We start from the raw sequence: 57,671 nt of genomic DNA, 5'->3' as shown, positions 1-57,671 counted from the left end.
CAATTAAATCAAATAACGGATTTACCTGAGCTTCTATATCTGTAGAATCCTCTGCATTCTCTAATAAATCATCGATTAGGTTATCTTCACTAGCTTGCGTTGTATCAACCTGCGTTGTATCAACCTGCGTAGTATCTACTTTTGTAGAATCAGTAACTGCTTCATTAGTTTCTGCTACTTCTTCTTTGGTTTCCTTTACACTTTCAAGATCTTGTTTAAGCAAGTTGTTTGCAGCAATAAGATGATTAAATACTTCTTCCATCTTATAAACATCCCAAAATTCTAATTGAGCAGTACTGGTAACCAAAGTTCTTACACGATCGATATCTTTTGCTCCAGGCAATTCAACCAAGATACGCCCAGACTCTCCTAGACGTTGGATATTAGGTTGCGTAACACCAAACTTATCAATACGCTTACGTAATACTTCAAAAGCTGAAGCCACAGACTCATCAATTTTACGTCTTAAAACAGGTTTTACCTGCTCATTAGTCATATCATAAGTAATATCATCACTTAGATTTTTATTAGCAAAAATATCTGGTGAAGCTAATTTTGCATCAGGAATCTTCTCAAATTCTGTAAAGAAATCCTCTATATATGTATTTTGGCTATTTTTCTGTACTTCATCCGTAGCTAATAATGCTTGGTTAAATGAAGGGTCTTTAGATTTATTAGCCAATCCACTTAAGATATCTTTTACAGAAATCTGAAGAATAACATTTATACCTCCTTTAAGATCCAGACCTTTATTTAGTTCTTTATCTTTTGCATCATTATAAGTTATACCTGCAAAAATTTCTTCCTTCCCTATAGAGTCCAGGTAGTTTTTCTCTGCGGTCTCTCTTAATTTTGAATAATTATCTACGGCATCAGAATATTTTTGCTTTGCATAAACCTCTGCCTCTTTTTCTTTTGTATAGGTTAAGTACGTATATGACAATTGGTAAATACATACCAAGCCAAATAAAATAGCAAATACCCTAACAATTCCTTTATTTTGCATTATTTGTTTATTTAGTCAAACCAATTAAAACGAGCAATTACACGCTTTAGGTTTGACGGTTATTTTAATTATTTATTATTATGTGATTGAGCATTATCATACTAATGACTCATGGGATATTCAGAAATTAAACTAGTTTTTAGCACTATGAATACCTTCTGATTTTTTCTAAAAATTGTGATTAATTTTTTAGGATTCCCTTAAAAGCTTTCAAATCCAATCAAGTGATTGGTCCAGCTCTTACTTCAGGAATTTTATATGAAGTATTATCTATTGCTATCGCAATATTTGTATTTACTTTTTGTGCTACTTTTATGAGCCTGCCAAAAGTGTCATCTGTTTCTGCAACAAAACTGTATACATTAAAACTAGAATTACCTCCATGTTTTTGTTCAGCTTCTAAAACATATTTGCCATTAAAATCCGTATCAAAATCTGTGTTTTTTTGGATTTCATATACATCAAGGCTATATTCTTTTGAGTTTTCACTAAGTGGCAATTCATTATCATCTTCATTTTGATCATAAAAAACATGATCAATCTCTACATTTTGCCCTTCTGAAAATAGTTTTTTTATATCCTCTACATCGGCATTACTGTAGTATGTAATTTTGAGCTTACCATCCCCTAATTCTTTGGATATTTTGGTATCCTCTACTCCTATCGACTGCAATTGTTTTTTGACAACTGCTATCGCATTTTGGGCTTCTGGAGAACTTAGCTCGCCATTAAGAAACTCTAAAACTATTTCTTGATTAGGTACAACGGTTTGTTGCTTAATTGCAACAAGTAGTGCAAATGCAGTAATTAAAGTGCCGAAGTACCATTTCTTCTTCATCCCGCAAATATAGAAATATAAACCGCAATTGTAAAGTCTTGAAACAAATATTCTATTTCCATTCCTTATACAGATCGATAACCAAAATTTAATGATTAGTTCTTACCATTATTTTAATTTTTCAACATTAAAACTTACGATATTTACTTTCGGAATACTTCCCGAATTCAAAATATTTGCCAAATCTTGTGCTTCCTCTAGAGTGAATCCTCCATTTATTTCTGACATTCCTCCTTTTATTGAACCAGTCGCAACACTAGGAGCACTATACACCTCATTATCAACAACAATGGCGATTTGAAAATGATTTTTAAAAGCCTTACCGGTAAGATCTTCCCACTGTTTCGATCCTTCTTCATTCATTTTAAAAGTTATGGTTGGGTCTGACATCTGATTAAATTCTTGTCGTGCTTGCTCAATAACCCCTCCTCTAATGGCAGGTTTTAATTGCTCACTAAGCTTTAAGGCATAAAGAGAAAAACTATTAGTATATTTCTCTTTCCTTCCCCATACAAATTTTACAAACCGCCTCTCAGTCGGAAGTTTTTTTCCTAGCTCCTCAAGAGATAAATACTCATTAATCAACAATGTATCTTTTTCTAAAGCAGTAAGGAGCACAGCCCCTCCTTTACGTCCTTTGTTTGAGGTGATATCAAAAATCGGGCTTATATTTTGGTCTTTTGTCGTATTAAAAAAATCGTTAATCCCTTCAAAAAAAGGTGTTATTTCATCAACTTTGTACGCTTCATAAAAATTAAGATCTCCTTGGGTTATCAATAGTTTTTTAGCTCTATCAGAATCATAGTGTGTTGCAAATTCAATCATTATCTGATTTCTATTTGCAATCTTTTCTACTTTAAAATTATTCGAAATCTTACCTATTCTCTTTTTGAAAATTTCAACAACTTCTATATTACCAAACTTTAAATCCTCATCAAATTCAACTGTTGCTCTGATAATTTTATCGGGTTGAGGACCAAAAGTACAAGAATACAAACTCAAAAAGAGAAAAGGAATTAGCAATAATCTAAAAAGTAATTTACCCATATCGTATAGCTCAAAAACAACAAGAGCCGCCAAAAGGCAACTCTTATCGTTATTTATATTTAATGTATGAATTAAACAGGCTTTAACTCTAACAATCCGTTTGTTTTCTTTACTCCTTCTGCGCTTTCGGCTAATTTAGCTTTCTCTGCATCACTAAGTTCTATTTCTACAATCTTTTCGATTCCATTTTTACCTAATACAACAGGTGCACCAATACAAAGATCATTTAATCCATATTCTCCTTCTAACAAGACAGAACAAGGGAATATTTTCTTTTGATCACAAGCTATTGCCTGTACTAATCCTGATACTGCTGCTCCTGGTGCGTACCATGCAGATGTTCCTAACAACTTGGTTAATGTAGCCCCTCCTACTTTGGTATCTGCTGCTACTTGTTCTAATCTATCATCAGAAATAAATTCTGAAACAGGAACACTATTTCTTGTTGCTAATCTAGTTAATGGCACCATACCTTTATCACTATGACCACCAATTACCATTCCATCAACATCAGAAATCGGAGCTTCTAAAGCTTCTGCTAATCTATATTTGAAACGAGCACTATCTAACGCTCCTCCCATACCAATAATTCTATTTTTTGGAAGATTGGTTGTTTTATGAACTAAATAGGTCATTGTATCCATTGGATTACTCACTACAATGATAATAGCATTAGGAGAATGTTCTATTAAACTAGCTGATACGCTTTTAACAATACCTGCATTAATTCCGATCAATTCTTCACGGGTCATCCCTGGTTTACGAGGAATCCCAGAAGTAATTACAGCAACATCACTGCCTGCAGTTTTAGCATAGTCTCCTGTAGTACCTGTAATTTTGGTATCAAATCCGTTTAAGGATGCTGTCTGCATAAGATCCATTGCTTTACCTTCTGCAAATCCTTCTTTAATATCTAATATTACTACTTCTGAAGCAAAATCCTTTATCGCTATGTATTCAGCGCAACTAGCACCTACTGCACCAGCACCTACTACTGTAACTTTCATGGTATATTTTTTTGAGTATAATTAAACTTATTTGTCTCGCGAAAATACGAATTCTTTAACGAATTCATTAACAAATAGAATGTTAATTACCAGCCAAAATTAAGCCCCAAAGAAAGGTTGTTATAGTTTTGTAGCGTATAATCTAAATTAGCTCTAAAAATACCAAATTGCGCTTTTGCTCCTATCGTAGCCTTTACACCATTTGTTTTATTTCTCACACTAATAGGATCTGTTAACGTTTGAGATATTAAAGGTCCATTTTGCACCTGGTATGTCCCTAAAACATCTGCATCACTAGAACCAAAATAATACCCTAAACCTCCATAAAAATTTAGAACTGGTAACTTGGTTGACACAATACCAGTAATAAGCCAAGAATTTGTATTTAAACGCACTTCTTGATCTGCACCTGCTACTCCACTATCTGAATTAATATCATAAAAGCCTTTTACATTTGTATATCCTAATAATCCCGAAAGTCTAACTGGCCATCTCTTCAAAGGAAACACCCAATCAGTAAACTCATGTTGAAACGCAATACCATACAATTGTATCTCTGCATCTTGTACAGCTTTCATCCTAGGCAAAAACCGTAATTTAATTTCTGTGCTCTTAATTAATCCAAGCGATCCTTGAAGAAACCCACTTGGTAAAGAATTAATCTCAGAATCACCTATTCCATCAGGTAATACTATTTCTACTTCTGTAATTTGCCCTTGATTTACAACAACGGAAACATCTCCTTCATTAACTCCCAATGCATTTGCCACTATCTGACTGGTTTGCCCATTTCTAAACGATAAATCTGTATAATCCTGAACATTTAAAACAAAAGATTGTTTTTCTTCTCTAACAAAGGAAAGATTACCTACGATTCCAACTTCAAAATGCCATAGTTTTTTTGTTTCAGCCGTATTATACCAACCATTAGAGACTGTATTCACCAAAGATTCTCCTGCAGAGGCAAAATAATCCTCACTAAACCTTTGAGCATTTTCTATTCCAATTTCCAGAATTTGATCAATATCTGTTTGTGAAAAGGCAGCATAACTTAGTAGTAATGCCAGTAACACGGTATATTTTTTCATAAGATTTGGGTTTAATAGGCTCTGCAATATAAAAAAAATCCGCTACACAGAAGTATAGCGGATTTTAAGCTTTATTATAATTTGTTACTTATGCATCGATATTTGCATATACAGCATTCTTTTCTATAAACTCTCTACGTGGTGGTACTTCATCTCCCATCAACATAGAAAAGATTCTATCTGCTTCGGTTAGATTATCTATAGTAACCTGGCGCATAGTTCTAAATTCAGGATTCATGGTAGTATCCCACAACTGCTCAGCATTCATCTCTCCAAGACCTTTATAACGTTGTATTTTTGAATTTTCACCAAATTCTTTTACAATTAGATCTCGCTGATCATCATTCCACGCATATTGTTTTTTTGCTCCTTTTTTCACTAAATATAGTGGTGGTGCTGCTATATATATGTGTCCTGCTTCAATTAGCTCTTTCATATAGCGAAAGAAGAATGTTAGAATCAATGTAGAAATATGACTACCATCTACATCGGCATCACACATAATTACAATTTTGTGGTATCTTAATTTCGAAAGATTTAATGCTTTACTATCTTCTTCGGTTCCTATGGTAACACCAAGCGCAGTAAAAATATTTTTAATTTCCTCATTTTCAAAAACTTTATGATGCATTGCTTTTTCTACATTCAATATCTTACCACGAAGTGGAAGAATCGCCTGAAACATTCGGTCACGCCCTTGCTTTGCTGTTCCCCCTGCAGAATCTCCCTCTACCAGAAATACTTCACACAATGCAGGGTCTTGCTCTGAACAATCCGAAAGTTTACCAGGTAAGCCACCAATACTCATTACTGATTTACGCTGTACCATTTCACGTGCTTTTTTAGCAGCATGACGTGCCTGAGCAGCCAAAATCACTTTCTGAATGATTGTTTTTGCATCATTAGGGTTTTCTTCCAGATAATTTTCCAACATCTCAGAAACTGCCTGTGACACCGCAGAAGTTACTTCTCTATTCCCTAATTTAGTTTTGGTTTGACCTTCAAATTGAGGCTCCTGAACTTTTACAGAAATGATCGCTGTTAATCCTTCACGAAAATCATCTCCTGCAATTTCAAATTTTAACTTATCTAACATACCAGAAGCATCTGCATACTTCTTAAGGGTTGCTGTCAACCCTCTTCTAAAACCAGAAAGATGCGTTCCTCCCTCATGTGTATTAATATTATTCACATAAGAATGTAAATTCTCTGCATATGAATCATTATATATCATTGCTACTTCTACAGGGATGTTATTTTTCTCCCCTTCCATAGAAATCACTTCGGCAATAATAGAGCTTCGACTTGCATCAAGAAATCTTACAAACTCTTTCAACCCCTCTTCAGAGAAGAAAGTTTCTTCAACATCATTTCCTTTTTCGTCCTGATGTCTTTTATCAGTCAAAGTAATCGTAATACCTTTATTAAGGTATGCCAATTCTCGTAAACGACTTGCCAAAGTATCGTAGTTATACTCTAGAGTTTGCTGAAAAATAGTAGGATCAGGTTTAAAAGTAACTATAGTACCGGTAAAATCTGTATCTCCAGTTGATTTAACAGGGTATAATGGTTTTCCTTTTTCATATTCCTGCTCCCAAATCTTTCCATCTTTATGAACAAAAGCATGTAAGTGATCAGATAGTGCATTTACACACGATACACCTACTCCATGCAAACCTCCTGAAACTTTATAAGAGTCTTTATCAAATTTTCCTCCTGCTCCAATTTTGGTCATAACTACCTCTAGAGCAGATACACCTTCTTTTTTATGTATACCAACAGGAATACCTCGACCATTATCTCGAGTAGTAACAGAGTTATCCTCATTAATTGTTACCTCTATAGAGTCACAATGTCCAGCTAGCGCTTCATCAATTGAATTATCCACCACCTCATATACTAAATGGTGTAATCCTCGAGATCCAACATCACCAATATACATCGATGGACGCATGCGCACATGCTCCATTCCTTCGAGTGCCTGAATACTATCTGCCGAGTAGTTCTTCTTATTAGCTTCTTCGCTCATATATCCCTTAATTTATTATTTTTTTGTTTTGACAACAAACAAAGATAGAAAAACAGCAAAAGGATCAAAGGGTTTTATCAAAGAGGATTTAAAGAGTTATCAACAATTGGTTAAGAATAGTACCAGAAAAGAAAAAAATGCTCTTAAAAACGATAAAAACGCCCTTAAATTGAATTTAAGATTAAAATAACATTTTTAAACATTTTTTACACTTTATATATTAAATGTTTAGAAATGAACACACTATCAGCATACAAATATATAATCTACACTCCTTTACTCACCTATCTTTTTAGACGTTTTGGTAAAAAAATCAAATCTATCCTAGCAAAGGATTTTTTAGTTCTTATTAACAAATTAAAAACAATCTCAAAGGATTTTATATCCATTCAAAAACTCAATAAGACCCTAGAAAATTCTCTTAGGGTCTTATCATTTTTTATTAACTCTTTTTTTTGCTAACTCAAATTACAATTTTTATCATAAAACTAAGACAAGTTAATAAGCTTCTTCATGCACATTAGCAACAGCTCTTCCACTTGGGTCATTCATATTTTTAAAAGCTTCATCCCATTCTAAAGCGATCTTTGTACTACATGCTACTGACGGCTCTTGCGGAACACTTAACGCTGCTGCATCACTAGGGAAATGACCTTCAAAAATAGAACGATAATAGAACTCTTCTTTATTCTGAGGTGTTTGAATTGGAAATCTAAAATGTGCATTTTGCATTTGTTCATCTGTAACTTCAGTTTCTACAACTTCTTTTAAGGTATCAATCCAACTATACCCAACTCCATCCGAAAATTGCTCTTTTTGTCTCCATGCTACACTTTCTGGTAAATAAGACTCAAAAGCTTTACGAATAACCCATTTTTCCATTCTTTCTCCGTTAATCATCTTATCCTCTGGATTAATACGCATTGCCACGTCCATAAATTCTTTATCCAAAAACGGCACTCTTCCTTCTATTCCCCATGCAGCAAGTGATTTATTTGCTCTTAAACAATCATACATATGCAACTTATCCAGTTTACGAACAGTTTCTTCATGAAACTCTTTTGCATTTGGTGCTTTATGGAAATATAAGTACCCTCCAAATATCTCATCAGCTCCTTCTCCCGACAATACCATCTTCACTCCCATTGATTTAATAACTCTAGCCATTAAATACATTGGAGTAGATGCTCTAATAGTTGTAATATCATAAGTCTCCAGGTTGTAAATCACATCTTTTATCGCATCAAGACCTTCTCTAATAGTAAATTTGATTTCGTGATGAACTGTACCTATATGATCTGCTACTTTTTGAGCAGCTTCTAAATCGGGTGACCCCTCTAAACCTACAGAAAAAGAATGAAGCTTTGGCCACCATGCGTCCTTAGTATCTCCCGATTCTATTCTTTTTTCTGAATATTTCTTAGCAATAGCAGAAGTTACAGAAGAATCCAAACCACCGGACAACAACACTCCATAAGGAACATCAGACATTAATTGTCTGTGAACGGCTGCCTCTAAAGCGTCTCTAAGCTCGTCGATACTGGTTTGATTTTCCTGAACTGCTTTATACTCTGCCCAATCTCTTTTATACCATCTCTTCAGCTCTCCATCTTTGCTATATAAATAATGTCCTGGAGGAAATAATTCTATCTTAGTACACACTCTTTCCAGTGCTTTTAATTCTGAACCAACATAAAAAGTACCGTTCTGATCCCATCCCATATATAATGGAATAATCCCCATATGATCTCTTGATATCAAATACTCATCTTTTTCAACATCGTACAATGCAAAAGCAAAGATACCACTCAGATCATCCAAAAAATCTGCACCTTTTTTCTCATATAACGCTAATATAATCTCACAATCAGATTCTGTTTGGAAATCATATATCCCTTCAAATTGTTTGCGAAGTTCTCTATGATTATAAATTTCACCATTAGCGGCAAGCACCAACTTTTTATCTGCACTAAACAATGGTTGTTTACCAGAAACTGGATCAACAATCGCCAACCTTTCATGTGCCATTATCGCATTCTCATTCGAATATATCCCACTCCAATCTGGTCCCCTGTGGCGAATTTTTTTAGACATTTCTAGTAATTGAGGTCTTAACTCCTCAGAACCTTGCTTTAAATCAAAAGCACAAACAATTCCACACATATCTTTATATTTCTGTTATTTAATAGGTCAAAGGTGATCCTATAATTACACAATAAAAACAATAAACCCAAAACACCTTACACATTAAAACAATTAATTATCGATAACATATAAATATATAACCACACAATGTTTATCTTATCCTGTATACTATCAAATTGTCATGCATAACATTTAACAGAATTTATAGACTCGATTAACATTTCACTTGTAAGTTCACGAATATCTTTACGCCTATCATAAAAATTAAAATCACCATTATGAAAAAATCACTCTTATTAATTGTTATTATGTTTTTGGGTACACTTTCGACAGTTAGTGCTCAAAAATTTGCTGGACTTCAGAAAAGCCCAACGGATATTTCTTATGCAAAAAAAGATAGAAGCTCTAAACCAGATATTAAAGTTGTCTATAGTCGACCACAAAAGAAAGAACGTAAAATTTTTGGTAGCTTGGCCGCTTATAATAAAGTATGGAGAACCGGTGCAGATGAAGCTACAGAAATCAGGTTCTCTAAAGATGTAAAAATGGGAGACCAAACTGTTAAAGCTGGAACATACTCATTATTCACTATTCCTGGTGAAAAAGAATGGACTATTATTATTAATTCTGATCTAGACAGCTGGGGAGCTTACAGTTATGACAAAAGCAAAGATATAGCTAGAATTAACGTTCCAGTATCTAGTGGGGAGGAGTTAGAGGTTTTTTCTATCGCCTTCAAAAAAGTAGACACTGGATATCATATGGTAATGGGATGGGATACCACTCGTGTAGAAGTACCTTTTATGCTATAAAAAAGTCATAAAAAAAAAGCTTGAAAATAAATTTTCAAGCTTTTTTTCCTAATCATTCTTGTACTGTATATTGTCCCCTCAAACAAGAATACGATAGTTCTTCATATTACCTATGGATAGCATGACCAGATGCTCCAGGTAATTCTTTTAGAAAATCCATTACGACTCTAAAAGTTAATCTAAATTTCGTGTAAAATAGCCCCATATGCCTTTATTTTAAATTAATAATAATTACTTAAATATAACACCAATATAACGTTATATCCACATTTTTTTTAATATTTTAGATATAAATTGAGGTTTTATCGATAACGAACACAAAAGCCTCAATTCTAGCGTATCCAACCGTAACCAGTCTGTTTTTTTATACTAGGATAATGGGGTAATTTCCCTCAATTCCTAAAGTATAATTAAAAAATAATTTATTCTTTATTTTTCCCCTTCTTAAAATTGTCCCTCAACAAATTTTAAAGAATTTTACCTATGGATTGCATTACTACAAGCCGATGGCAGTTCTCTCAAAAAAGTCTTAAATGCTTTTACATCTATAACCAAAATACCGAAAAATAGCCTCATAATCTTTTGATTTTAATTTGTTATACAAAGATAATACTCAACTTATCAGAGAGGAAAAAATTAACATTCTCAAATTCAAATTTTAGATATAAAATACTCGAAAATCGACATAAAACCCAAAAAGAGTCACGCAACACATCAAGCTGATGTAATTTCCTACATTAAAAGATTGGATTTTAGGGGTTTTCTCCCCCTTTTTTGCCCTAAATCATTATTATACATTTCCTTTACAGCTACTGATAAATTAATACAGCATAAATATTTCAATTTACCTATTTAAAACACTGTTATCCCCCTCTATTATAAATAAAAAAAGAGACAATATTCCCCTTTCGGGAATAGTCTCTTTCCTTAGTTTTAAAAATAATTTTAAAAATCTTTACAAAACACTTTAGATCAATTACGCATCACATACGCTGACGCTCTTGGAAGATCTCTTAAGAATTTAATAATACCTTTAAAATTAAGTCCATTAAAAGTAAAAGTTGTTCCCATTTGTGTAATATTTTTTAATTAATCCGGATTTAAATTTAGTGATAATTCATTAATTTTTTAACTATATCCTTATTAAATTCTTACTTATTTGTTCAAACAACAATAAAAGGGTTAATACCCAAAAAAGAAGCCAACCTCCTACAAAACATGTAGTCTTTTTCTTTCGTATTACAAATAAAAAGAGACTGCTTATCAAAACAATCTCTAGTTAAAGGTCTAAAAAACAAAATAATAAACTACAACATAACATTACAGCTATTATCTATTTATTGCATATCGGGATGCTCCTGGTAAATCTTTTAGAAAACTAATTAGTACGTTAAAATTTAGTCCGAAAATAGAGTTAAAATGTTTCATATTTATTTGATTTTTAATTACACCTACAAATTTATCATATATCTGCACTGATCGTTCAAAAAAACGTTCATCGATCAAAAATCATATTTAGAACAACATTTACATTCGACGAAATGTAATTTTCGTTTATCATTCTAAAAAAACATCCTAAGGAAAATGTATAGTTTTGGAAGAAATATGGAATAATTACCTACACCACATTCATACATTATATAGTCATTAAGGGATATTTAAATATTTATGTGTCTGAAGAGATACTTTCCATTTTGGGTTTTTCATAACATAATCCACTATAAGAGGAATTACTTTTTCGCGAACACTCCATTCTGGTTGAAGATATAGTACACAATCATCAGAGACTTTACTTGCCTGATTCTCGGCGAATTCAAAATCACTTTTGTTATATATAATGCATTTCAACTCATCTGCTTTTGCATATACTTCTTCTTTCGGGAGTTTCACTTTTTTCGGAGAAAGACAAATCCAGTCCCAATCTCCGGTCAAAGGGTAAGCCCCAGATGTTTCTATATGCGTCTGTGCTCCTCCTTTTTTAAGGCCATTTGTAAGCAATGTCATATCCCATGTAAGGGGTTCTCCACCAGTAACAACAATAACATTACTATATTTCAAAGCATTTTCTACGATAACATCAGTATCTGTAGGGGGATGTAGATTAGCATCCCAACTTTCCTTAACATCACACCAGTGGCATCCCACATCACAACCACCAATTCTTACAAAATATGCCGCTGTTCCTTTATGAAAACCTTCTCCCTGAATGGTATAAAATTCTTCCATCAACGGAAGCATCTTACCATCATTCACCAATTTCTGTATACTCTTTTGCATAAGGCTGCAAATGTAAATAATATTAAAATATGATTTTAGAATAATTGCAATAGAAAAACTCTTCTAACCAAAATGAGGTTACGAAACACCAAATTATAAAACATTAAACATATATTTCTATCTAATTTTATCCTGTTTTACAGCAATACATTCAATCTCTATCGCTGCACCTACAGCTAGATCTTTTGCTGCAAAGGTTGTACGAGCAGGTTTTTGAGGGAAATATGTCTCATATATTCTATTAAAAGCAGAAAAATCTTCAATATCATTCAAAATTACAGTGCATTTTACCACATCTTCCATTTTCATATCATGATGTTCCAAAACCTCCTTAATATTATCTAAAGTCTGTTTTGTTTCTGCTTCTATCCCACCTTCTACTAATTTTCTTATAGTGTGATCCATCCCTACCTGTCCCGACAAAAAGTACATATTACCCACTTGAACAATATCAGAAAAAGGAGCTCCAGATTTTTTAGGCTCGTGAGTTTTATGAAACACAACAGTATTCATAGCCTTTGAAGAATCTGTTTTACAACCTATTAAAAGTGTAAAAAAACATGTAATGATTATTATTTTTTTCATAACTCAGGAATAATAAAAAGTTTGCATTGTAGTTTACTTTGTATTAAAAGTAACTTATAATTTCTATAGAAAAGTTAAGATTCCTATTTTTATGCAAAATTACATCTAAATTATGAGTGATAATCAGGCATTTCTTGATCATATTAATGAGGGGTATACAACCAAAGGCGACTTTCTGACGATGGGTTCTGCCATATATAATGGAGAAACAATTACCAATGCTCATGTAAAAATACCTTTAAAAACCCTAAATCGCCATGGATTAATAGCCGGTGCTACAGGTACTGGAAAAACCAAGACACTACAAGTCATTGCAGAAAACTTAAGTGAGCAGGGAATACCTGTCTTATTAATGGATATTAAAGGAGATCTAAGTGGAATTGCCGCTGCAAGTCCTGGTCACCCTAAGATTGATGAACGCCATGAAAAAATAGGAATCCCTTTTGAAGCTAAAGATTTTCCGGTAGAAATTTTATCCCTTTCTGATCAAGACGGGGTAAGACTTAGAGCAACAGTTAGTGAATTTGGTCCTGTTCTATTATCTAGAATTTTGGATGTAACTACAACACAAGCTGGAATAATTTCAATTATCTTTAAATATTGCGATGACAATAAGTTACCGTTATTAGACTTAAAAGATTTAAAGAAAGTATTACAATTTGCAACTCAAGAAGGCAAAAAAGAATTAGAAAAAGACTATGGTCGTATCTCTACCGCTTCAACAGGATCTATTTTACGTAAAATAGTTGAATTAGAACAACAGGGAGCTGATCTGTTTTTTGGAGAAAAATCATTTGAGGTCGATGACCTATGTAGAATAGATGAAAACGGCAGAGGTATCATTAATATTATTCGGTTAACAGACATACAAGATAAGCCTAAACTTTTTTCGACGTTTATGCTTAGTCTACTTGCAGAAATATATGGTACTTTTCCTGAGCAAGGAGACAGCGGAAGACCAGAATTAGTTATTTTTCTTGACGAAGCCCATCTGATCTTTAAAGAAGCTTCGAATGCACTAATGGGGCAAATTGAAAGCATTGTAAAACTAATACGCTCAAAAGGTGTTGGACTTTATTTTGTAACGCAAAACCCAACGGATGTTCCCGATGGAGTATTAAGCCAATTGGGATTAAAAGTTCAACATGCACTTAGAGCTTTTACCGCAAAAGATAGAAAAGCCATTAAACTTACTGCAGAAAACTATCCAATTTCAGAATACTACGACACTAAAGAAATGCTTACTTCTCTAGGAATAGGAGAGGCTTTAATATCAGCTCTTGATGAGAAAGGACGTCCTACACCACTAGCAGCTACTATGCTACGTGCACCAATGAGTAGAATGGATATCTTAAGTGAGGATGAACTTGAAGCTGTATTAAAAAAATCTACATTAATCCCTAAATACAATAAGGAAATTGATAGAGAAAGTGCTTATGAACTTCTAAATGAAAAAATTGAAAAAGCAGAAGCTGAAGAAGCAAAGGCGGCTGCCAAAAAAGAAAGAGAAAAACTCGATAAAAGCTCTTCTAGATCACGTTCCAGAGGTAGGCGAACCAGTACTACAGAAAAAGCAATCATAAAAGTATTAACTAGTGCTACTTTTATTCGTGGAGCATTAGGAGTACTTAATAAATTATTAAAATAATTTGTTTAATTAGCTAATTATGACAAAAACAATCTTTAAAATCATTCTGGTTTCATTATTTATTTATAGCTGCCAGAAGGAAAAAAAGCAAGACCCTTTTGAGATCACACATAATAGAATAGGAAATTTGACTAATGAAACTCAAATAAGAGAATTAGACTCTATTTTTGCTAATGATTCTATTGTAAAAAGAGAAGCCGATGATCAGTTTCTTAGCAATACAAATGAAATAGAGATTTATGAAAAAGGAGGTGCAAAACTACTTGTCATTGAAGCCAAAGAGGATGATAAACCTACATCAACAATAAAAAGCATTCAAGTTATAGATCCTAGATACAAAACTATATCAGGCTTGTCTCCTGGAGGCACTTTTAAAGATATTAAAGACAATTACAGAATATCAAAAATTAGCAACACACTAAGTGCAGCTGTAATATTTGTAGAAAGCCTTCGAGCATATTTCACGATTGACAAAAAAGGATTATCAAGAGATCTTCAACTTACAGACACAGGTATTAAGATAAAAGAATCAGATATACCTAATGTTTCAAAAATCAAAAATTTCTGGATTACCTGGGATGATAACTAAGGTATCAGGAGAATGAGCAAGAAGTATTATATACAAAAGTTCCCTTTTGTTGTCCTCACTACAGATGGAAAATTAATCGAAGAGCATTTTGGAAAGGCATCAGATCAAAATTCGCAGATCAGTATTGCCCGTATGATCGCTCCTCCGTATTGGAGTGAACCTTTTCAGATCCCAGAATTTGATGAGTACACATACATTATTCGAGGAAAAAAACAAATCACTATAGAAGGAGAAAAAGTAATATTAGAAGCCGGACAATCTATCAAAGTAGAAAGAAACACCAGAATTCAATATGCTAATCCCTTTGATAAAGAATGCGAGTATATAGCCATTTGTCTTCCAGCATTCACCTTAGAAGCAGTACATCGAGATGATGAAAGAACGATATAAAAAATACTTACCCATACTCATTGGAAAATATATCCAATGCCTATTTTTTTTCTTTCCTAAGAAAGCTATTAACAAAGCCTATATTCTTTTTTGTACTCCTAGAAAAGGAAAAGTACTACCTGAACAAGAATATTTTCTTGAGGAAGCAGAAGATGAAGTCATCTTAGTAGACAATGTATACCTGCAGACCTATAGGTGGTCGAGCACAGGAGAAACTGTCTTACTGGTTCATGGATGGGAAAGTAATTCTCATCGATGGAAAACACTGGTCCAAAAACTACAAAAAAGTGGGTATAATATTATAGCCTTTGATGCTCCTGCACATGGTAATTCTTCTGGAAAAATATTAAATGTTCCACTATATACTAAATGTCTTCAAAAAATCGTTGAATTATATCGCCCTAATCATGTATTAGGACATTCTGTAGGTGGAATGACAACTATTTTTCATCAATTTACTTATCCTGATCAAGAAATCGAAAAACTAGTAGTGTTAGCTCCTCCTTCAGAATTATCAAGAATTATGAAAGGATATCAGGATATATTAAAACTTTCACCAAAATTCATGGATGCTCTTAATCAGCATTTCAAAAACAAACATGGTTTTTACTTTGAAGAATTCTCCATGTCCTATTTTGCTAAAAACCTAACGAGTAACGGCTTGCTAATCCACGACAAATACGATGATATTGCTCCATATGAAGAAGCCCAAGCCATTAGTGAAAATTGGGAAGGAGTAGATTTTATCTCTACCGAAAATTTTGGTCATTCTCTGTTTTTTGACGAAGTAGACACTATGATTATTAATTTTTTGAAAGCATAAACCAAATTCTAATAACACTCTCTTACACTCTAAACCTTATTTTGTGCTTGTTTTTTTCATCTTTTCCTTTACAAAATAGGTTATCCATAAGGTTTTCTTTCACAAAAAAGATATTTCCCTCATTCAAAAGTTCCTTTTGCTCATTACAGTTTTCTTAAAAATCATCTTCAGCATAGTTTTACGAAAACTAAAATCATGAAAAATATAATTTATATCTTCTTAATATTCTCTACCCCTTTTGTTAATGCTCAAATCAAAGGAAACGCAACAACAATTTCTAGACAAAATATAATAGCCACCGAAGAATTAGCAAACGCTGCTATCTATGAAGATCAAATACAACAATTCAGGCAAAAGGACCTAGTGACTAACCCGATAATAACTATTGATGCCAAAGTATTAAATAATATAGTTGCAGATTCTTACACGGCAATTTTTAATATTGTACAAATTGGAAAAACATCGCAAGAAACCAATACATTAATGAAAGAGAGAATCGCAAAAGTAAAAGAGGATCTTCAAACTAATGGAATTGCAGACGAAGATGTAATCATAGATGTTATTTCATTTGTTCCAGTTTATGAAACAGTAATAGAAAAAAAACTGTTTAGTAAAAAATACAACGAAGTCCCTAAAGGGTTTGAGTTACAACAAAATATTCATATAAAATTTACCAAAGTAAATCAGTTTGAGAAAATACTTTCTAGTTGTGCAAACAATGAAATATATAATCTTGTAAAAGTAGACTACTACATAAACGATGTGCAATCTATATACAGACAACTACGCACAGAAATATTGAAAACTCTAAAAGAAAAACAACAGTTTTATGCTGATCTGGGTTTTGACATAACATCATACCATCCTACAATTGCAGATACTAAGTACTGTCATTTCCCAAAAGAGTTTTACAAAAATTATCAAGCCTTTAATAGCACTTCTCTAGAAACATTTAGTAAAAAGAAAGGGATTGCTACAGCCAAAAAACAAACTACCTATTATTATGATCCTATCTCTTATAAGGACTACGATATGGTTATAAATACTTCGATAGTCGAGCCTGTTGTGCAAATAGGTATGGAAATAAAACTACAATACACACCAAAGCAAGAGGAGCAAAAGCCAACCGAAAAAGAAATTATAAAACCAAAATACTTTTTAATCTCTCCAGATGGAAACATCGATATTAAAGAATTAAAATTGAATTAATACCTCAATCATTTTATGACAACAATTACCTTTAAATGCTATCTTTGTACACTATTTTAATTCTATGTCTGAAAAAACACTTACAAGACTTAATAAATACCTGAGCGAAGTTGGTTACTGCTCACGCCGTGAAGCTGACAAATTAATTAGTCAAGGTCGTGTAACCATTAATGGTAAAATACCCGAAATGGGAACTAAAGTGGCTCCAGAAGATGTTGTAAGAGTTGATGATGAACTTATTACCCAGCCTAAAGAAAAACATGTATACCTTGCTTTTCATAAACCAGTAGGGATCGTTTGTACCACAGCGCAGAATGAGAAAGATAATATTATTGATTATATTAATTATTCAAAACGTATCTTTCCTATTGGTCGATTAGACAAGCCTAGCGAAGGACTGATTTTTTTAACCAGTGATGGGGATATCGTAAATAAAATTCTAAGAGCTAGAAATAATCACGAAAAAGAATATCTAGTAACTGTAAATAAACTAATTAGTCCGCTTTTTCTAAAACGAATGAGTAATGGCATCCCTATTCTCGATACTATTACCCGTAAATGCAAAGTTGAACAAATCGGCAAATATGATTTTAAGATTGTACTAACTCAGGGATTGAATCGTCAAATTCGTAGAATGTGCGAATATTTGGGCTATGAGGTAGTTAGATTAAAACGAATTAGAATTATGAATGTTTCTCTAGATATCCCTGAAGGAAAATGGAGACATCTAACAGAAAAAGAGCTAAAAGTGATTAATTCTGATGTTGGAGATTCTAGTAAAACCGAAGAAGCTTCTTTATTATCCGATAGTACAACTTCAAAAAAGAGCAGCAACACTATCAAAAGGTCTACTCCAAAAAGTGATAAAAAAGGAGGTTCTGATCATAAAAATGCTAGAATATCTAAAGATAAAAAAAGAAGAGACAGAAAGAGGTAATCTATACTTTTGCTTTTAATTGTACTCTCATTATTTTGAGTAATACATTTGGAGAAATCACAAAAACAATTTACAACATTTTTACACCCTTCTCATAGGGTGTTTCACTAGGAATGCTTTTTGAGTTTTTATGATATATATTAAAAAAAATAATCATTATTTCGAAAATATATTATTATACTTTCTTTCTTATCTCAATAAGTAGATACTCGAGCAAATAACTTAACTCCTCCTAAACCAGTACTACAAAAAGCAACCCCTATCAATCAGTAAGAATATACTTACCAGCTTTAAAGGATTAAAGATAAATCGTGTTCTTTGAAGCATTTTTATTATATTAGAGCTACATTCTGTATTCTTAATAGTTTTATTATGAATTACATAGGTGTAACGTAATCACTAACCATAATCCTAAAAAAAGTTTAGTTATGAGAAGAATTATACTTTTTAATGTTTTCATGATTTTAATTTTAACTAGCTGTGGCATTCCTCAAGCTGACTTTGACAAATTAAAAGAAGAAAATAAAAAATTAAAAAAAGAAATTGCCGAGTGTCAATTAACTCCTAGTCAAATTCTAGAGCAAGCCAATGAATATAATGATGCATTGGATTATTCCAAAAGCAAAAATAGGCTTCTAGTTTTATTAGACAAATATCCCAATTCTAGAGAGGCAAAAAAAGGAAAGAGTTTACTAAAAAAAGTAGAAAAAGAAATTATTGAAACCCAAAAAGCTCTCGACAAAGACAAATTGAAAGAAGATAATAACGAAGATTATAAAAAGGCGTTAGCAAAAATGAAAAAGAAATATGATGTTGATAATGAAGTCACATGGTATTCTGACAAAAGCTCTACACAACTTAATAATCAAAACTTTGTTCAGACGTATATAGGCAAAAAAGAAAAGCGCAAACCCTGGCTTGGATTATCAATAAATTATTTCACTAAAAAAGAATGGTTGTTCATTCAAAGAATGGAAGTTGATGTAGATGGAAAAATTTTTGAAATAGAAGAAGACACCCCAGGAGAGTTTAAATCAAAGGAAGAATCCGGAGGAAAAAGAGAATGGCTAGATCGAATTATAAAAGATTTTGATATGCCTATGATAAAAGCTATGGCTTCTGGAAAAACTATAAAAATAAAATATGTGGGTAAAGATGATATCGATTCTAGAACGCTAAGTAAAGTAGAAAAAAAAGCGATACAGAACGTCTTATTGGCATACGAAGGACTTAGAGCTGTTAAGTAAATTGAATCATCCAGAAATCAATCAGAGCTGATCAATTTGTATTTATGATTCTTGAACTAAATTCTTTGGCGAGTTCTGGTTTACCTAAAATTCTCTTTTTCAAACACTCAAAGTTTTTTGAACAAGTAAAAAACAATATCGATCATCGAATACTTTGAATTTCTGAATGATTTCCTGAAAATTCTCCCTATATTCCGCCCCTTAATAAACTAAGTAAAAAAAATGGATTTCACGAGCCCTTTGGTTTACGGTGTTCCTTGTTTTTTAGGTCTAATCTTATTAGAGCTTACCTACAGCAAAACCCACAACCACAAAGATTTATACAATTGGAAAGATTTAACCGCAAGCTTAACTATGGGAGTTGGATCGGCTATATTAGGACCTTTGATCAAAACTGTTTTTTCTATTGTTCTTTTTCACTTTGTTTATGAGTTTTTTAATCCTGAAATTGATGGAGTAAGAACTAATATTATGGGATGGAAGTCTTTTGGATATGCCTGGTATGTATGGTTGATATGTCAACTTGCAGATGACTTTACATATTACTGGTTTCACAGACAAAATCATATGGTACGCGCGTTATGGGCTGCTCATATTGTACATCACTCTTCAGATAATTTTAATCTGGGTACAGCTGTTCGTAATGGGTGGTTTACTCTATTATACAAACCTTTGTTTTATATGTGGATGCCGGCAATTGGATTTCCTCCTGAGATGGTAGTAGTATGTCTGGGAATAGAAGCATTATGGCAATTTCAACTTCATTCTGTATATATCCCAAAAATGGGGTTTATTGAAAAAATATTCAATACACATACAATGCATCAAGTACATCATGCAAAAAACGTAGAGTATATGGATAAAAACCATGGAGGTTTTCTTAATATTTTTGACAAAATATTTGGTACCTGGAAAGCACTCGACGAAGAGATTGATATACAGTATGGTGTAACACATGCCCCTAATTCATACAACCCTTGGATTATCCTCACTCATGAGTATAAAGACATTTGGAATGACACCAAGAAATCAAAAAATTGGTATCATAAATTTATGTATATTTTTGGACCTCCGGGATGGAGTCATGACGGAAGCACCTTAACTGTAAAGCAGATGCAGCGAGAGCTTAAGCTAAAAAAAATAGAAAAGCTTATTTAATATATTGATCTCTAACACTCTCAAAACCCACACTGTTATGAATTATCAAGACATCGTAAATCAACAACGTCAATTTTTTAATTCTAACGCAACAAAAGATGTTTCTTTTAGGATAAAACAACTAAAACATCTCAAAAAAATTATCCAAAACAATGAAGAACTACTTTATAGTTCTATTTATGCAGATTTTAAAAAATCTTCCTTTGAAACTTATGTTACAGAGCTTTCTATTATATACCACGACATTGACCTTGCATTAGTTAAAATAAAAAAATGGGCTAAAAAAAGAAAAGTTTCTACAGGATTAGCAAACCTTCCTGGAAAAAGCTATATCATTCCAGAACCCTACGGTACTGTTCTTGTAATTGGAGCTTGGAACTACCCATACCAACTATCACTATGCCCTGCTATAGCTGCAATTGCTGCTGGTTGTACCATTATTCTTAAGCCAAGTGAAATTCCTTCTCATACTTCTTCTGCTCTAACACAACTTATCAATCAAAATTTTGACCCTCTTTTTTTTAGAGTTGTTGAAGGTGGGGTGACAGAAACATCCAATTTATTAAAAATTAAATTTGATAAAATTTTTTTTACAGGAAGCCCATCTATAGGCAAAATCATCTATCAAGCTGCCGCAAAACATTTAACTCCAGTAACATTAGAATTAGGAGGTAAAAGCCCTGCAATTATTACTAAAGATGTAAATATAGAGATGACAGCCAAAAGATTAGTGTGGGCAAAATTTCTTAATGCAGGACAGACTTGTATTGCTCCTGATTATGTAATGGTAGAATCTTGTATTGAGGATCAACTATTAACAGCTATAAAAAATCATGTTATTAAAGCCGATTATGACGTAAATCATCATAATTACACTCAAATCATTAATACAAAAAACTTCGACAGGTTATATAATCTAATAGATCAAGACAAAGTATATTTAGGTGGCAACGGCAACTTAAAAGAGCGAACCATATCACCAACCATCCTAAAAGACATAACATTTTCTGATACGATTATGCAAGAAGAAATATTTGGTCCAATCTTACCTATACTTTCATTTGACACGATAGAAGAAGTCATTAGCAATATCAAAACACTACCTAAACCTCTTTCCTGTTATGTATTCACACGAAATAAAAGTGTGAAAAATAAAATTCTAAACGAGATTTCTTTTGGAGGTGGAGCAGTTAATGACGCTGTTATGCATTTTACAGAGCAATCCCTACCTTTTGGAGGTGTTGGTAATAGTGGAATAGGAAGCTATCATGGAAAATATGGTTTTGAAGCCTTTTCTCATTATAAAGGTATCTTGCAAAAGCCTTTCTGGGTAGAGCTTAATTTAAAATACGCGCCCTACACCCAAAAAAAATTAAAATGGCTAAAGCGAATTATCGGATAACCTAAGAAACCTGAAACTTTTCATATCAAATCAACACAATCTATAGTGTTGCTTTGATAGCAAAAACTAAAGGATACAATTTATCCCTAGTAACAAACATCCCACCCTCCTTTTCTATCAATTCGGGAAATATTTTATAAGGCGATTCATCATATTCTTTTAAGTATTCAATGGTCAATCCAGCTTCAGTAAGAGAAGAAACTACTTCTCCTAACCCATGATTCCAACCAAACTCTTTACTGATCATATTAGAATTAGGGTCGGCATAGGTCCCTTCATATTCTTCATAAATCACCTCTTTTTGATGATAACCATATCTCATCTCGGGTTTCTCTTCTATATAATCAAACATCCACACTATAGGATGAAACTCAATCATATAAAATGTTCCTCCTCGTGTTAATCGTTCAGCTATCATTTTCCCCCAAGGTTTAAGATCTGGTAACCAACCTATCACTCCATAGCTCGTATAAACAATATCAAATTTATCCTTAACAAAATTTGATGTATCTAGCACATTACAACAAACAAAATTAGCATTCTGTTCTAATTCTTTATTTAACTCGTTGGCTAAAGCAATCCCTTTTTCGGATAAATCAACACCTGTACACTTTGCTCCCATTCTACTCCAACTAAGTGTATCTTGCCCAAAATGACATTGTAAATGCAATAGAGATCTACCAGAAACGTCACCTAATGCTTCTAATTCGTATTTTTTTAATGATGTTTTCCCTTTTTTAAAATCTTCTAAAGCATAAAAATCACTAACGGCATGAACATCAACTTTCTTATTCCATGTTTCTTTATTGGTTTCAAAATACTTATGTAATTCTACTGACATAGCAAAAATTATTTTACAGAATTTAATGACTTACTTCACCAAAAATATAACGATTCAACTCATATTACAAAATCTAAGTAAAATACTCTTTCTTTTTTTTATTCAAGCTGTGAGCAACATCATGCAAAATTTCATCTTCAAATCACACACAATACTCATTATCAACACAGTAAAAAAACCAAAGATGATTTTTTTTTCAAAACCTGAGGATTCCCGTAAGTATCATAAAAATTCCTGTCGTAAATTAGAGGTAAACAATATTTACAGAATGCACATATGTGGGGAACATATACTATTTTGTATAAGTCATGATAAGGAATAATTGTGGAATACGAACTAAACATTACCGTAACTAACGATGAATTAACTTAAAAAATATGACTATGAGTTTAATCAAAGTAGCTAAAAAATGTGGTTTAACATTGAACACACTTAATGATCTTATTAAAGGAAATGTCGATACTGGTGTAGCAGAAAAATTAGGAGTAACTACATCTTCATTACAAACTTTTATAGATGGTGGCACTAGTAGCGGTCTCGCTTCAAAAATAGAAACAACTTCATCCAGTCTACAAGAGCTTAGAAACCTAATCGGACAACGAGGTGCTATTGGTCTTATAATTGGATTGTTGATTAACTAAAGTATTTACAAAGTCCCAAAACTGTATAATACAACCTACCTAACCACTTCATTATTTACTATAGAAAACTACGACTTAAGTCATACGTACTTCTATAAAAGTATCAATCATACACTCTTTGTTTACTAATTTTATCTTCTCTACAATAGTAGCATGACATATACTTTAGAAATTTGGTTGTTTTTGATTTCATCTTACCAAATAGTAATATAGTACTAAAAGGAAAATGTAAAAATCTTACGATATATTCTTATTTTCACTTTTCACAAATCTATTTTCTGTTACGTGTAATGAAATTACCCAAAAAGCGACTTACATCTTATGATAAAAGAGTTTAAAGAATTTTCTACCGGAGCCATATTAAACATTGCAGATGAGGAGTTATTACAATTGTATGTAAAAACAGAACTTATAGGCTTATTTACTTTTATTTGGTCAAGAACTACCGACGTAGTAATACAAATAGATGGTATTATGGTAACACTACAAAAGGATAAAATTATAGTTCTTACTCCAAATCAATATTTTAAATTCATTAGTGGGTCTGATGCAATTGTTTATCAATTCAACAGAGAGTTTTATTGTATAAAAGATCACGATAAAGAAGTAAGTTGTATGGGAGTGCTCTTCTATGGAAATAGTACTTTCCCAATAATTAATCTTGACCATAAAGAACATAATAAACTAGATCAATTACATAAAGTTTTTCTAGATGAACTTGATACGGTCGACACGATACAAGCAGAAATGCTACGTATGCTAATGTCTAGATTTATAATTACTACTACCCGACTTATCAAACAACAAAGCAATTATAACAATCTTGATGAACAAGTAAACTTGATTAGAAATTTTAACATCTTAGTAGAAACTTACTTCAGAAAAGAACATGCTGTGAAGTTTTATGCAGAAAAATTATTTAAGTCTCCTAAAACATTATCAAATAATTTTTCTAAATTTGAGAAAAGCCCTTTACAGATCATCCATGATCGAATAATATTAGAAGCCAAACGCCTGCTTATTTATACAGATAAATCTGCTAAAGAGATTGCGTACGAAATAGGTTTTGAAGATGCGTCTCACCTTAGCAGAATGTTCAAACGACATACTTCATTCTCACCATCAGAATTCAGAAAACAACTAAAACCAAAATCTATAGGGAAATATTGACAAGAAGAAAGAAAAAGTAATCTTCCTTTACAACATACACAAATCACCGAAAGCTATTCGGGTAAAACAACTAGATATGAAAAATTTAATTCGCACCACCAAAATAACAATGTTTGGTCTGATTTTTCTAATAACTGCCTTGGTGAAAGCTCAGATTATATACAAAGACCAATTAGAGACCATTTATCTTGATAAAAATGCAGAAGAAGTAGTCTACACCAATAACTTTAGTGATTTTAACAGTGACCTCATCTCTGCAAATACAATCAATTTTAAAACCGAAATCAAAAGGGTCAAAGAAAATAATAGCTATCTATTGTTCCTTTCTGAAAGAAGTAATCTAGAAATTTCAACAACCACATATTTAAAAATAATACGCAAAGGAGCAAACAGAAGTGCTGACAATAAAACATTTAAGCTTTTCTTAAAACACAACCTCCCAGAGTTGATCAATCAATTTAACAAAGATAATAACCTTGAAGAATTGTATATTATCTCAAGAAAGAATACTTTTAATGGGAAAATAGATGCTTTACCCAGTGTTCTATAACGTGTTTACTGTATTTTTAAAGCTAACAAACAAAACCCTAACATGAAAAAGATATTACCCCTATTACTGCGAATTGTCGTAGCAATAATCTTGATTCAAACTCTAAGGTTTAAATTTACTGCACATCCTGATAGTGTTTACATTTTTACAAAAGTCGGAATGGAACCTTATGGTCGAATAGGCACAGGAGTAATTGAACTAATTGCAGGAATTTTACTTTTAATACCCAGAACCGCATGGATCGGTGCTATGTTGGCACTCGGTATTATTGGAGGAGCAATCATGATACATTTAACCAAATTAGGTATCGAAATTAATAATGATGGAGGAACTCTATTCATTACTGCAGTAGTCACCTTCTTGCTAAGTGCAATTATTCTTTGGATCAGAAGAAGAGAAGTCAAGTTTTTTTAATTCTAAACCTAGCAAATTAATAACACTTTACTTTTTTATTAAAAACTATTGTAATACCTCCATAAATATGGAGGTATTATTATTTTCAGGAAAAATCGACAAGCCGTAGGGAAAAACTACCATTCTTTCTCCTTAGTTGATAGCGCATCTTTGTACTGTTAATTTAAAACTATACAAAAATGACAGTACAAAATAAATCAATCTTCAATTTGATAGAAATTTTCAGACAAGGAAGAAAAAAAGTAATTAATTCTATCCACCCTAAAACCCATTGTGAACAAAAAGGTATTCATGATTTTTATTGTGATACCAAGCACCTTTTGTAAAAAATAAGTCTTCAAAACATTTCGGGAAGATTTGACATGCTATCGGGAAAAACGTCCATTTTATCACTCTCATTTCTACCGGATCTTTGTATCAATAATTAAAACAATAAAATAATAATAAAAACCCTTGAAGCAAATTCAAGATAATAAAACTAAAATTATGAGCACATTTAATGTACCAACAAGAGAAGAAGTAAACGCTAATAATCAAGCGATATTTGACAACCTAAATAAAGCTTTAGGATTTGTACCTAATTTATATGCCACTTATGCACATAGCGAAACTGCATTAGAGAACTACTTAAACCTTTCTAACGCAAAAACATCTCTTTCGACAAAAGAAAAAGAAGCTGTAAATCTAGCTGTAAGTGAGGTAAACGGATGTATTTACTGCCTATCTGCCCATACTGCAATCGGAAAAATGAACGGTTTTACTGACGAGCAAATTTTGGAACTTAGAGCAGGGTATGCATCTTTTGACACTAAACTTAACTCGCTAGCAAGACTCGCTAAGAATATCACAGAAAATAAAGGAAAAACAGATCAAAATGTAATCGATGATTTTTTTAATGCAGGATACACCAAAGGAAACCTTATAGACACCATCGTATTAGTAGGAGATAAAACTATTTCGAACTACATAAACAACACGACTGAAATACCTGTTGATTTTCCTATTGCACAGCCTTTAGAAACTACATCAGCATAGGCGTACCATATATAATAAATACCTAGAAAAAGAAAAGGAGATATTTATACTCCTTTTCTTTTCAACAATAACAAAAACAGTAATCATTTAAATACATTTAATTAAAAATCATGAAAAAGTTAATCACCGTATTTTCGTTTATTTTAGCAATCACTTTTAATGCTCAAGCCCAAGAAGTAAAAACAGTATCCTTAGAACAAACCAAAGGAGAGTTTACTCAAAAAGGTATTACATTATCTGAAGGAAGTTATGTTTTCAACATCTCCAATAACAATGTAGGCACAGATGTAGGTTTTGTCTTAGTTCCTGAAGGAAAAGATGTTTCAGATGCCAAAAACCATATTAAAGCAGCTTACGTAACAAAAGTAGTAGCAGAAGGAAAAACTGAAAGCTCTAATAAAGTTACATTACAAAAAGGAACGTATAAATATTTTTGCCCGTTAAATAAAACCCCACAATATACATTGACAGTTGAATAATTACCTCTTATTCCTAAAATATAAAAACCTTGTTAACCTTATTTAGCAAGGTTTTTATATTTTAGCTCTCTAAATAAACCTACCCTAAAATTCGGAGAATGAAAAAGTTCGTGATACTTATCTCTTGCACTATGTTATGCTGTTTTGCTTGTAAAACAAATTCTAAAAAAGAAAAAGAAAACGAATATAAAGAGGAAAGAGAAGTCAGAGACCCTGTGTATATAAAGGACAATTCACAAAAAATACCAACAACGGTAGAAGCAATTGCACAGATCAATGGCATACAACATTGGCACAAGGTTAAAGAAATAAAATTCACCTATAATATAGATCAAGACAGTAGTCACTATGAACGATCATGGAAATGGAAACCCAAAAACGATATGGTAACCTTAACCTCAGAAAAAGATACCATAACATATTATAGGACTCAATTAGATAGCACTACTACCAAAATAGATCACAAGTTTATAAACGACAAGTATTGGTTATTAGCTCCCTTACATCTCGTTTGGGATACTAAAAATTTTACTTCAGAGCATAAAGTAAAAGCCGTTGCCCCTATAAGCAATACAGAAATGCAAAAACTTACTATTGTATACAACAATGATAGTGGTTACACTCCTGGTGATGCTTATGATTTTTACTTCAAAGGAGATTTTATAATTAAAGAATGGGTCTTTAGGAAGAAAAACCAATCAACCCCCTCTATAACCACGTCTTGGGAAGATTATCAAAGTTTTAATGGGCTCAAAATTGCCAAAAAGCACAAACAAAAAGAAGGAAACCGTACACTATATTTCACAGAAATTGAAGTGATAATGGAATAACGAGGATATTTCTTGTAACTATCATAGACACTATGCTTTTCTATAACAGAGAACATTAATATTATTATTATTTCAAATTAAAGTTTTCCTCTAGCATAAATGACAACCAAAATCTAAACCTCACTTATACCTCTAATTTTTGCCCAAGTCCCTGTCTCCTTTGATTCTTCTGATGCCAATCCTATCAAATGCAAATTAGCTACCACCTCAGCATTAGCATAACTAGGTATTCCAGTTTCGACGGCATCCAAAAAAGAAGATATTGATTCGTGCATCCCTGGCCAATCTGCATATGGTAGTATTGCGGGTAACAATTTAATATCCCACATCGGATTATCATGATTTCTTACTTTTAATTCTCCTGATAATATATCAATATGGATATCACCACAATCTCCTACAACCTCTATTTTAATTGATAACTTTTCGACACTATCAATATTTACCTTTAATTCTCCCCAGGTACCATTATAATCAAAAAAACCAGTACTCTGACTTTGGCGACGCCCTGGAGTACCATAACCATCCATAATAAGAACTCGCTCTGGGGTTCGACCTAATAGAACATTAAGAACATGAGTATACCATACTGATAATCGATTTATATTGTTTGTATCTTGATCTGGATCAGTACCCCAATTAGACAGTAGGCTGATACTTGCTGTTTGTACATTTCCAACAACCTTCTTCTTTATCAATTCTGCCGCTTTCTGTACCGCAGGAACGAGTGCCAACTCCAAATCTGCATGTGTTATTTGCGGAGCAAGGAGTAGTTTTTTTATTATTTCAGGAATTAGCTCTCTTGTATCAGCAATAGGAGGTTCATAAAATAATGCCTTTGCAGAATTCAACCCAGCGGTAATTGCTTTTGCATGAAGCGAATCTGGTACAGCAACCATTACAGCTTCAATCTCTACCAAACTTAATAAGTCCTCATAACCCGTATAGATATCGACAGAATCTCCAAAATCCTTCTTTATTAACTCTAATGTAGCTTCACTCCTTGCTGCAATTGCTACAATATCAGCCCTGCCATCCCTTTTTAATGCAGGAATATATGCATCTTTAACCCAAGAGCCATAACCAATAATTCCCAACTTAATCTTTGCCATATTTTAATTTTATTTTCTTCAAAAGTAAAAACATAAGGCTATTGACTAATAAAACAAAATATTCAAGTTCTAAGACATATTATTCTTTTTATAAAACCTAAATAGAATAAAGTGGTAATTTTGTTTTATGAATATAGTTTATGAACAGATACATATTGATCAATCAGAATCTTTAAACATTAGAAGATACACTAACACTTTAAAGTGCGCTACAGTAAGTTGGCATTTACACCCAGAATATGAGATTGTTTATATCAAAAATGGGCAAGGTAGTATCCAAATAGATTCTTATTATGAAAAATATGAAAATGGAATACTTGTTTTTTTAGGACCAAACATACCACATATGCCATTTGGTAATGATCAATTAAAAAACAACATAGAAGTCGTTATGCAATTTTCAGAAGATTTTGTCACCGAAAAATTAGCTCATTTCCCAGAATTCAGTTCTATTTTAGAATTTATAAAAACTTCCGTTAATGGAATCATTTTTTCACCTGAAACACATAAAGAACTATCTTCTTTGTTTTTAAAATGTGGAAAACAGAGTAAAACAGAAGAATTACTGAATTTCATAACCGTTCTTTACCAACTTTCGGTCGCCAAAAACCAAAAAACTGTCCTAAAGAACAAACTTTCTTTAGATGTCAACAAACACTCGTTAGAAAGAATCTCAAAAGTATACCATTATATTAATCAACATTATGCTCAGGAAATACGATCTGAAAACTTAGCAAAGCAATTAGGACTAACACCTAATTCTTTTTGTAGAATGTTTAAAACAGCAACCAATAGAAACTTTATTGATTTTCTAAACGAATTCAGAATAAAAAAGGCACAAGAACACTTTGACCTTAACAATGTAATCATATCAGAAGCGATGTATCTGAGTGGGTTTAATGATCCTTCCTATTTTTCCAGGCAGTTTAAAAAATACACTACTGTTACTCCTTCAGAGTACATTCGTCGATTAAATCAAACTGACTAATCCTAGCATTTCCACTTAGCCAATTTTTCTAGTTTATATATCCATAACTCTTTAGTTTTTACAGTATTCAAAATCAAAATAAGGTAAATTGCTTTTTTAGTATCATTTATTTTAGTAAATTAGTGAAACACTGTTTCAATTATTAAAACACCAAAATGAAAGAAGCACTAAAAACGGGCTTAGAATACGCCAGAGAATTGGACAAAAAAGATAAAATAGCTCATTATAGAGATCAATTTCATATTCCAAAAGATCCTAGTGGAAATGATTGGATTTATATGTGTGGTAATTCACTAGGGCTACAACCAAAAACGACAAGATCATACATTCAACAAGAGTTAGATGATTGGGCAAACTTTGGTGTAGAAGGACATTTTGAAGCCAAAAATCCATGGATGCCATATCACGAATTCTTAACCGACTCTATGGCTAAAGTAGTTGGAGCAACCCCAATAGAAGTGGTAATCATGAATACATTGACCACTAATTTACATCTATTAATGGTATCCTTTTACCAACCACAAAAAAACAAATATAAAATTGTTATTGAAAGTGATGCTTTTCCCTCTGATCGTTATGCGGTAGAGTCTCAACTACGTTTTCATGGATATGACCATAAAGAAGGATTAATTGAATGGAAACCACGTAAAGGAGAAGAACTACTTCGTATGGAGGATCTAGAAACCATACTCGATCAACAAGGTGACGAAATTGCATTGTTACTTATAGGTGGTGTAAATTATTATACAGGTCAATCTCTAGATCTTAAAAAAATTGCAACTTTAGGGCACGCCAAAGATTGTATGGTTGGTATTGATCTTGCGCATGGCGTGGGTAATATAAAACCCGAACTTCATGACTCTGGAGTAGATTTTGCAGCGTGGTGTACTTACAAATATCTAAATTCTGGTCCAGGGAGTCTCGGTGGGTTATTTATTCATAAAAAACATGCCTATAATAAAGATCTAAAACGTTTTTCAGGCTGGTGGAGTCATAATAAAAATACACGTTTTAATATGCGTCAGGAGTTTGATGTTATGCCCGGAGCAGAAGGATATCAATTAAGCAACCCTCCTATTCTATCTATGGCAGCTATTAAAGCTTCGTTAGATATTTTTAACGAAGTAGGAATGGATGCATTAAGAGAAAAATCAAAAGCGCTGACTGGATATTTCGAATTTTTAATTCGTAAAATAGATACTGATAGAATCAAAATCATAACCCCGACAAACCCAGAGGAAAGAGGTTGCCAATTATCTATTCAAGTCAAGAACGCTGATAAAAGTTTACATCAAAAGCTTACTGATCATCATATTATCACAGATTGGCGAGAACCGGATGTTATACGATGTGCCCCTACTCCATTATACAATAGTTTTGAAGACGTATATAGAATGACCGAAATATTAAAAACATTAGTCTAATGCAAAATAAAGAAAACATACTTATCATTGGCGCTGGTCTTTGTGGATCTCTTTTGGCTTTAAGAATGGCACAAAGAGGATATCATGTAACAGTCTATGAAAGTCGACCAGATCTAAGAATCACAGATATCTCTGCAGGGCGTTCTATTAATTTGGCATTATCAGACAGAGGTCTAAAAGCAATGAAAATGGTAGGTATCGCAGATAAAGTAACTCCTTTTTGCATTCCTATGTACGGCAGACTAATTCATGATATTGAAGGAAATACATTTGCCTCTAACTATTCTGGAAGAGAAGGAGAATATATTAACTCTATATCTAGAGGTGGATTAAACGGTTTATTATTAACCGAAGCCGAAAAGTATGAAAATGTAACCATCCACTTTAATAAAAAATGCATTGATGTAGATATAGAAAATACAGTTGCTAAATTCAAATGCTACACCACTAAAGAAAAATTTGAAGTAAACGCAGATGTGATTTTTGGTGCAGACGGTGCAGGTTCTGCGCTTAGAAAAAGTTATTACCTAGAAAAAAAATTCTTGTTTAGCTATTCTCAAAATTATCTGACTCATGGATATAAAGAACTTGAAATACCTGCAGATAAAATAGGTAAACACCAAATAAGTAAAGATCATTTACACATTTGGCCCAGAGGAAAATACATGTTAATTGCCTTACCAAACTTGGATGGTAGTTTTACAGTTACATTATTTTTATCCTATGACGAAGGAGAGTACAACTTTGGTAATCTAACCTCGATAGAGAAAGTTACAGAATTCTTTAAAACACAATTTCCAGATGCTCTGGATTTAATCCCCGATATACATAACGAGTTTTTCAATAATCCAACAGGAGCTTTGGGCACTGTAAAATGTTCTCCCTGGTATTACAAAGGGAAAACACTTTTAATGGGAGATGCTGCTCACGCTATTGTTCCTTTTTATGGTCAAGGTATGAATGCCTCTTTTGAAGATGTTGTTGTATTTGATGATGTTATGAACCAACATGATGGTGATTGGAATAAAACTTTTAAAACATATCAAAAAACAAGAAAAGAAGATACCGATGCTATTGCAGATTTAGCTATCGACAACTATTTTGAGATGCGAGATCATGTTGCCAATCCATTGTTTAAAGAAAAAAGAAAGTTGGAAATGGATTTAGAAAAAACATTTCCTGATTCTTATTTTTCTAAATATTCTATGGTAACTTTTAATGAAAATATGGGATATGCCAAAGCCATGAAAATTGGGAGAGCCCAGGATAAAGCATTACTGAATATGATTGCAGATAATGATGTAGATACTTCAAAAAACCTAAAAAATATTTTTAATCAAATACAACAAGAAACTAGTGAGATACTTGAAGAAGATAAAATTGCAGGATTAAAATAATCAAAAAAATAATTTTATGAATAAAGGAAAACTAATTCAAAGTAAAGCTACTCCCAGAGGAAAATTCCCTCATGTAAAGCGTGTAGGTGATTTTATATATGTATCAGGCACAAGTTCTAGAAGACCCGATAATTCTTTTGAAGGTGTAGAAGTAGATGAATTCGGAACTACCAATTTGGACATCAAAGCCCAGACAAAAGCAGTTCTTGAAAATATTAATGACATCTTAAAAGAGGAAGGAGCCAATTTAAAAGATATCGTCGATGTAACTTCATTTCTAGTAAATATGAATGATTTTGGAGGCTACAACGAGGTGTATGCCCAATATTTTGATTATGATGGTCCAACCAGAACAACGGTAGCTGTACATCAGTTACCTCATCCCCATCTATTAATAGAAATAAAAGTAGTAGCCTTTAAAAAACAAGGCTAAACAAGACTGAAACCCAAAAAACAACACTGATGAGTAGCACTGAAAACAAAAAGATTCTAAACACCTCTATCGAAAAAGCATTCAAAATCTTAGATTGTTTTTCTATAGACAAAATAGAATTAGGTGTTACCGAGATTGCAAAAAAAATGGGTACCAACAAAAGTGCAGTATATCGAATGCTTGCTACCATGGAAGCCCTAAATGTAATTCAGCAAAACCCTGAAAATGAAAAATATCGACTAGGACTCAAATTATTTGAACTAGGTCAAAAAGTAAGTATCAATAAGAATTTTATCTCCAAAGCGAGACCTTTTATGGAAGAATTGGTAAAGCGGGCTGGCGAAACAGCACATCTAGCAATTTATAAAAACCAAAAAGTATATTTTCTGGATAAAGTTGTGGGCAGGCATGATTTACAAATTAATTCTCAAATTGGAACTGAAAAACCCTTACACTGTACCGGGTTAGGAAAAATTATGCTTGCGTTTGCAGAACATAATTACAAAAATATTATAAAGGATTTACATCTAGAAAATGTTACAAAAAATACAATAACCAATAAAAAGAAGCTAATCTCCGAAATAGAAAATATTAAAAGTAAAGGATTTGCATTAGATATTGAAGAAAATGAAATCGGCTTAGTATGCGTAGCAGCACCTGTATTTAATACACAAGGAAAATTTATTGCAGCCATAAGTACTTCCGGACCTTCTGCAAGGTTTAATAAAGATGAAATTAAAACCTATACTGGTGATCTAAAGCATACAGCAGAACAATTAAAACATATTTTTAGTTAATTGAAATAAAACAAAATGAAAAAGATATTAAACTATATAAATGGCGAATTTAAGGCTCCCCTACAGGACGAATGGATCGACAATTACAACCCATCTATAGGTGAGGTATATAGCTTAATTCCTAATTCATCTACTGCCGACGTACAAAACGCTTATGAAGCTGCTTCTCAAGCATTTCCTACTTGGTCAGAAACCCCATTAGAGCAACGCAGCAGGATCTTAGCCAAAATCGCTTCTTTGATCACAGAAAATCTGGAACAACTCGCCAAAGCAGAGGCGATAGATAATGGCAAACCTTTGAGTCTCGCAACTAGTGTAGATATCCCTAGAGCATCAACTAATTTTCAATTTTTTGCAGACGCAATAACACAATTTTCTAGTGAAGCTCATGAAAGTACTGGCTTAAATGCCATCAACTTTACGTTAAGACAACCTATAGGAGTAGTTGGATGTATCTCTCCATGGAATTTACCTCTATATCTATTTTCATGGAAAATTGCTCCTGCACTGGCTGCAGGAAACACTGTAGTCGCCAAACCTAGTGAAGTCACTCCAATGACTGCATATTTATTAGGAGATATATGCACTAAAGCCGGACTACCAAAAGGGGTTCTAAACATTATTCATGGACTAGGAAGCACGGCCGGTCAAGCTATAATAGAACATTCAGGAATCAAAGCCATTTCTTTTACTGGAGGAACAACAACAGGAGCACATATTGCCAGAGTAGCTGCTCCAATGTTTAAAAAACTATCTCTCGAATTAGGTGGTAAAAATCCAAACCTGATTTTTGCAGATTGTGATTATGATACGATGTTAGATGTAACAATAAAATCATCTTTTGCGAATCAAGGTCAGATATGTCTATGCAACTCTCGAATATATATAGAAAGACCTATTTATGAAAAATTTAAAAAAGATTTTATAGCCAAAACCAAGGCATTAAAAATAGGTTCTCCACTTGATAATAATACCAATATCGGGGCACTTGTTTCCAAACCTCATCTTGAGAAAGTAAAATCATACATTGATGCTGCTGAACAAGAAGGTGGTACTATTCTTTGTGGAGGGGATTATGTAAACGTAAAAGGTCATGAGAATGGATACTACTTACAACCTACTATCATAGAAGTTAATGACCCCAATTGCAGGTTAACACAAGAAGAGATTTTTGGCCCGGTAGTTACCATAATGCCATTTGATAGCGATGACGAGGCTTTAGCTCTTGCTAATAATGTTCGTTATGGATTATCCTGTTCAATTTGGACAAATAATCTAAATCGAAGTATGCATTTAGCAAAATACATACAAGCAGGTATTGTATGGGTAAACACATGGATGATGCGTGATTTACGTACGGCTTTTGGAGGTACAAAAGATTCTGGTGTTGGTAGAGAGGGAGGATTTGAAGCGCTAAGGTTTTTTACTGAACCAAAGAACGTATGTATAAAATATTAAATAAAAATATAAATTTTTAGAACCATAAAAATGAATCTAAACCTAACAGATAAAAATGCTTTAGTATGCGGAAGTACGCAAGGCATAGGAAAAGCCTCTGCTAAGCAATTAGCAGAACAGGGAGCTAATATAACTTTGGTAGCTAGAAATGAAGAAAAGCTACAACATGTCCTACGGGAGCTATCAACCAACCAAGGGCAATCTCATGACTATATCGTAGCAGATTTTCAAGATCCCGATCGTTTACAACAAAACATCTCTACCACTGGAAAATCTTTTCATATTCTAGTGAATAACACCGGAGGACCAGCTGGAGGTCCCATATTTAATGCATCTCTCGATGAATTTGAGCGCGCTTTCACACAACACCTAAAATGCAACCATATCTTAGCGCAAACTGTAGTCCCAGGGATGAAAAATTATGGATATGGTAGAATTATTAACATCATCTCTACCTCTGTTAAACAACCGCTAACTGGGCTAGGCGTCTCAAACACCATAAGAGGTGCAGTAGCAAATTGGTCAAAGACACTTGCCAATGAACTTGGAGTATTTGGAATTACAGTAAACAATGTACTTCCCGGAGCAACAGGAACTGAACGACTAAATGAAATCATTAATAATAAATCAACAAAAACAGGTAAATCTATAGAAGAAGTTTCTAGTATTATGATGAATGAAGTACCTGCAAGGCGTTTTGCCAAACCAGAAGAAATTGCAAATGCAGTTGTCTTTTTGGCATCTGAGGCAGCATCTTATATTAATGGAGTTAACCTTCCTGTCGATGGCGGGAGAACTAAGTCCTTATAGTTAACTATTTGTTATTACTAAATGCAAATCAAAATAATTAAATTTAATACAAAATAATTACCAACAGTGTGGATTAAGTAATAGTTCAAAACTATAAAAATATACACGCATAAATTTAAACAAACATATGAGTAATCTAGTTTCACCTTTGAATTTTAAAGCCTGGATAGACGAACATCGTCATTTACTAAAACCTCCTGTTGGCAACAAATGTGTTTGGGAAGATGGAGGATTTATTGTAATGGTAGTTGGAGGACCTAATGGAAGAAAAGACTATCACTATAATGAAACTCCCGAATTTTTCTATCAGGTAGAAGGAGATATTATTCTAAAGATAATTGATAATGGAGAACCTAAAGATGTACATATCAAAGAAGGAGAAATTTACTTACTACCTCCTAAAGTTCCGCATTCTCCCCAACGAGGATCTAATACTGTTGGGCTAGTTATAGAATACCCCCGTGAAGAAGGAATGATGGATGCATTAGAATGGTATTGCGAAAACTGCAACACTCCCTTGTATCGAGAAGAGTTTGCTCTTGATAATATAGAAACGGATATGCCTATAATTTTTGATAAATATTATAGTGATAAAGAAAAATGTACCTGTTCTAATTGTGGGACTGTAATGGGTACTCCAGAAAAGAAAAAATAAAAGCTAACTAAAACATCTCTTGAATAGACATCAAGAACACTATCAATAATGAAAAGAAAACTTCGAATAAACGGTCATTCTCATTTATTGCCATATCCAGAAGAAATCCCTAAGTTCATGAAGGACAAAGAGATTTTTTGGGTAGATGACGAACGCAAGTATATGTTACAAAAGGGATGGAAACGCCCAGTTACTCATTCTAGTTTTTTCTTAGACGATAAACTAGAATGGATGGAGCATTATAAAATTGATCACGCCGTAGTACTTAACCTTTCGCAATTATACGGTAATGGTTTACGGCTAGAAGAAATGAAACACGCTTTGCGATTTCAAAACGATTTTAATGCTCGCATACAACAAAACCATCCTGATAAGTTTTCTTGTGGCTTTGTAATACACCCAGGCTTTATTAACGGAGCACTTTGGGAAATGGAACGTTGTGTAGAGGAGTTAGGCATGCGTGTATTATGCCTACCAACACACTTTATGGATTCTATAGGACAATGGCGTTGTATTTTTGACGAAGAAAACGACCCAATTTTTGAATTAGCAGATAAATATAAACTAGCTATTGAGGTACATCCATATGATGGTGACAAAATGATTAAATTAGAAAACGTATCCTGGCGATTTCACTTAGTCTGGATGCTTGCTCAATGTGGAGATGCTTATCATTTTTACACACTTAATGGTATGCAAAATCGCTATCCAAATATAAGAACTTGTTTTGCTCATGGTGGACAATTAGCACAAATGAACCTAGGAAGGCGTATTCAAGGGTTTGACGGAAGACCTGATCTATTCGAAGGAAAACAACATCCCAGAAAAGCTGTAGGTCATCCAAATATCTATTTTGACACACTTGTACATGATACAGATTCATTAAAGCTAACAGTAGAGAGACAAGGCAGTAAACAAGTTATTATGGGATTAGATGATCCCTATCCGTTAGGCGAGATGGAAAGCGAACCACAATCCTCTTACCCTGGTAAAATTTTAGATTTAGCTCTGGATCGTAAGATCATTAATGAAAAAGAATATGATGACATCTGGGAAGACAATGTTCTACAATGGCTATTTGGTGATGATATAGACGCAAAACAAGATTTGATAAACAAAATTACAAAATAACAGTTCTTTAAAAAATCGTACAATAACTGCGCATTGTTATTGGATAAAATTAAGAATACCATAATTTTATAGCAAAATTTAATCTATGCATTTCATACCTGAAGCTTTAGACAGTTATGTAGTAAATCACTCTGAAAAAGAACCCGAGCTATTACAACAACTTAATAGAGAAACCTATCAAAAAATATTGCAGCCCAGAATGCTTAGCGGCCATTATCAAGGCAGAGTCCTGAGCATGATATCCAAACTTATTAATCCTAAAAACATTTTGGAAATAGGAACGTATACTGGCTATTCTGCTATATGTCTAGCTGAAGGAATACAAAAAGAAGGAGAATTACATACTATAGATATAAATGAAGAACTAGAAGATTTTCAGAGAAAATATTTCGATCTTTCTCCTTACGGAAAAAATATTTATCAACATATTGGTGATGCTACCAGCATTATTCCAAGTTTAGATATGAAATTTGATTTGGTTTTTATAGACGCAGACAAACCAAATTATCCAACTTATTTTGAGTTAGTCATTAATAAGATGAATTCTGGAGGTGTTATTCTGTCGGATAATGTATTATGGAATGGAAAAGTTATTGAAAAAGTAGATGATGATGATCTATCAACAAAAGCTCTTCTAAGCTATAACAAACTTTTGACAGAAGATAAGAGGATTGAATCCGTATTACTACCTATTAGAGATGGTCTGACTATAAGTAGAGTATTATAAATTAAAACAAAAAAGGAATTGCATCTGTATACAATTCCTTTTTTGTTTTAATCATTATTAATTTACTGTACGGCTTTTAGTGCATCGATGTTTCCATATCCAAAATTACTATTACGATTAGGATAGAATTCCCCAGCACGCTTTAGCTTATCAAGCACCTGATTTCTGGTCATATTAGGGTTACGCGCCCAAACCAAAGCTGCTATACCCGCAGTAGCTGCAGTTGCCACAGAAGACCCTCCTACATAAGACTGTGTGCCGGTATTAAATCCAATTGCAGGTACAGTTCTATTTGTATTTCCAGATCTTTGCATTATTATTGTAAAATCAATTTCACTTCCTTCATGACAAGTATCACAACGATTATAGCCATTATCTTTTAGCCCTGTTACCGCCACTGTTTCAGACATACTTGCAGGAAAAATAACACCATACCAGTTCGTAAAAGTAGTTGATGTTCCACCAGCGGCTATAATCATTTTTCCTTTTCCGTAGGCATACCTCACAGCATCTTTTACATTACCAATAGACCAGGGATACCCAATAGACATCGAAATAATCTTAACATCTCCTCTATTTCCTAGGGCTTTTAACGCATTACTAACTCCTTTACGTTCGTGGTAATCATTTAGCAACACATCCTCTGTGCCTCTATAAGACACCAGATTACAATTATAAGCAACTCCAACCGGCATAAAATCATTATTTCTCGGTGAAGCCATTACTCCAGCCATAGAAGTACCATGACCACATTTATCATTTGGTCCATCAATATTATTTGACCATGGCCATATAGAATCTATAAAAGTACCATACTTTTGAATTGTTCTTCCACTAGAAACGCCATCATTAAATCCACTCCCAAGTAAATTCTGGCTTGCAGACACCCCTGTATCAATCAATCCCACAGTGATACCAGATCCAGTACTATAGCCCCAAGCTTGTTCTACATTATGCAGATCAAAATTCCAAGGTAATCTTGCATTAGGTGCTATTATTCTATAATCCCCGCTATTGATAGTCTCTCCACTTTGACTACATCCGGCTGATGATTTTTGTACATTAGAAGTATCTTCTTCTAAATAAAAGCCATAACCAATAGGATCCAAATAACGAATTTGTGAAGTTTGCTGAAGTTCTTTAATTGTTTTTAGACTAGTAACTTTTACATCTGTTACATTAAGTATTTCATCTGCTGATATTACAGTACTAGATTTACTTGCTCCTTCTACAGATTGGATTATGCTATAAACATTCTCTCTGGCATTGTACAATCGTGAAGATTTCTCCGTAGAGAAGCTTTCTTCTTTTTCTCCATAGCCAACACTTAGAATTTCACCACCATGTATTACTGCACTCCATAATACATTCGAAGGTGCTTTCATCCAATTTACATCTCCATTTTGTTTTAACTCACTCTCGATATATTCATTTACTTTAGATATCGAAAGTATCTTTTGAGATTCAGTAAATTCTGAACTTGATTCTACAGTTTCACTAGGATTTTCTTTAGAGCACGAAAATACAACAAATAGCCCCAGAACGAGAAGATTAATTTTTTTCATTTTTAGAATAGGTTTTAAAAGATTATGTGTGAAAATTTAGTTAATTAAAAAAATTGAAAAAACCGCAAATAATTATCGTTTTATCAATTTCATCGCTAATGTATTAAATTATATTTAAATATTTTGCGAATAAATTATCATATAATCATTAAAAACCCTCTTATTATGCTTGCATAAGACCAAAAAATATCACAAAAAATTCTATAAATGCCAATGTTTATAAGGGATATAATCCTCAATCACATCGACATAGAAATTATTCAAAAAAATCTTCATTTTTTTGAATATTAGTCAGTTTTTACATGTAAAAACATATAAAAAGACAAGATTTTTAGAAATAATTGCTATTTAAAACTTTCTTTTGATGGGACCAGTTGCCTTATCGATATCTTCTTTGACCTGATCTATTTCTTTCTTAATATCAGAAGTTATTGACGAGGTAATATCGGTATCTAGACCATGCTCTTCTGCACTTTTGGTAATCTCTGTTTTAATATCGTTGGTAGCATCTTTAATAACGCGCATTCCTTTACCTAATCCACGTGCAATTTCAGGAATTTTATCTGCACCAAAAACCATTACCAATATAAATACAATAAAGGTGATTTCGGTTCCACTAATAAATAAGGGTAAAACTGTCATAACACTGCAAATATAATCAATATTGTGCAGAAAAAAGCCATCCTGAAGCTTTTCAGGATGGCTTTTTTTTGACCAGTAAAACAATAGATTACTGTCCTTTTACTTTATTTTTAAATTGCTCAAATTTTCCAATTTTATTTCTTTTCGGCCAACTATTATTAGAAGTATCAATATCGGCAGTTTCTTGATTTGGATCTACCACAATTTTAGAAATTGATTTCTCTGATGCAATTGCTCTTTTGACAACACTATTATTCTTTCTCCAGATTTCGGCTGGGTACGTTATTGTTTCAGTTGTTCCGTCTTCATAGGTATATTCTACAATTATAGGCATTACCAGTCCACCAGGTTTTTCGAATGTTACCTCATAGAAGAACTTAGGTTCCTTTTTTAGGTTTTCGCGTTCACTAGGTGAAAAGTTATCCATTAGATATTCTTTTAATGCAATTGGATCTTCAATAACACCATCATTCCCTTTAATTCTATTATAATCATCGCTACCTTCTTCAACCATTACTACGAGACCAGAAGGGTTCATATATCTCGATGCGGCAAATTTTTGCGCCTTTAATGTAGGTACTTTAGATACCACATATTTTTTTACTTCTTTTACTCCGATATCTGTAAAATCCGTAGTATAGAACCATCCTCTCCAAAACCAGTCCAAGTCAACAGCAGAAGCATCTTCCATTGTCCTAAAGAAATCCTCGGGAGTAGGATGTTTAAACATCCATCTCTGAGAGTAGGTTCTAAAAGAGTAGTCAAAAAGGTCTCTCCCCATGATTGTCTCTCTCAAAATATTTAACCCTGTAGCAGGTTTTGCATAGGCATTTGGGCCAAATTGGTGGATATTATTAGATTGAGACATAATTGGTGAAAGGAAATTCTGATTCCCACTCATATATGGTACAATTTTGGCTGCAGGTCCACGTCTTGATGGGTATTTTTTGTCTCCACCAAGTGCTTCAGGATACCATTCCCCAAAATCCTGTTCTGCTACATATTGCACAAATGTATTAAGCCCTTCATCCATCCAAGTCCATTGACGTTCATCACTATTGACAATCATCGGAAAAAAGTTATGACCAACTTCATGCACAATTACACTCATCATTCCGTATTTTACACGATCACTATATGAACCATCAGGATTAGGTCTTCCATAGTTCCAGCAAATCATTGGATATTCCATCCCTTGATTTTTTGCATGTACAGAGATAGCTTTGTGATAAGGATAGTCAAAAGTCATTCTACTATATGATTTCAAAGTACTTGCTACCACTTTTGTAGACCAATCTTCCCAGAGAGGATTACCTTCTTTTGGGTACATAGAAACTGCCATAACATCTCTATCTCCTATTTTTACAGCCATCATATCCCAAATAAATCTTCTCGATGTTGCAAAACCAAAATCACGAACATTTTTTGCTTTAAGCTTCCAAGTTTTTTTCTTTCCAGAAAATGTCTTTTCTTTTGCAATAGCTTCTTCTTGGGTTACAATAACAACGGGTTCATTATATGATTTTTTCGCTTTTTCATAACGGCTCATCATATTTTTTGTAAATACTTCTTTTCTATTTACTAACTCTCCCGTTCCATCCAAAATATGATCGGCAGGAACTGTAATATTTACTTCAAAATCACCAAAAGGCAATGCAAACTCTCCTCTACCCCAAAATTGATGGTTTTGCCATCCTTCGACATCATTGTATACAGCCATACGAGGATAAAACTGCGCTATTACATAAGCTCTGTTACCATCTTCAAATTCTTCATATCCAGATCTTCCTCTTCCATTTACGTGGTCATTAATATTGTACCACCAATCAATAGAGAACACAAATTTTTCTCCTGACTTCAAATCTTTAGGCATCTCTACCCTCATCATTGTTCTATTAATAGTATACTTTAACGGTTTACCATCTACTCCTTTTACCGCGATTATATTAAATCCCCCATCAAAAGGTTCTGCTAAAAATTTTTTCAAAAAACTTTTGGGCGTGGATGCTATATCTACTCCTTCTGATTGAATCAACGGGCTTTTAGAATCTTTTGCACGCATGTTTTGATCCAATTGCACCCAAAGAAATTCTAAATCGTCAGGAGAATTGTTTGTATAGGTAATAGTTTCTTTACCAGAGAGTTTTTTGTTTTTATCATCAAGCTCAATGTCCATTTTGTAATCAGCTTGTTGCTGATAATAAGCAGGTCCGGGAGCTCCAGAACCAGTTCTATACATATTCGGAGTAGCAAATTCGTCATACATCTGTTTGAATTTGTTCTCGTTAGAATGTCCTAGTTCACGAGTATTTTTAGTCTCTTCTTGATTCTGAGCATATGAAATACCAGAAATCAAAAAGGTCACCAAAAGGACTAAAAGTATCTTTTTCATTGTAATAATTTTGAATTTTAGTGTTAAGATTTCGCAAAGTAATTGTTTTTTAAAAGCTTAATAATTTATTCACTAAACTTTAACATCCCGATATCTCTTTCTTTTTCAAGTATCAGGCTTTTTCGTTGATCCCCTTTTTTAACATGGATAATATTCTGCTGTTCATCAAAAAGATCCATCAAAACCTGATTTGTGACTTCTATTGTATCTAAAGAAGAGATATCTTCTATTTCTAAATAGCAAATAACCAAATCTTCTTCATATTCTTTTCCTATAAATGTAAAAGGAACTTTCTTTCCATTCACCACAAAGGACAGTTTTTGACCCAGATATGCACTTAAGTATTTTTGCACTTCGGGATCCTTTTTACTTTCATCCAAGTCAATCGATTCGCTATACCTTTCTTTTAAAAGATCTTCTATGTCATCAATAAAAATCCTCGAGATAATCTGCAATGATTTTTGCTCCTTATTATACTCAACCTGTGTTACGCTTACATAGAACTTATGTACTACTGTAAAAGAGCTCAAACAAGTTGATAGTATAAAAAGAAAAACTATTATGGCTTTGTTCATTATCAAAAATTTGTAAAACGTTAAATGTAATTAAATTTAGTATTAAGAGTTAAAAAATTGTGCCAAACTTCAATGAAGTATAAAAATTGCTAGTCAATTTCTTTAAGTTTTCTATAAGAAATTGATTTTTTTTGAAAAAATTCTAATAATGTTAATCGCTGAGAGTTACTCAAAAGATCTTTAAAGTAATCATCATCTGCACAATAATACATGAAGTCTGTTATTAAGTCTTCGGGGATTGCTAAATCATCAACAAAAAAAGCTGTATTAAACGTTGTTTCGGCATTATAAACTAACCTTTGAAGATCATCCAGTTCTTTTATTACTTTTAACTTCTTTAATTTCCCACTCAAATAGTTAATGGGAAGATCCAATATTCCACTTCTAGCCGTATAAATTCTTCTTTCTGGTAATGTTGGCTGTGGTTTGTCATTAAAAGGAAGCCCTAATATCTGATTATCTACAAATGGTTGTAGTTCTACTCCCCCAACATCTTTATTAAGGTTTCCTGAAAGTTTTATATCACTAATTTTCACTTGCTCCAATTGCTGAACAACAGAAGATAATACTATTCTAACTCTTTCTTCCTTAAGCTGACTAGGGGACACTACAATAGATCGTATTTGATATTGCACAGAAGAAAACACAATAGAGTCTCCTGAACTAGCAGGTATTTCAAAAAAACCATTATCCTCGTTTGTCGTACCTAACTTCTTTGTGAAATTTACAATATTAATAGCATAACCTTGAAGAGAATCTGCCACAATTTTTCCTTTTAGAATCTGTGATTGACCAAAAGAGGATATAGAAATTATTAAAAAAAGTAATTGTAAAATTTTTGCCATCCAAATATCATCAGAAATGGTCTTCATATAAATCTACAGGTAAAGACCATCATCAATCCAAAGACGACATAATTATGGTAAAATTACAGTTCTTGGGCTAGATATGATATTATTGTTTACGATACAACTTACTTTGATACGCTAAAAACTGCAAAAGATCGAGTTCTTTTCCTGATTCAAAATATTTTGCATTTAGACCATTATCTTCAGCAAAAAAGAGAAAATCATTTATCTGATCCATTTCCAAAGCCAAATAATCCTTAAAAAACTGATCATTATACATATTTCTGACCTTTACATCTATATCTACGGGTCGTTTTTCCTTTTTCGCTCTATCCTTTGTATTATAGACCAGCTTAAAAAGATTTACAAAGTTTAATCCATCAATAACTCCCTTTTCCATAAATTCTCTACTATCAACAGAGGATAATTCATCTCGGGTAAAACTATAATCAGCATCATTAATTTTAGAAGAAGTTTCATCTACCACCTTACCTAGTCCACTTTCGATAACTCCTATTTTTTTCACATCTACAGATACATTCCCTAACAAATCATAAGGAGTCACTACCACTTCTTCGAGTTGATTTACAGATTCATTAAGAAAAATATTTAATCTTTTATTATCGACTATTCCTTTATCTATCAATATCATAAAATGCTGATACTGCATCGCTACAACTTCAATTCTATCATTAATACCTGCACTAATCTCAAAAACGCCTCTTTCATTGGTAATTGTACCTTTGTTCGTACTACGGTTATAAATGACTAACCCTTCTACATCATCACCTAGAGGAACACTGATTTTTCCATGGATTATAACTCTTGATGTGATTTGTGCCGAGGATAAACTAACAATAAAACAAATAAAAAGAATGGATAACTTCATTTTCATAATAAACAGGGGTTGATTTTATTTTTTAAGATACTACATTTTTTTATTTTCACAGAAGATTTTAGCAAAAGAAAATGTTAAACTACTTTTACAAAAAATACTTATGACAAATTGTATTATTGCAAGTACATCTACGATTCATGGCAGTACACCTTTAGCATATTTACAGGACACTCTACTAGACTTATACTCAGGAGTTGATGAAATTCTTTTTATACCTTATGCCCGTCCTGGAGGTATTTCTCATGACGAATATACTATTGGCATTAATAATATTTTCAAAAAAATTAATAAAAAAATTGTTAGCATACATATGTTTTCTGACCCCATTGAAGCCATAAAAAAGGCTAAAGGTATTTATACGGGAGGAGGAAATACATTCTTGTTAGTAGATCAGTTATATAGAAATGGTGTTCTTGAACCGTTAAAAGAAGCTATACATTCTGGAATACCTTATTTAGGGACAAGTGCCGGAAGCAACATTTGTGGTTTAAATATGAAAACTACTAATGATATGCCTATCGTATATCCACCAAATTTTAAAACTTTAGGTGTGGTGCCTTTTAATATAAACCCACATTACCTCGATCCTGATCCTAATTCAACTCACAAAGGAGAAACTAGAGAAACGAGAATAAAAGAGTTTCATAATTTAAACAACCAACCGGTTATAGGTCTAAGAGAAGGAAGCTGGCTAAGAGTTAAGGAAAATCAAATTATTTTAGAAGGCAATCTTAGTGCCCGAATTTTTGAAAAAGGCAAAACTCCGTATGAAATAGAGCCAAACAGTTCTTTATCCGAATTAAATTAAAAATGTAGAGAAGTGAATTATCAACAGATTCTTGCCACCATAAAATCCGAAATGTCTTCGGTAAAACACACAGGAAAAGTTGCTTCGTACATCCCTGAATTAGAAAAAATTCCCGAGAATAAGTTTGGAATGCATTTATATTGCATGCATTCAGGACATTATAGTTTTGGAGATAATAATGAACGATTCTCAATACAAAGTATTTCAAAGGTTTTTGCACTTACCAGAGCTATGTCATTAATGGGTGATGAACTATTTACTCGTGTAGATGTAGAGCCCTCAGGTGATCCTTTTAATTCTTTGGTACAACTAGAGCATGAAAACGGAATACCTAGGAACCCATTCATTAATGCTGGGGCACTAGTAATTAGTGATATACTAATATCTCTACTTGAAGATCCAAAAAAAGATTTTCTTAACTTTATACATAAAATTACTGGTAGTACAGATATTACAGTTAACACAAAAGTTTTTAACTCGGAAAAAAAGCATAGCTACCGTAATGCAGCCCTGTTAAATCTGATGAAGTCTTTTGGAAACATTGAAAATGATATTGAAACCGTGATTGATTTTTATATCTACCAATGTTCTATAGAAATGTCTTGTAAAGAATTATCATCAGCCTTTATGATGTACGCTAATAGCGGAAAGTTATTACCTAACAATGAACAACTATTATCTTCTAGTAAGGTAAAACGTATTAATGCTATCATGCAAACTTGTGGTTTTTATGATGAGGCAGGAGAATTTAGTTTTAGGGTAGGGCTACCGGGAAAAAGTGGTGTTGGTGGAGGAATAGTGGCTGTACATCCAGGACAATATGCAGTTGCAGTATGGAGCCCGCCTCTTAATCCTAAAGGGAATTCTGAACTTGGCATGCATGCCCTAGAGAGATTAACTACGTTAACTGGATTATCGATATTTTGAGAATCCAAATTTGCAATGTTTGACAAAATAAGTATTTTTATAAATAACAATTACTAAAACTTATATTCTTGAGTACATCTCTCAAATACAAAGTGTTGTATTTTATCTTAATTATGATAAGTATAACGACAATAACATATCTTAATCATTTCGACAATTCTTTTCATTTTGATGATTATCATACTATAACCGAAAACCCAAATATAAGATCCTTAACAAATATCACTACCTTCTTTACTGACGGAAAGACCATAAGTTCTTTACCTCAAAATCAATCATACAGACCAGTTGTAACCACTTCTTTGGCTTTTGATTATTGGTTAGCAAACGGGTATAATCCATTATTTTTCCATCTTAGCACATTTATTCTCTTTTTATTACAAGGTATTCTCATTTTTTTCTTTACACAAAAAATAATAAACTTATCTTCGAAAACTAGTCGTAGTTTCTTTATCTCATGTATAATAGCTATATGGTATATGATACATCCTGTAATGGCAGAAACAGTAAACTACATAATCGCTAGATCTGATCTTCAATCAACTTTTTGTATATTATTAGCGTTTATATTATATCAATACTCTCCTCTTGCAAAAAAGTACCATTTATTTTTAATCCCAGTGATTATAGGCGCTTTATCAAAGCCCACTGCCATAATGTTTGCTCCTCTTTTGTTTTGTTATGTTTTACTCTTTGAACAAAAAATAAGCTTCTTAGATGTTTTTTCACCAAAATCATTCAAAAAACTAACACAAATAGTAAAGCAGATTTTACCCTCAATAATTGTTTGTTCTCTTTTGTATGTTTTTATTGATATGATGACTCCTGATACATATAGCACAGGTTCATCAAAAGTATATAGCTACTTAATTTCTCAGCCCTATGCAATTTCTTACTACTTTGGTAGTGTTTTCTTTCCAATACACCTAAGTGCCGATACTGATTGGACAGTTTTAGAAAGTATTTGGTCGTACAAATTTCTAACAGGAATGTCAATAATGATTATACTGGTCATTACTGCATTTTTAACCTCAAAGAAAAAAAAATATCGCCCTATTAGTTTTGGTATTTCATGGTTTTTTATCACTTTAGTTCCTTCTTCAAGCATAATCCCACTCTCAGAGGTGATAAATGATCATCGCATGTTTTTCCCTTACGTTGGATTAATTATTAGTGTTGGCTGGGCATTTGGATTATTAGTTGATTATATACAAAGAAAGTACAGTTTGGACAATAAATCTATTGTTATTTTTATTGGTTCTTTACTTATCGTATATGCTTTTGGAACCTATCAAAGAAATGAAGTTTGGAACAGCAATGAAAGTTTATGGAAAGACGTCACCATCAAAAGTCCAAAAAACGGAAGAGGTTTAATGAATTATGGTCTTTCGCAAATGGCAAAAGGAGAATATGAAATTGCTGAACAGTATTTTAAAAAAGCACTAAGTCTCACCCCATATTACCATACTTTATACACTAACTTAGGAATTCTTAGTGGTGCCCAAGGAAAACCGAAAGATGCTGAAAAATATTTTAATCAAGCAATTAAGTATGGTGCAGATTATCACACCCCGTGGTATTATTACGGTCGTTTCTTGCAACATAACTCTAGAAATCAAGAATCTATAGAAAAACTATTAAAATCATTAAAAATATCTCCTTCTCATATTGAAACAAGATTATTATTAATGAAAAACTACGAAGTAATAGAAGATTGGGAAAACCTAGGCAAATTAGCCACCAACACTTTACAAATAGACAAATCCAATATAAAAGCACAACTGTTTTTACAATCGAGTATAGAAAAAGTAAGTAGGCTTGATACTGAAGAAAAAATGATAGCCACTAATCCAACAACAGAAAAATACCTCAATCTAAGTTTAAAATATTATCAAAAAAAGAAATATAAAAAATGTATAGAAGCTGCAGAAAAAGCAATAAACTTAAATCCTAACTCTTACCAAGCATATAATAATATTTGCACAGCTCAAAACCTACTGGGAAATTATGAGAAAGCACTGGAAGCTTGTTATAAAGCCATAGAATTAAACTCAGCGTATACTCTAGCAAAAAATAATCTTAATGATGTAATCAACAAAAGAACAAAAACAAACAATCTAATTGCATTAATCGATCTAAAACCAACCGAAGAAAACTACCTTGATCTAAGTCTTCTATACTACAACTATGGCTTGTTTGAAAAATGTATAGAAATATCAAAAAACGGAATTGCAAAACACTCTAATTCTGATAAATTATATAATAATATTTGTGCAGCATTCAACTCCTTAATGAATTGGGAAAAAGCTATCGAAGCAGGAAAAAAAGGATTAGCTATAAACCCAGAAAACCAGCTTTTGCGAAATAATTATAATTGGGCTATCGAAAATCAGAAAAAATAATATCAATTCCATCTGGAATTAACTTCAAAAGAAAATATTAGCATAATAAACCTAAAAGCATAAATAAGATAAACGCTCTATTAATACGCGTCAAAATCCAAAGCACTAAAACGCACTCCAGAGAAATCAAATTTTCGATTCGCCGAAGTAAGATCTTTGAAAATTAGGTTTAAAGGAGAAGGTCTCATTTTAAGAGGTATATCAAAATAAAAAGATTTTTTCCAATCTATAGTATCATCTATACCTATCCATAGTTTAATAGGCCTAAAACCTTGTTTTTTCCGAATATCAGGAATAAGTAGTTCTTGATCAAAATCTTTTAGAATTGCTTGTATCCCAAAATGATCTGTTGCTGCCGACACTCTATTATTCAAAACCTTATAAGACAATTCTGGGTTTGACAACCGCCATTCAATAGAAGCCTTATCCCAGCATCTTTCATAATCAACTTCCTTACCGTCTTTTTTTCGAACAATTTCCCCCCAACCTAATTTCGCATTAAGCATTCCAACGAATTGAAAATCTAGTTTTTTTAAAAAACCTGGCGTGCTTTGAGCATTTGCTACCCCGATAACAAAACCATACCCTTGATCTTTTGCTTCTTTGTAAGTTTTATCTGCCAGAATCGGAAATAACCTTTTCCCTCTATGTTCTGGATGTGTTGCAGTATTCAAAGACAACAACCCTTTCTCTTCTTTACCAAAGATCATGGCTTTTACAGGCATCAATGCATAATGTGCCGCAAGTTCTCCATTAAAAAAGGCATTATACCCAATCATAGATCCAACGGGGTTACTTGCATATTGCCAGAAAACGAATTCTTCTGTATACTTTCTTGCTTTTGGAAAAGTACATTTTAAGAGATTAGTAATCTTCTTAATAGATACATCATCTGTTTGAATCGGTAAAAAATTGTAATCCATCTATTTCAATATTATATCTAAACCTTCTTGATAACTTCTCAACTTTACACCTATTCTTTTTTGATCCCCCTTTGTATCAAGAGCAATCAATTTTCTTAAACCTAAAACACTCTCAGATGATATTGGGATTTTCAAACCTATTCCTTCAAAAATTTTACAGGCTATATAAAGTACATATGTAGGAATAGGAATAAACAAAAGTCTCCTTCCTAATCGACTTGCTAATTCCTTATAAAAACTTTTCATAGTTATCACTTCATGATGAGCTACCTTAAAAATACCAGACAATTCATTAGCGACAAGAGTTTTTTCAACAACTTCAAGTAAATCTTGAATGTAAATAGATTGTAAAGGTTGTACTCCACCCCCCACTAAAGGAAAAATAGGAGATGTTTTCATTCGATTAATCATCTCAGACAAAATACCTTCCTCCCCAATTATAAATCCTATTTTCAATACCACATCTTTTTCCAAATCGAACAATTTTTCACAACGTAGTTTTGTAATACCATAATGAGAAATTGCTTCATCGTGCGCAGAAAACGAAGAAAGAAAAGCTACCTTAATACTTTTTTGCTCACATATAGCTACTATATTTCTTGTACCTTCTAGGTTAATTTCATCGGCATTACTATCTTTTTCATATCTAAGATATGCAGCATGAACCAAAAAATCAACATCTTCGAAATAAGTCGGCTCTATATCTTCTTTCATATCATATTTGATATAAACTACATCATCATACTTCTCTTTTAGAAGATTATGCACAAATGCCTTGACTCTCCACTTCTTTGCCCTAAAGTAATCAACAAGACATTTCCCTAAAAAGCCATTAGCACCAGTTATAATAATCGTAGGCTTATTCATCATTAAGAACATTTTTTGCCACCCTATTAGCATTTGCCATTAAAGTTAACGTTAATCCTTTAGCTGGTAAATATTTAAACCCAGAGCCATCAGCTACAAATACATTTTTTGTTCCTCCCAACCTACCTGATTTAGAAATACTAAAAAGCTCCCCTTTCTCATTAAACGGCAAAGTCCCACCGTAATGAATACTCCCTCCAATTGGAGTCCGAATCGTTTTAAGCGGAAAACAACCTAAAGTCCTTAACGCTTTTCTAATCTTTCTTTCTCTTGCAAGATTTACTTGTATCTCATCATCAGATAACACATACTCACCAGTCAAAACATCACCCGTAAAACTTGATTCATCTTTTTTTATAGTTATGTGTTTTGAATCCGATCCTTTATCGGGATGATGAATACCAGCTATAGTAAATGAGGAGTGTAGAAACTGCATAATAATTCTAGCATCAGCAAAATTAAGAGGAGTTTCTTTTATTAACTTAAACAACATAAGAGACCTATAGCTAAATAATGCAGCCATACTCACATCAAAATTGTTTTTATTTTCATCAACAAAAAGTAACAACTGGGCAAAACTAGTTTTACATTGCTCAATTTTTTTCCCTAATCTCCTCCACTGCAAACAAGGAATATAAGAATAAGGATTACATATTAAAGGAAGTTTCTCCTTTTTATAATCAAAAGATCTAAGTACTATACGAGCTGTTCCCAATACTCCAGGAGATAAAATTAATTTTTTACATCTAAAAACTTGCTCCTCATTGGTATCAGTTCTTCTTACATAAACTTTAATTTCGTTCTCTTGTTCACCAAATTTAGTTACTAAACATTTTGGATGATAAATAAAATTCCTTTTTTTCTCCAGTTCTTCGATAGTAATCCATGATCTATACGCAGATTTATTTGCATCACTCCAAAACCCCATATCATTATACTTCACAGCAGAACGACCATTTAAATCTTTGGTAAGCAGAGCTAATCCAGATCGACCAAGAAAAATATTCTTTTTGTTAAGTTTATTTCTTCGAGATTTATACGCTTCAAAAATCCCATTTAAATTTTCTTCAATTTTGGTCGCAGGCTGCACTTCTTTTAAATCTCTCAAACAATATGGACTCCCATCATCTTTTGCCCCAGACAGACCTATGTAAGACGCTACTTCTTGATATGACTGTAACATATCTGGTTCACTTAACCCTAATGCTTCCAATTCCAATTTTGAAAACACATAACACCCAAGACCCCATCCCCCTCCGAGTCCACCCTTTGCAGTGCTCTCCATAGGCTGAAAACTATCAGATTCAAAAGGTAGTAGCTTTTCAGAAAATCTAGTCAAAAAACTTCTAGGCGGAGTTAACTGAGAACCAACCCTAGTAGTTTCCCATGGAATCCCCTCAAATTTATTTCCTAAAAAATAAGAATGTTGGTTTTTGTCGTTCTTGCGTATCGTTCTAAAATCGGAATCGGGAATTACTTGTTTATACTCCCCATCTTCTTCTCCAATATCTAACAAACCGACTTGCATCCCTTTATCAACAAGGGTTTTTGCAGCTATTGCACCAGTAGCCCCAGACCCTACAACAATATAATCGTAACTTAACTGCATTTAGACCGAATATTTCTAATGATTATTACTCCTACAAGAGCTCTAAAAATAGCACGCACACCAATAATTCCTAATTTTGCATAATAAAAAACTGAAAAATCTCGCGATAAAAAGTATCGAGTATAACTAGGAGATGCTTCTAATATAGCAAGCATAGTAAAAATCTTTCTTCTCACAATATTCCCAGGGTCTTTTATAGCTAAACCACCATCTATACATGCCATTTTCCATTTACTCTTAAGCATATTGGACAACAATCTTTTTTCATATTTTGTTAACTGAAAATCAAATTGACACATTGCAGATACATAATTATTTTGCTCTTGCTCTTGCAAAGGAACAGATATTAGATAATCTGTTATACGATTTGCTTCTAAAATATAACCTTTAGCTTCTTTCATTTAAAAGTTCAATATAACTTTTGTAAGTAACAATTTTAGGATTAAAAATATCCATTATCTTATTTAGTCTTGTAAAAACTCTTTTCCTATTAAAATACAATAACTGATTATAAATCCAGTTGTTATTAATCTCAGGATGCATAAATCTCTCTTGATCTCTATCAATATCATAAGGATGAAAATAACTTGTAATTGCCGAATTTTTATTAAAATGATAACGAAAGCTCTTCTTTATAAAATAAAAAGGTAAAAACCGGAAATAAACTCCACCAGAAAACGGAACCTTAAAGAAAGAACCTTCTTTTAAACTCATAGGAATTTCCCATAAATCATTATTCATTTTCTTAGGCGCTTCTCCAAACTCATACCATCCATATAAAGGATTTTTGGCAGGTAATACAGAACTTGAATAAGTAAACCCTAATTCTTCCAATATTTCATACACCCACGGCGTATCTTGCGTAACAGAAAATGTAGGAGCTCTATACCCTATTAGTTCCCTAGCTCCAGCGTTATAAAGACTTTCCATATTTCTAAGCAAATCTTCCCTAAATTCTTCTTTAGAGTGTTTTGTTACCGGGATATGTTTATCAGAATGGCATGCAATCTCATTCCCTTCTTCAACAATCGTTTGTATTAAATTCGGATAATATTTAGGTATATCACCCACTGTAAAAAAGGTAGCTTTTGAATTATGTCTATTCAAGAAATCCAAATATTGTTCCACTAAACCTTCAACTCTTGCCTGGTAGGATAAACCATTAGCAACCCTCAACCGAACATCTTCTAAATCAATACTGAACAAAAAGATATTATCCTTTTTACTTTCTATCATGATATTTTATCAAACTTCATTATTCAGCACTTTTGCGTCCCGAAACATTTCTAACTTTTGTTTTACAAAATTTTTATTGGTTTTTTCTTACTGCAGATAATTGCTCAGCAATTAAACCCAAAAGAAAAATGATTAATCCTGTAAGTATCAAAGTACTTCCTCCAATACTTATACCTTTTCCTTGAAAGAAAAAATTAGCCCCCCAAGCAACACCAAAAATCAGAAAAAATGCAGAAATAGGTAAAAATATCTTTGCCGGATTAAACAAAATAATAATATTAACAATCTCCATAACAGTTTCAAAAGCTGTTCTTACACCAATTGTACTCTTTCCTTTCAATCTTTCTTTTATTCTGATAGGTTCTTCAATTACCAAATGACGATTACTCACAAAAGTTAACGTAATAATATCACTAAACGACATTGTATCAGGGGTAAGTTTTAAGTACTTTTTCACAAGTTCTGTGTTATAAATTTTCATCCCTGAGTTTATATCATAAATAGATAGTTTCATCAGCATCTTAGCTACTAAACGGATGATTCGTTTTCCAACACCCCTAAAAACAGATGCAGACGACTGCCCTTTTCTACTACCTACTACCAAATCAGCATCAGTTTCTATTATCCTATCCAATAATTTATCAATATCTTCAAGATAATGCTGCCCATCAGCATCAATAGTAATTACATACTCAGTTTTACATACATCAATTCCACTCTTAATCGCTCCTCCATAACCACGATTCACTTTATGAGATACAATTGTAAAATTAAAAGGTGACTTATTTTCAAACTCATTTAATACTTCCAAGGTATTATCAGAAGAACCATCATTAACAACAATCAGACTATATCCTTTATTCTCACAATGAAGTATTACCTCAGGAAAAAACAAGCTTAAAGAAGCTTCTTCATTAAATGCCGGTATGACAATCGTTAAATTATTAGACATGTATTATGTAAATTTGGATAAATCTAAGTTTTTTTTGTTAAAAAGAAAAGCTTGTTATGTTTCATAAAGCAAAAAAGAATACTCTATTTAAACTACAATTCACAAAAAAAACGAAATACAAACAAGTTCAGTTTTTTTTCAAATATTTCTTACTAATGATCCTTTTCTTAAGTTTAACACCAATCATTAACTCTTACTCAAATATAAACAAAAACTTAAAAAACTGATAAATTAGAGAATACTATGATAAGCCTCCATACTGAAAAAAAAAGCTGTTTATGCAAACATAAACAGCTTTGAGCGGGAGACCAGGTTCGAACTGGCGACATTCAGCTTGGAAGGCTGACGCTCTACCAACTGAGCTACTCCCGCTTATTTCGAGGCGCAAATGTATTAGAATTCTTTTAAATTGAAAAATAAAACAAGTATTTTTTTTGTAATAAAACGATTCAAATTTTAACAACACATAATAAGATCTTATCATTTTTAAGGTATTTTATCGATAAAAGTTGTATTTAATCGAAAAAATCGTATATTTGTTTAGTTAAGAACATTTTAAAGAATTAACATTTTATATTTATACTCGAATTAAACGTAAACCATTTTAACTATATAAATACTACAGTTAAACCGTAATTAAAAACAGTTTTAATTGTAAATAAAACATAAAATATGAAGATAAAATTACTCCTCATAATCTTATTTTTATCTTTCGCATCTTCTCAAGCTCAGGTCAAAGTTGGTGATAATCCCAATTTAATTGACACTTCCTCTTTGCTTGAATTAGAGAGTTTAGATAAGACTCTTGTTCTAACAAGAGTAACGACTACTCAGATGAACAACATAACTCCTTATAATGGAGCCTTAGTATACAACACAGATGATAATTGTATTTTCCAATACAATAATAACAGTTGGAGCAGCCTATGTAATGGCAATGATGACCAACAATTATCATTTAATTCCTCAACAAATATTTTAACTCTTGAAGATGGAGGATTTGTCGATTTATCTTCTCTAATTTCCGCTGGACCAATTGGACCAACCGGTCCTACAGGTGCAACCGGAGCAGCAGGAACTAACGGAACAGACGGTGCTGATGGTGCGACCGGAGCAACGGGTGCTACAGGTGCAACCGGAGCAGCAGGAACCAACGGAACAGATGGTGCGACTGGAGCAACGGGTGCTACAGGTGCAACCGGAGCAGCAGGAACTAACGGAACAGATGGTGCTACAGGTCCTACCGGAGCAACTGGAGCAGCAGGAACAGATGGTGCGACTGGAGCAACAGGTGCTACAGGTGCAACCGGAGCAGCAGGAACAGATGGTGCGACTGGAGCAACAGGTGCAACCGGAGCAGCAGGAACTAACGGAACAGATGGTGCGACTGGAGCAACGGGTGCTACAGGTGCAACCGGAGCAGCAGGAACTAACGGAACAGATGGTGCGACTGGAGCAACGGGTGCTACAGGTGCAACCGGAGCAGCAGGAACTAACGGAACAGATGGTGCGACTGGAGCAACAGGTGCAACCGGAGCAGCAGGAACTAATGGAACAGATGGTGCGACTGGAGCAACGGGTGTAACCGGAGCAGCAGGAACTAACGGAACAGATGGTGCTGATGGTGCGACCGGAGCAACGGGTGCTACAGGTGCAACCGGAGCAGCAGGAACTAACGGAACAGATGGTGCTGATGGTGCGACCGGAGCAACGGGTGCTACAGGTGCAACCGGAGCAGCAGGAACCAACGGAACAGATGGTGCGACTGGAGCAACGGGTGCAACCGGAGCGGCAGGAACTAATGGAACAGATGGTGCGACTGGAGCAACGGGTGCTACAGGTGCAACCGGAGCAGCAGGAACTAACGGAACAGATGGTGCTGATGGTGCGACCGGAGC

General features: G+C 33.1%; 53 protein-coding genes, 1 tRNA gene and 1 pseudogene (1 of these 55 running past the window's edge). 31 read left to right on the top strand and 24 right to left on the bottom strand.

The window, feature by feature from the left end:
- The 7 genes from secDF to asnB all read right to left on the bottom strand — a co-directional run.
- Positions 1-1,006, bottom strand: the start of a protein-coding gene (secDF, locus tag C1X07_RS16585) for a protein translocase subunit SecDF (RefSeq protein ID WP_103071157.1). Its footprint begins 2,048 nt before the window's first position; the window shows 1,006 of its 3,054 coding nt (coding positions 1-1,006); it begins with the start codon at positions 1,004-1,006; its stop codon lies off the left edge, out of view.
- Positions 1,007-1,226: 220 nt separating this feature from the next.
- Positions 1,227-1,844, bottom strand: coding sequence for a hypothetical protein (locus tag C1X07_RS16580; protein ID WP_103071156.1), 618 nt, complete (start codon positions 1,842-1,844; stop codon positions 1,227-1,229).
- A gap of 108 nt (positions 1,845-1,952) precedes the next feature.
- Complete coding sequence (locus C1X07_RS16575) at positions 1,953-2,891, bottom strand: SecDF P1 head subdomain-containing protein (RefSeq protein ID WP_103071155.1); 939 nt, start codon at positions 2,889-2,891, stop codon at positions 1,953-1,955.
- Between the two features lie 71 nt (positions 2,892-2,962).
- Entirely contained in the window at positions 2,963-3,898 is a 936-nt protein-coding gene (mdh, locus tag C1X07_RS16570) for a malate dehydrogenase (protein WP_103071154.1), read from the bottom strand.
- Positions 3,899-3,984: 86 nt separating this feature from the next.
- Positions 3,985-4,986 (bottom strand): DUF6588 family protein, encoded by a 1,002-nt coding sequence (locus C1X07_RS16565; protein WP_103071153.1) that lies wholly within the window; start codon positions 4,984-4,986, stop codon positions 3,985-3,987.
- 88 nt (positions 4,987-5,074) lie between these two features.
- Positions 5,075-7,015, bottom strand: coding sequence for a DNA topoisomerase (ATP-hydrolyzing) subunit B (gene gyrB / locus C1X07_RS16560; protein ID WP_103071152.1), 1,941 nt, complete (start codon positions 7,013-7,015; stop codon positions 5,075-5,077).
- A gap of 498 nt (positions 7,016-7,513) precedes the next feature.
- Positions 7,514-9,178, bottom strand: coding sequence for an asparagine synthase B (gene asnB / locus C1X07_RS16555; protein ID WP_103071151.1), 1,665 nt, complete (start codon positions 9,176-9,178; stop codon positions 7,514-7,516).
- 260 nt (positions 9,179-9,438) lie between these two features.
- Here asnB and C1X07_RS16550 point away from each other — a divergent pair, with 260 nt between their 5' ends.
- Positions 9,439-9,972 carry a DUF2911 domain-containing protein gene (locus tag C1X07_RS16550; RefSeq protein ID WP_103071150.1) on the top strand — a complete coding sequence of 178 codons (534 nt, stop codon included), beginning with the start codon at positions 9,439-9,441 and terminating at the stop codon, positions 9,970-9,972.
- Between the two features lie 1,647 nt (positions 9,973-11,619).
- On the opposite strand, the gene C1X07_RS16545 is transcribed toward C1X07_RS16550, so the two are convergent.
- Complete coding sequence (locus C1X07_RS16545; protein ID WP_103071149.1) at positions 11,620-12,249, bottom strand: 7-carboxy-7-deazaguanine synthase QueE; 630 nt, start codon at positions 12,247-12,249, stop codon at positions 11,620-11,622.
- Positions 12,250-12,366: 117 nt separating this feature from the next.
- A complete protein-coding gene (locus C1X07_RS16540) occupies positions 12,367-12,834 on the bottom strand; it encodes a RidA family protein (RefSeq protein WP_103071148.1) in 468 nt (155 codons plus the stop codon).
- A gap of 112 nt (positions 12,835-12,946) precedes the next feature.
- On the opposite strand from C1X07_RS16540, the gene C1X07_RS16535 reads away from it, so the two are divergent.
- The 9 genes from C1X07_RS16535 (at position 12,947) to C1X07_RS16495 (ending at position 22,237) form a co-directional block, all read left to right on the top strand.
- Positions 12,947-14,482, top strand: coding sequence for a helicase HerA-like domain-containing protein (locus C1X07_RS16535; RefSeq protein WP_103071147.1), 1,536 nt, complete (start codon positions 12,947-12,949; stop codon positions 14,480-14,482).
- 19 nt (positions 14,483-14,501) lie between these two features.
- A complete protein-coding gene (locus C1X07_RS16530; RefSeq protein ID WP_103071146.1) occupies positions 14,502-15,071 on the top strand; it encodes a hypothetical protein in 570 nt (189 codons plus the stop codon).
- A gap of 12 nt (positions 15,072-15,083) precedes the next feature.
- Complete coding sequence (locus C1X07_RS16525; protein WP_103071145.1) at positions 15,084-15,461, top strand: cupin domain-containing protein; 378 nt, start codon at positions 15,084-15,086, stop codon at positions 15,459-15,461.
- On the top strand, positions 15,442-16,284 hold the full coding sequence (locus C1X07_RS16520; RefSeq protein WP_241507274.1) for an alpha/beta hydrolase: 843 nt from the start codon (positions 15,442-15,444) through the stop codon (positions 16,282-16,284). The genes C1X07_RS16525 and C1X07_RS16520 overlap by 20 nt, the downstream gene beginning before the upstream one ends.
- Positions 16,285-16,479: 195 nt before the next feature.
- Positions 16,480-17,493 carry an SIMPL domain-containing protein gene (locus tag C1X07_RS16515; RefSeq protein ID WP_103071144.1) on the top strand — a complete coding sequence of 338 codons (1,014 nt, stop codon included), beginning with the start codon at positions 16,480-16,482 and terminating at the stop codon, positions 17,491-17,493.
- A gap of 64 nt (positions 17,494-17,557) precedes the next feature.
- On the top strand, positions 17,558-18,430 hold the full coding sequence (gene rluF, locus C1X07_RS16510; protein WP_103071143.1) for a 23S rRNA pseudouridine(2604) synthase RluF: 873 nt from the start codon (positions 17,558-17,560) through the stop codon (positions 18,428-18,430).
- 428 nt (positions 18,431-18,858) lie between these two features.
- Entirely contained in the window at positions 18,859-19,677 is an 819-nt protein-coding gene (locus tag C1X07_RS16505) for a hypothetical protein (RefSeq protein ID WP_128755309.1), read from the top strand.
- A 222-nt stretch (positions 19,678-19,899) separates the two neighbouring features.
- Complete coding sequence (locus tag C1X07_RS16500; RefSeq protein ID WP_103071141.1) at positions 19,900-20,835, top strand: sterol desaturase family protein; 936 nt, start codon at positions 19,900-19,902, stop codon at positions 20,833-20,835.
- Between the two features lie 37 nt (positions 20,836-20,872).
- Entirely contained in the window at positions 20,873-22,237 is a 1,365-nt protein-coding gene (locus C1X07_RS16495; RefSeq protein WP_103071140.1) for an aldehyde dehydrogenase family protein, read from the top strand.
- A 40-nt stretch (positions 22,238-22,277) separates the two neighbouring features.
- Here the strand turns inward: C1X07_RS16495 and C1X07_RS16490 are convergent, their stop codons facing one another.
- Positions 22,278-23,078, bottom strand: coding sequence for a class I SAM-dependent methyltransferase (locus C1X07_RS16490; protein WP_103071139.1), 801 nt, complete (start codon positions 23,076-23,078; stop codon positions 22,278-22,280).
- Positions 23,079-23,461: 383 nt separating this feature from the next.
- Here C1X07_RS16490 and C1X07_RS16485 point away from each other — a divergent pair, with 383 nt between their 5' ends.
- The 7 genes from C1X07_RS16485 (at position 23,462) to C1X07_RS16455 (ending at position 28,197) form a co-directional block, all read left to right on the top strand.
- Positions 23,462-23,719, top strand: a complete 258-nt coding sequence (locus tag C1X07_RS16485) for a hypothetical protein (RefSeq protein WP_128755308.1) — start codon at positions 23,462-23,464, stop codon at positions 23,717-23,719.
- Between the two features lie 321 nt (positions 23,720-24,040).
- Positions 24,041-24,889: a helix-turn-helix domain-containing protein gene (locus C1X07_RS16480; protein WP_103071137.1), complete on the top strand. Its 849-nt coding sequence runs from the start codon at positions 24,041-24,043 to the stop codon at positions 24,887-24,889.
- Positions 24,890-24,965: 76 nt separating this feature from the next.
- On the top strand, positions 24,966-25,439 hold the full coding sequence (locus tag C1X07_RS16475; RefSeq protein WP_128755307.1) for a hypothetical protein: 474 nt from the start codon (positions 24,966-24,968) through the stop codon (positions 25,437-25,439).
- Positions 25,440-25,481: 42 nt separating this feature from the next.
- Entirely contained in the window at positions 25,482-25,853 is a 372-nt protein-coding gene (locus C1X07_RS16470) for a DoxX family protein (protein ID WP_103071135.1), read from the top strand.
- 486 nt (positions 25,854-26,339) lie between these two features.
- Positions 26,340-26,888, top strand: a complete 549-nt coding sequence (locus C1X07_RS16465) for a carboxymuconolactone decarboxylase family protein (RefSeq protein WP_103071134.1) — start codon at positions 26,340-26,342, stop codon at positions 26,886-26,888.
- 110 nt (positions 26,889-26,998) lie between these two features.
- Positions 26,999-27,367, top strand: a complete 369-nt coding sequence (locus C1X07_RS16460; RefSeq protein WP_103071133.1) for a cupredoxin domain-containing protein — start codon at positions 26,999-27,001, stop codon at positions 27,365-27,367.
- Between the two features lie 98 nt (positions 27,368-27,465).
- Positions 27,466-28,197, top strand: coding sequence for a hypothetical protein (locus tag C1X07_RS16455; protein WP_103071132.1), 732 nt, complete (start codon positions 27,466-27,468; stop codon positions 28,195-28,197).
- 113 nt (positions 28,198-28,310) lie between these two features.
- On the opposite strand, the gene C1X07_RS16450 is transcribed toward C1X07_RS16455, so the two are convergent.
- Complete coding sequence (locus C1X07_RS16450; protein WP_103071131.1) at positions 28,311-29,309, bottom strand: Gfo/Idh/MocA family protein; 999 nt, start codon at positions 29,307-29,309, stop codon at positions 28,311-28,313.
- A 127-nt stretch (positions 29,310-29,436) separates the two neighbouring features.
- Here C1X07_RS16450 and C1X07_RS16445 point away from each other — a divergent pair, with 127 nt between their 5' ends.
- The 10 genes from C1X07_RS16445 (at position 29,437) to C1X07_RS16400 (ending at position 39,129) form a co-directional block, all read left to right on the top strand.
- On the top strand, positions 29,437-30,297 hold the full coding sequence (locus C1X07_RS16445) for an AraC family transcriptional regulator (protein WP_103071130.1): 861 nt from the start codon (positions 29,437-29,439) through the stop codon (positions 30,295-30,297).
- Positions 30,298-30,452: 155 nt separating this feature from the next.
- Positions 30,453-31,721, top strand: a complete 1,269-nt coding sequence (kynU, locus tag C1X07_RS16440; protein WP_103071129.1) for a kynureninase — start codon at positions 30,453-30,455, stop codon at positions 31,719-31,721.
- A complete protein-coding gene (locus C1X07_RS16435; protein ID WP_103071128.1) occupies positions 31,721-33,118 on the top strand; it encodes an FAD-dependent oxidoreductase in 1,398 nt (465 codons plus the stop codon). The genes kynU and C1X07_RS16435 overlap by 1 nt, the downstream gene beginning before the upstream one ends.
- 16 nt (positions 33,119-33,134) lie before the next feature.
- Entirely contained in the window at positions 33,135-33,551 is a 417-nt protein-coding gene (locus C1X07_RS16430; protein WP_103071127.1) for a RidA family protein, read from the top strand.
- Positions 33,552-33,580: 29 nt separating this feature from the next.
- Positions 33,581-34,348, top strand: a complete 768-nt coding sequence (locus C1X07_RS16425; protein ID WP_103071126.1) for an IclR family transcriptional regulator — start codon at positions 33,581-33,583, stop codon at positions 34,346-34,348.
- Between the two features lie 15 nt (positions 34,349-34,363).
- Positions 34,364-35,806, top strand: a complete 1,443-nt coding sequence (locus tag C1X07_RS16420) for an aldehyde dehydrogenase (protein WP_103071125.1) — start codon at positions 34,364-34,366, stop codon at positions 35,804-35,806.
- Between the two features lie 30 nt (positions 35,807-35,836).
- Positions 35,837-36,616, top strand: a complete 780-nt coding sequence (locus C1X07_RS16415; protein ID WP_103071124.1) for an SDR family oxidoreductase — start codon at positions 35,837-35,839, stop codon at positions 36,614-36,616.
- Between the two features lie 127 nt (positions 36,617-36,743).
- Positions 36,744-37,271 (top strand): 3-hydroxyanthranilate 3,4-dioxygenase, encoded by a 528-nt coding sequence (locus C1X07_RS16410; protein ID WP_103071123.1) that lies wholly within the window; start codon positions 36,744-36,746, stop codon positions 37,269-37,271.
- A 48-nt stretch (positions 37,272-37,319) separates the two neighbouring features.
- Positions 37,320-38,402: an amidohydrolase family protein gene (locus C1X07_RS16405; RefSeq protein ID WP_206604247.1), complete on the top strand. Its 1,083-nt coding sequence runs from the start codon at positions 37,320-37,322 to the stop codon at positions 38,400-38,402.
- Positions 38,403-38,487: 85 nt separating this feature from the next.
- Positions 38,488-39,129, top strand: coding sequence for an O-methyltransferase (locus tag C1X07_RS16400; protein ID WP_103071121.1), 642 nt, complete (start codon positions 38,488-38,490; stop codon positions 39,127-39,129).
- A 62-nt stretch (positions 39,130-39,191) separates the two neighbouring features.
- On the opposite strand, the gene C1X07_RS16395 is transcribed toward C1X07_RS16400, so the two are convergent.
- The 6 genes from C1X07_RS16395 to C1X07_RS16370 all read right to left on the bottom strand — a co-directional run bounded on the left by C1X07_RS16395 (position 39,192) and on the right by C1X07_RS16370 (position 46,046).
- Positions 39,192-40,694, bottom strand: coding sequence for a S8 family peptidase (locus C1X07_RS16395; protein WP_103071120.1), 1,503 nt, complete (start codon positions 40,692-40,694; stop codon positions 39,192-39,194).
- A 348-nt stretch (positions 40,695-41,042) separates the two neighbouring features.
- Complete coding sequence (locus C1X07_RS16390; RefSeq protein WP_103071119.1) at positions 41,043-41,336, bottom strand: Sec-independent protein translocase subunit TatA/TatB; 294 nt, start codon at positions 41,334-41,336, stop codon at positions 41,043-41,045.
- An 88-nt stretch (positions 41,337-41,424) separates the two neighbouring features.
- Complete coding sequence (locus tag C1X07_RS16385) at positions 41,425-43,728, bottom strand: M1 family metallopeptidase (protein WP_103071118.1); 2,304 nt, start codon at positions 43,726-43,728, stop codon at positions 41,425-41,427.
- Positions 43,729-43,793: 65 nt separating this feature from the next.
- Complete coding sequence (locus C1X07_RS16380; protein WP_103071117.1) at positions 43,794-44,303, bottom strand: DUF6702 family protein; 510 nt, start codon at positions 44,301-44,303, stop codon at positions 43,794-43,796.
- Positions 44,304-44,392: 89 nt separating this feature from the next.
- On the bottom strand, positions 44,393-45,175 hold the full coding sequence (locus C1X07_RS16375; protein ID WP_103071116.1) for a peptidase associated/transthyretin-like domain-containing protein: 783 nt from the start codon (positions 45,173-45,175) through the stop codon (positions 44,393-44,395).
- 82 nt (positions 45,176-45,257) lie between these two features.
- The gene (locus C1X07_RS16370) at positions 45,258-46,046 is read right to left on the bottom strand and encodes a peptidase associated/transthyretin-like domain-containing protein (RefSeq protein ID WP_103071115.1); all 789 of its coding nucleotides are present in this window, start codon (positions 46,044-46,046) and stop codon (positions 45,258-45,260) included.
- Between the two features lie 103 nt (positions 46,047-46,149).
- Here C1X07_RS16370 and pepE point away from each other — a divergent pair, with 103 nt between their 5' ends.
- The 3 genes from pepE (at position 46,150) to C1X07_RS16355 (ending at position 50,186) form a co-directional block, all read left to right on the top strand.
- On the top strand, positions 46,150-46,857 hold the full coding sequence (pepE, locus tag C1X07_RS16365; protein WP_103071114.1) for a dipeptidase PepE: 708 nt from the start codon (positions 46,150-46,152) through the stop codon (positions 46,855-46,857).
- Between the two features lie 12 nt (positions 46,858-46,869).
- The gene (locus tag C1X07_RS16360) at positions 46,870-47,784 is read left to right on the top strand and encodes a glutaminase (protein ID WP_103071113.1); all 915 of its coding nucleotides are present in this window, start codon (positions 46,870-46,872) and stop codon (positions 47,782-47,784) included.
- A gap of 68 nt (positions 47,785-47,852) precedes the next feature.
- Positions 47,853-50,186, top strand: a complete 2,334-nt coding sequence (locus C1X07_RS16355) for a tetratricopeptide repeat protein (RefSeq protein ID WP_128755306.1) — start codon at positions 47,853-47,855, stop codon at positions 50,184-50,186.
- 80 nt (positions 50,187-50,266) lie between these two features.
- Here the strand turns inward: C1X07_RS16355 and C1X07_RS16350 are convergent, their stop codons facing one another.
- The 7 genes from C1X07_RS16350 to C1X07_RS16320 all read right to left on the bottom strand — a co-directional run bounded on the left by C1X07_RS16350 (position 50,267) and on the right by C1X07_RS16320 (position 56,145).
- Positions 50,267-51,109: a GNAT family N-acetyltransferase gene (locus tag C1X07_RS16350; RefSeq protein WP_103071111.1), complete on the bottom strand. Its 843-nt coding sequence runs from the start codon at positions 51,107-51,109 to the stop codon at positions 50,267-50,269.
- Entirely contained in the window at positions 51,110-51,979 is an 870-nt protein-coding gene (locus C1X07_RS16345; protein WP_164914181.1) for an NAD-dependent epimerase/dehydratase family protein, read from the bottom strand.
- On the bottom strand, positions 51,969-53,585 hold the full coding sequence (locus tag C1X07_RS16340; RefSeq protein ID WP_103071109.1) for a hypothetical protein: 1,617 nt from the start codon (positions 53,583-53,585) through the stop codon (positions 51,969-51,971). Before C1X07_RS16340 ends, C1X07_RS16345 begins: the two co-directional genes overlap by 11 nt.
- Positions 53,576-53,986 (bottom strand): hypothetical protein, encoded by a 411-nt coding sequence (locus tag C1X07_RS16335; RefSeq protein ID WP_103071108.1) that lies wholly within the window; start codon positions 53,984-53,986, stop codon positions 53,576-53,578. Before C1X07_RS16335 ends, C1X07_RS16340 begins: the two co-directional genes overlap by 10 nt.
- The gene (locus C1X07_RS16330; RefSeq protein ID WP_103071107.1) at positions 53,973-54,821 is read right to left on the bottom strand and encodes a polysaccharide deacetylase family protein; all 849 of its coding nucleotides are present in this window, start codon (positions 54,819-54,821) and stop codon (positions 53,973-53,975) included. Before C1X07_RS16330 ends, C1X07_RS16335 begins: the two co-directional genes overlap by 14 nt.
- 73 nt (positions 54,822-54,894) lie before the next feature.
- Entirely contained in the window at positions 54,895-55,773 is an 879-nt protein-coding gene (locus C1X07_RS16325) for a glycosyltransferase family 2 protein (RefSeq protein WP_103071106.1), read from the bottom strand.
- Between the two features lie 299 nt (positions 55,774-56,072).
- Positions 56,073-56,145: transfer RNA gene (locus tag C1X07_RS16320), tRNA-Gly, on the bottom strand.
- A 300-nt stretch (positions 56,146-56,445) separates the two neighbouring features.
- Between C1X07_RS16320 and C1X07_RS16315 the strand changes: the two are divergent.
- Positions 56,446-57,671 (top strand): annotated as a pseudogene (locus tag C1X07_RS16315) (hypothetical protein); the annotation flags it as partial.

This window comes from Aquimarina sediminis, assembly GCF_002895435.1.
GTDB lineage: Bacteria > Bacteroidota > Bacteroidia > Flavobacteriales > Flavobacteriaceae > Aquimarina > Aquimarina sediminis.
Note: the sequence above shows the minus strand (reverse complement) of the source record. Positions and strands in the feature narration are given on the sequence as shown.

Excerpts from the sequence above, each read along its gene's own strand:
- C1X07_RS16580 (WP_103071156.1), bottom strand. The coding sequence starts at position 1,844 with ATGAAGAAGAAATGGTACTTCGGCACTTTAATTACTGCATTTGCACTA.
- C1X07_RS16575 (WP_103071155.1), bottom strand. The coding sequence starts at position 2,891 with ATGGGTAAATTACTTTTTAGATTATTGCTAATTCCTTTTCTCTTTTTG.
- mdh (WP_103071154.1), bottom strand. The coding sequence starts at position 3,898 with ATGAAAGTTACAGTAGTAGGTGCTGGTGCAGTAGGTGCTAGTTGCGCT.
- C1X07_RS16565 (WP_103071153.1), bottom strand. The coding sequence starts at position 4,986 with ATGAAAAAATATACCGTGTTACTGGCATTACTACTAAGTTATGCTGCC.
- gyrB (WP_103071152.1), bottom strand. The coding sequence starts at position 7,015 with ATGAGCGAAGAAGCTAATAAGAAGAACTACTCGGCAGATAGTATTCAG.
- asnB (WP_103071151.1), bottom strand. The coding sequence starts at position 9,178 with ATGTGTGGAATTGTTTGTGCTTTTGATTTAAAGCAAGGTTCTGAGGAG.
- C1X07_RS16550 (WP_103071150.1), top strand. The coding sequence starts at position 9,439 with ATGAAAAAATCACTCTTATTAATTGTTATTATGTTTTTGGGTACACTT.
- C1X07_RS16545 (WP_103071149.1), bottom strand. The coding sequence starts at position 12,249 with ATGCAAAAGAGTATACAGAAATTGGTGAATGATGGTAAGATGCTTCCG.
- C1X07_RS16540 (WP_103071148.1), bottom strand. The coding sequence starts at position 12,834 with ATGAAAAAAATAATAATCATTACATGTTTTTTTACACTTTTAATAGGT.
- C1X07_RS16535 (WP_103071147.1), top strand. The coding sequence starts at position 12,947 with ATGAGTGATAATCAGGCATTTCTTGATCATATTAATGAGGGGTATACA.
- C1X07_RS16530 (WP_103071146.1), top strand. The coding sequence starts at position 14,502 with ATGACAAAAACAATCTTTAAAATCATTCTGGTTTCATTATTTATTTAT.
- C1X07_RS16525 (WP_103071145.1), top strand. The coding sequence starts at position 15,084 with ATGAGCAAGAAGTATTATATACAAAAGTTCCCTTTTGTTGTCCTCACT.
- C1X07_RS16520 (WP_241507274.1), top strand. The coding sequence starts at position 15,442 with ATGATGAAAGAACGATATAAAAAATACTTACCCATACTCATTGGAAAA.
- C1X07_RS16515 (WP_103071144.1), top strand. The coding sequence starts at position 16,480 with ATGAAAAATATAATTTATATCTTCTTAATATTCTCTACCCCTTTTGTT.
- rluF (WP_103071143.1), top strand. The coding sequence starts at position 17,558 with ATGTCTGAAAAAACACTTACAAGACTTAATAAATACCTGAGCGAAGTT.
- C1X07_RS16505 (WP_128755309.1), top strand. The coding sequence starts at position 18,859 with ATGAGAAGAATTATACTTTTTAATGTTTTCATGATTTTAATTTTAACT.
- C1X07_RS16500 (WP_103071141.1), top strand. The coding sequence starts at position 19,900 with ATGGATTTCACGAGCCCTTTGGTTTACGGTGTTCCTTGTTTTTTAGGT.
- C1X07_RS16495 (WP_103071140.1), top strand. The coding sequence starts at position 20,873 with ATGAATTATCAAGACATCGTAAATCAACAACGTCAATTTTTTAATTCT.
- C1X07_RS16490 (WP_103071139.1), bottom strand. The coding sequence starts at position 23,078 with ATGTCAGTAGAATTACATAAGTATTTTGAAACCAATAAAGAAACATGG.
- C1X07_RS16485 (WP_128755308.1), top strand. The coding sequence starts at position 23,462 with ATGAGTTTAATCAAAGTAGCTAAAAAATGTGGTTTAACATTGAACACA.
- C1X07_RS16480 (WP_103071137.1), top strand. The coding sequence starts at position 24,041 with ATGATAAAAGAGTTTAAAGAATTTTCTACCGGAGCCATATTAAACATT.
- C1X07_RS16475 (WP_128755307.1), top strand. The coding sequence starts at position 24,966 with ATGAAAAATTTAATTCGCACCACCAAAATAACAATGTTTGGTCTGATT.
- C1X07_RS16470 (WP_103071135.1), top strand. The coding sequence starts at position 25,482 with ATGAAAAAGATATTACCCCTATTACTGCGAATTGTCGTAGCAATAATC.
- C1X07_RS16465 (WP_103071134.1), top strand. The coding sequence starts at position 26,340 with ATGAGCACATTTAATGTACCAACAAGAGAAGAAGTAAACGCTAATAAT.
- C1X07_RS16460 (WP_103071133.1), top strand. The coding sequence starts at position 26,999 with ATGAAAAAGTTAATCACCGTATTTTCGTTTATTTTAGCAATCACTTTT.
- C1X07_RS16455 (WP_103071132.1), top strand. The coding sequence starts at position 27,466 with ATGAAAAAGTTCGTGATACTTATCTCTTGCACTATGTTATGCTGTTTT.
- C1X07_RS16450 (WP_103071131.1), bottom strand. The coding sequence starts at position 29,309 with ATGGCAAAGATTAAGTTGGGAATTATTGGTTATGGCTCTTGGGTTAAA.
- C1X07_RS16445 (WP_103071130.1), top strand. The coding sequence starts at position 29,437 with ATGAATATAGTTTATGAACAGATACATATTGATCAATCAGAATCTTTA.
- kynU (WP_103071129.1), top strand. The coding sequence starts at position 30,453 with ATGAAAGAAGCACTAAAAACGGGCTTAGAATACGCCAGAGAATTGGAC.
- C1X07_RS16435 (WP_103071128.1), top strand. The coding sequence starts at position 31,721 with ATGCAAAATAAAGAAAACATACTTATCATTGGCGCTGGTCTTTGTGGA.
- C1X07_RS16430 (WP_103071127.1), top strand. The coding sequence starts at position 33,135 with ATGAATAAAGGAAAACTAATTCAAAGTAAAGCTACTCCCAGAGGAAAA.
- C1X07_RS16425 (WP_103071126.1), top strand. The coding sequence starts at position 33,581 with ATGAGTAGCACTGAAAACAAAAAGATTCTAAACACCTCTATCGAAAAA.
- C1X07_RS16420 (WP_103071125.1), top strand. The coding sequence starts at position 34,364 with ATGAAAAAGATATTAAACTATATAAATGGCGAATTTAAGGCTCCCCTA.
- C1X07_RS16415 (WP_103071124.1), top strand. The coding sequence starts at position 35,837 with ATGAATCTAAACCTAACAGATAAAAATGCTTTAGTATGCGGAAGTACG.
- C1X07_RS16410 (WP_103071123.1), top strand. The coding sequence starts at position 36,744 with ATGAGTAATCTAGTTTCACCTTTGAATTTTAAAGCCTGGATAGACGAA.
- C1X07_RS16405 (WP_206604247.1), top strand. The coding sequence starts at position 37,320 with ATGAAAAGAAAACTTCGAATAAACGGTCATTCTCATTTATTGCCATAT.
- C1X07_RS16400 (WP_103071121.1), top strand. The coding sequence starts at position 38,488 with ATGCATTTCATACCTGAAGCTTTAGACAGTTATGTAGTAAATCACTCT.
- C1X07_RS16395 (WP_103071120.1), bottom strand. The coding sequence starts at position 40,694 with ATGAAAAAAATTAATCTTCTCGTTCTGGGGCTATTTGTTGTATTTTCG.
- C1X07_RS16390 (WP_103071119.1), bottom strand. The coding sequence starts at position 41,336 with ATGACAGTTTTACCCTTATTTATTAGTGGAACCGAAATCACCTTTATT.
- C1X07_RS16385 (WP_103071118.1), bottom strand. The coding sequence starts at position 43,728 with ATGAAAAAGATACTTTTAGTCCTTTTGGTGACCTTTTTGATTTCTGGT.
- C1X07_RS16380 (WP_103071117.1), bottom strand. The coding sequence starts at position 44,303 with ATGAACAAAGCCATAATAGTTTTTCTTTTTATACTATCAACTTGTTTG.
- C1X07_RS16375 (WP_103071116.1), bottom strand. The coding sequence starts at position 45,175 with ATGAAGACCATTTCTGATGATATTTGGATGGCAAAAATTTTACAATTA.
- C1X07_RS16370 (WP_103071115.1), bottom strand. The coding sequence starts at position 46,046 with ATGAAAATGAAGTTATCCATTCTTTTTATTTGTTTTATTGTTAGTTTA.
- pepE (WP_103071114.1), top strand. The coding sequence starts at position 46,150 with ATGACAAATTGTATTATTGCAAGTACATCTACGATTCATGGCAGTACA.
- C1X07_RS16350 (WP_103071111.1), bottom strand. The coding sequence starts at position 51,109 with ATGGATTACAATTTTTTACCGATTCAAACAGATGATGTATCTATTAAG.
- C1X07_RS16345 (WP_164914181.1), bottom strand. The coding sequence starts at position 51,979 with ATGATGAATAAGCCTACGATTATTATAACTGGTGCTAATGGCTTTTTA.
- C1X07_RS16340 (WP_103071109.1), bottom strand. The coding sequence starts at position 53,585 with ATGCAGTTAAGTTACGATTATATTGTTGTAGGGTCTGGGGCTACTGGT.
- C1X07_RS16335 (WP_103071108.1), bottom strand. The coding sequence starts at position 53,986 with ATGAAAGAAGCTAAAGGTTATATTTTAGAAGCAAATCGTATAACAGAT.
- C1X07_RS16330 (WP_103071107.1), bottom strand. The coding sequence starts at position 54,821 with ATGATAGAAAGTAAAAAGGATAATATCTTTTTGTTCAGTATTGATTTA.
- C1X07_RS16325 (WP_103071106.1), bottom strand. The coding sequence starts at position 55,773 with ATGTCTAATAATTTAACGATTGTCATACCGGCATTTAATGAAGAAGCT.